We start from the raw sequence: 56,298 nt of genomic DNA, 5'->3' as shown, positions 1-56,298 counted from the left end.
TAGTAATCTGCTGTTTTATCAACCCGGCTCCTGTAGGAGCCGCGTGTTTGTTGGGCCCGAAATTTTACGCGGCTCCTACAGGAGCCGGGGTTTCCTCCTTCATACCTTGCTATAAACACGAGGCACTTACAGTGCCTGAAAATGCTCCAGGTGTGCTCTTTTCACCCAATTTGGGTGCGTTTGCCCTGCCCACTGCAACACTCCTGTGCCCCGTTGAATAAAATATAATTATCTTCGATGCCGGAAAATTGTCTATTTGAACAGTAACTGTTTTAGTATGCTAATCCATTTCCATTTTTAAAAAATACGCAAATGAAAAAAAGGTTGATTACGGCCTGTGTGGCGGCGGGGCTATTGGTTTCCTCCGGTACAACTATGGCACAAAAAGTGGCATTCACCGAATACAAGCTGGACAACGGGCTTCATGTTATTCTGCACCAGGATAAGTCTGCCCCGGTAGTAGCCGTTTCGGTCATGTATCATGTAGGATCAAAAAACGAGGTTAAGGGCCGTACCGGGTTCGCACACTTTTTTGAGCACCTGCTCTTTGAAGGCTCACCCAATATCAAGCGGGGCGAGTTCATGAAATACGTTTCAGCCAATGGCGGTCAGAACAATGCCAACACTTCGTTTGACCGGACATTTTATTATGAAGTATTTCCATCTAATCAACTGGAGCTGGGGCTCTGGCTGGAGAGCGAACGCATGTTGCATCCCATCATTGCTGATTCAGGCGTCAACATACAGCGCGAAGTCGTAAAAGAAGAACGGCGGATGCGTTATGACAATACCCCTTACGGAGGGTTGCTTGCGGAAGTAGCGAAGCGCTTATTCCGCAATACGGTTTATGAGTGGATGCCGATCGGCTCTATGGAAGACCTCAACCAGGCTAAACTGGATGAGTTCATCGCCTTCTTTAAAAAACATTATGTGCCCAATAATGCGGCCCTGGTCATTTCGGGCGACATTGACATCCCCAAAACAAAAGCATTGGTGCAGTCTTACTTCAGCGAAGTGCCTAAAGGAGCACCGGTTGTACAGCCCGAAGATAAGCTGCAACCATTAACAACAGCAATCGTAGATACGGCCTATGATGCCAATATCCAGATTCCCGCGCTGGTAGTGGGCTTTCGCTCCGCCCCCGTGAAGTCAAAGGAAGCCAAAACATTTGGCCTGATCTCTACCATCCTGTCCGGTGGCGGCAGCTCCCGGCTCCGGAAGAAAATGGTGGATGAAAAAAAAGAAGCGCTCGCCATCCAGGCCTTCGACCTGTCGCTTGAGAACGGTGGCGGCTATATAGTTTTTGCATTGCCCAATGGCGCCACTCCGCTCAATACATTGTTACAGGATATTGACTCCGAGATCAAAGACCTGCAGACCAACCTGATCAGCGAACAGGAATACCAGAAACTGATCAACCAGGCAGAAAATGACTTCGTAGGGCAGAATACCACGAACCTGGGCATCGTAAATAACCTGGCCGATGCCTATACCTTCCAGGGTAATACCAATGCGGTAAACACAGAACTGGATGAAATAAAATCGATCACCCGCGAAGACATTCGGGCCGTTGCCCGGAAGTACCTGGGAGAAAACCAGCGACTGATCCTTTATTATCTGCCTAAAAAGTAAGAGGGGGCCCACCAACATGAGCCTTTCGCACCTTCTTACAGAATGCTCACATCGCACTATTGACGCTTCATATCTCACAACTGATCTCTCACAATCTATAGCAAATGAAAAAATATATACTGATAGCAGCCTCTGCAATTTTGATGCAACCTGTTATCGCACAGAAAATAGACCGTACCCATGCCCCCAAAGCAGGGCCGGCACCGGTTATTAAAATAAATGATCCGGCAACATTTACCCTGCCCAACGGCATTACCGTACTGGTGGTCGAAAACAAAAAAGTACCCAAAATTTCCGCTACCTATTCTATTGATGCGGGCCCTATTACCGAAGGCAGCAAAGCGGGCGTAACGGAGCTGATGGGCGCCATGCTGAACGAGGGCACACAAAAACATACCAAGGCACAGTTTGATGAAGCCGTGGACCAAATGGGCGCTGATGTTTCATTAAACTCCGGCGGGGGCCGCGTTGCGGCGCTGGACCGGTACTTCGAAAAAGCATTTGATCTGTTTGCCGAAGCCCTGCTCCAACCGGCTTTTCAGCAGGAATCCTTCGACAAATTAAAATCCCAAACGATTACAGGCCTGAAAACACAGGAAAAGGATGCGAAAGCCATTGCAGGAAGAGTAACGGACGCCCTGCTGTACGGGAAAGACCATCCCAAAGGCGAATTTGAAACAGAAACGAGCGTGAACGGGCTGACGCTCGGAGATATAAAAGAAGCCTATCAAAAGTACATTACTCCCTCCCGCGGGTACCTTGTGTTTGTAGGCGATATCACTCCTGCCAGGGCTAAAACGCTTGCCCAAAAGGCTTTTGGAAGCTGGAAAGGCAGTCTGCTTACCTGGCCCGGCCTTGCACAGGTCAAAAATCCTTCCAAAACAGAGATCAACCTGGTCGATGTCCCCAATGCCGTACAGTCGATCATTACCGTCGCAAACCTGGTCTCACTTCCCCTCAGCGATCCCGATTATTTTCCGGTTACCCTGGCCAACAATATCCTTGGCGGCGGTAGTGAAGCCCGTTTGTTTAAAAATCTCCGGGAAAAACATGGTTTCACCTATGGGGCCTATTCCCGTATCGGCAGTGGCCGCACCCAGGCTGCTTTTTCAGCCAGCGCTTCGGTACGCAATGCAGTAACCGACAGCGCCATAACCGAGTTCCTGAACGAGATCAAGCACATGCGCACCGACAAAGTATCTGATGAGGAACTAAAGAATGCCAAGGCCCTGTACAATGGCCAGTTTGCCCTGGGTACCGAAAGCCCGTCAACCGTTGCCACCTACGCCCTAAACATCCTCACCAATAAGTTACAAAAAGACTTTTACCGCACTTATCTTCAAAAAATAAATGCAGTAACCGCTGATGATATCCTGCGTGTGGCAAAAAAATATTTCAGCTACGATAACGCGCGTATCATTGTAACCGGAAAAGCAGGCGAAATAAAAGACGGCCTCCAAAAGCTGGGGTATCCCGTAAAAGAATACGACAAATTTGCGGAGCCAGTAACTGCCGCAATAGGCACACCTACTGCGGGAACTGCAGGAATAAAGGCCGAAGATATCATTGCAAAATTTATCAGCGTAACCGGAGGCCTGGAGGAATGGAAAAAGGTTACTTCCATCCAAGCAACAGGCACCATGAGCATGCAGGGGATGAATCTGAATGTATCTATGAAGGCGATGCCTCCTAACCGCTCACTTATGCAGATAAGTATGGGGGAAAATACCATAATGAAACGCGTACTCAACGGCAAAGCAGGCTACAATATGCAAATGGGCCAGAAAAAAGAGATGACGCCGGATGAAATTGCTAATACGGATGAAAACGGCATTCTTCCCCAGGCTGATTACCAAAACGGAAAATACAAACTGGAACTGCAGGGCGTAGAAAAAATAGACGGCAAAGACGCCTATAAAATAAAGGTAACAAAACCCTCGGGAAAGGCGGGTATTGAATTTTATGACGCAGCATCCTATTTACTCGTACGGCAGGACAATTCCCTTACAGCACAGGGACAGGAGATTTCGCAATCCGTTGGTTTGTCAAACTATAAAAAAATCGGCAATATCCTTTATCCCCTCAGCATGGCTACTTCTGTTCAAACCCCGATGGGTAATCAGGAATTCACCATGGAGTTTAAAGAAGTAAAACTAAATGAGGGCGTAAGCGCAGAAGATTTTAAATAAAGCAAACCTGGTATCTTAAATCTCCAATGCAGAAGTGAGGACCCCTTTTCAGGAATGAAAATGCCTGAACGGGAGCATCCTCACTTTTTCATTTTTTATTCTTTATTGGGCGTTTCATATTCCCCGAAGGGGCTCTCCGCGGATATTCGCCGTTAAAGGAACACTGCAGTGCCCCCAGCCGGGAACCGCAGCCCTCTACTTCTTCAAGAGATACGCTGTTTTTGTCAAAAATAAAGCGCAGCACACAGGGATCCCCCCCCTGCCGGTACTCGGCCACCGTTGGGGAACTAAAGATCACATCACCCTTCAGCTCACCCACGCATTCCTTATTATTTTTTTCGAGGTGAATAAAGAAGCGCATCCGGCCCTCCCGTTGTCCGTCGCGAAAGGATACCAGGTTCATTTTTCCATCACCATAATCACCCGCATATTTCTGGCGGCGGGCCAGCGTGTCGATCGGGTTGATCAATTCAGTGAACCCATCTCCCAGGCTATCCGTCATGATGAGCGAAAAATTCTTTGCCGCCTTATTCAATACAAAAACATCATGCCCGCTTATTTCAATGCCATTAGGCAATTTTTGCGAAAGATCCTTATTGATATTCAGCCGCTGATCGATCGTAACGGTGATAGACACATTGGTGTTGCGCGTTAGCTTTATTGCGGGTAACCCCGCAATAAATTGCTTTTTACTATCATGCGCAGTAATCAGCAATACCTTCCGCTCCCGGTCTACCCCTCTCGTCAGCAGGTAAAATTCCCCATGCCCCGCCGCCACGGTCCCCACAGGATAATAGTTAGGGTGAGAAGCCGCACCAAAGACCTTTAGGGTAACAGAGTCCGGTATAAACTGGTGTAATATCTCCGGTGCAATGCGCAGGGAATCATTTTCCCTTGCAGGGAACGAGGTATCACCATAGGTAAATGGAAGTGCTAATGCCGGGTAAGCCTCCATAAATTCTTCAATATTCACCGTATCATCGCCGGTCATCTTCTTTTTCTTTTTACCACCACACGCCACCAAAAAAACAACTGATACGATCAGGAACCAATACAAAGGTTTGCACATACATCAATATTATACAACAAAATAAACAAAATCCGGTGCATCTGCGCAAAAAATAATTTTAGCCGGTTATAATATATTTTTTAGATTTGTCTAAATTTTTATTTAGATGCTATTAAATCTTTCGCATACGGAAGAAAACTATATAAAAGCCATTTACCACCTGGAGCAGGACGGGAAACCGGTAAGCACCAATGACCTGTCGGAATTGCTGAAAACGGCAGCAGCTTCTGTAACGGATATGCTCAAAAAGCTTAAGCAGAAAAAAATGGTTCATTATAAAGCCTATTACGGCTGCAACCTCACGGAAGCCGGCCGGAAAGGCGCCCTGATGATCATCCGCCGGCACCGGCTCTGGGAGTATTTCCTGTCGAAGAAACTGGGATTCAGCTGGGATGAGGTCCATGATATTGCGGAAGAGCTGGAACATGTAGGCAGCACCAGTCTTATCGACAAACTGGATGCTTTTCTGGGATACCCCCGCTTTGATCCGCATGGGGACCCGATACCGGACGAAAAAGGGCATATCGTTCAGCAGCAGAATAAGCTTTTATCGGAGATCCCCCTCCACCTGCCGGTGGAAGTGGTACAGATCGGTGACCAGTCGGCCCATATCCTGGAACTGCTGAGTGACAAGAACATCCGGATCGGTACGCTGCTGGAAGTCCGCAAACGCTTCACCTACGACCAGTCGCTTGAAATAAAAACGGGCAGTAAGAGTATTACCCAGATCTCAAAAGAGTTATCGCAAAATATTTTAGTAAAGGATCATGAATAGGCATCATTCCGATATATCACTGAGCGAAGTACATCAGTCTGTAGACACCACCCAGGTCAATAAACCCAAATGGCGGCGCATCCTTTCCTTTTTTGGACCGGCCTACCTGGTCAGCGTGGGCTATATGGATCCGGGGAACTGGGCCACGGACCTGGCCGGTGGCAGCCAGTTTGGTTATAGTTTGCTATGGGTGCTGCTGATGAGCAACCTGATGGCCCTTTTGCTCCAGAGCCTTTCGGCGCGGCTGGGAATTGTGCGGCATAAAGACCTGGCCCAGGCCAACCGGGAGGCGTACCCCAGGGGGGTTAATTTTATTCTTTACCTGCTGGCAGAAATAGCCATTGCAGCCACAGATCTTGCCGAAGTACTGGGAATGGCCATTGGCCTGCAACTGCTTACCGGCATGCCATTGATCTATGGCGTGCTCATTACCGTGCTGGATACCTTTCTGCTGATGCTGCTGCAACGGTTTGGGATGCGCAAACTGGAAGCATTTGTTATCGGGCTGATCTTTATCATCGGCATGTCGTTCCTCGTACAGATCCTGATTGCCGCTCCCGATCCCCGGGAAATGGCCACTGGTTTTGTGCCCCGGCTGCAGAATGACGCAGCTTTGTACATCGCCATTGGCATCATCGGCGCCACTGTAATGCCGCATAATCTTTACCTCCACTCGGCCCTGGTGCAGACCCGGAAATTTAAGAACACCGAAGAAGGGATCCGGAAAGCGCTAAAATACAATTTCTGGGACAGTGCCATAGCGCTGAATATGGCCTTCCTCGTTAATGCCGCCATCCTGGTGCTGGCCGCCACTATTTTCTTTAAAACCGGGAGAACGGATGTTGCCGAGATCCGGCAGGCCTACGAACTGTTGCCCAGCCATCTCGGCAGTGACTTTGCATCCAAGCTGTTTGCCATTGCATTGATAGCAGCCGGCCAAAGCAGCACCGTAACCGGCACCCTTGCCGGCCAGATCATCATGGAAGGATACTTAAAACTCCGGATCAACCCGCTTATGCGGCGGTTGCTGACAAGACTGATCGCCATTGTTCCGGCGGTACTGGTTATCGGTTTGTACGGCGAAAACGAAGTAGATCAACTATTGATCTTCAGCCAGGTTGTATTGAGCATGCAACTGGGATTTGCCATTATACCCCTTATTCATTTTGTAAGTGACCGGAGCAGCATGGGCATTTTTGCGATCAAACCACTCACCAAATTATTTGCCTGGATCATTACTGCAGTACTCATTTATTTAAATGGCCGCATGGTGGCTGATGCGGTTACCGGTTATTTTGCCACCACCGCATCCTGGAGCTGGAAGGTACTGATCATCCTCGCAGGCGTAGGAGTCCTTGTGCTTTTAGGTTATACGATCCTCTATCCATTCAGCAAAAAACGTTTAAAGACCAGCTTTTCTCCCGTTCATCCGGAACCGGCACCGCTGGATCTTCCGGAAGGCATTAATAACTACCCAACCATTGCGATCGCCGTAGACTTTGGCAAAAGCGACAGTGCCCTCATTACCCAGGCATTGCAACAGGGAAATAACCAGACAAAATTTGTATTGATACACGTAGTGGAAAGCGTGGCCGCACGTTTTATCAACAGGGAGATCAAGGATGAGGAATCCAAAACGGATAAGGCCTACCTGGATGGGTATGCCAAACAGATCCGGCAAAAAGGGCACAAAGTGGTATGGGAACTGGGCTATGGCATTCCCTCCCGGGAGATCCCCAAAATCGTGATCAGCCACCAGGCCGGTCTGCTGGTGATGGGCGCCCATGGTCATAAGGGACTGAAGGACTTTATATACGGGAGTACCATCAACAATGTACGTCACCGTCTAAAGATCCCGATACTCATTGTCAGCAGTGAAATTTCCGGTGCCGGCAAGAGGCAATAATGAATGGTCAATAGACAATGGTACATAAACGACAACCGGAATCTCCCTGAAATGTTGAACGTAAACATGGAACCTGTAATAATCCTCTGCAGGGATTCGATACAGGGAACCGGGTACCGGGTCTAAAAAAAATCACCCCCTGATATGGCGGATAAAATTTTCAAAAACGTTGAACTCCCCTTTCAGGCTTACAAATACGATAATAAAAACGATCCCAAAAACAGCCCCCCATAAATGAGCGCCGTGATTAATGCGTCCGCCGCCCTGGCGGTCCAAATACGCCGATATCAAAAGATAGAGCCCCCCAAAGATCCAGCCCGGAATATCAATCGGAAGGAATATAAAACGGATGGGAAGCGCCGGATACAACAGGATCCCCGCAAAAATAACCGAGGATATGGCGCCGGAAGCGCCAAGGCTCCTGAAGGCATAATCATCCCTGTGTTTAAAATAGTCCGGCACACTCGCAATGATCAGTCCCCCGATATATAAACCCGCAAAATAAAGCCGGGCATCGGCCCCGAAAACAGCCGGGTTGCCAAACAAGGCCGGAGATTCCAGGAACGCTCCAAAGGTATACAGGGCGATCATATTAAACGCCAGGTGCATGAGGTCCGCATGGATCAGCCCATGTGTCAGAAACCGGTAGTATTGACGGTTCCGGGAAATGGCAGGCCCAAAAAAGATGAGATTGTCAATCACTTTCGGATTGCTGAATCCCCACAGCGAAACAGCCACAGTAATAATGGTGATAATAAGTGTAACGGATATTTCCATCGGCTAAAAATAGCGACAATTTTCTCATTTCTCAAATATCACCGCCGGTTTCTGATTTATGAATGATGATATTTTTCATTTTTCATAATGGTACAGGCCCGGTATACCTGCTCCGCAAGGATCAGGCGCACCAGCTGATGCGGGAAAACCAGTTGTGACAGGCTCCATAAAGTATTGGCCCGCCGCAACACCGTTTCATCCAATCCATAAGCGCCCCCGATCAGAAAAATAATCCGCCGTGTGCCGGCATTGGCGCGGCTTTGCAGGAAGGTGGCCAATCCCTCCGAGGTCAGCTGGCGCCCGCGCTCTTCCAGGGCTACGAGATAATCCTCCTTCGCAATTTTGGGCAGGATGCTCTCCGCCTCCTTCTTCTTCAGCTCCCTCGGTGCAAGATGTGCTGCATCCCTGGGTGCCGGGATCAGCTCCCACTCCAGCCGGAAATAATTCCCGATACGGCCGGAAAATGCTTCCACTCCTTCCTTTACATACCCTTCATGATGCTTTCCCAGCGCCCAAAAAGCAATTTTCATGCACTATTTTTTAAAAAAAAGATTATAAGATCAAAAAACTGTAACAAGATTGTCAAGGATCATACCAAAAAAGAAACATATATATATGCCTGCATCTTTGCGCGTCCCATACAACGGGGCAAAAGTATCAAAACATTTTTTTCAAAATCCAAAGAATGCATTCCGAATTGTTGCAGGCAAAATATGCCTTTTGCGATGCGCGATGAAAGGAGCGCCAGACACCTCCTATACTATCCGTATATTTTTTTGCTGCAATTGGGCGTGCGCCTATCGAAAATCAGTCTTCCATCCTGGAAATCCGGGTACAATTGGGGCGTTCATTTGCACACCTGAAACGGACTCAACCCTGTTATAATACGGCTATAAGACCATTTGAAAAAAGAGATAAAAAACTTAACTTAGTAATTGAATCGCCGGCTTTAAATAAATGACGGTAAACAAAGCTATGCTGCAATCAAGCGACTATATACCACTGCTGACAACAGGCTTCAATGTATGCTTTGCTGTTTATTGCCTGTTTAGTTTTTCACAGAAAAAAAGAGGGCGATACTATTTATACCTAGCGCTGGTGTCGCTTTGTTTTAGCGCCCACCTGGTATTGATACAGCCTTATATTAAACAGCAGCTGAACCCCGCGTTCTTTTCGCTTACCAACAGCCTGGTGCAAAAAGGGGTTGTGTTGTTTTTTTATTTATTCGAGTTAAGCTTTTTAAACCCTCCCCCCCGCAGCTATTTGCGATATGCATTGTACACCGGGATTGTATACATGTGCGGCGGGGTATTGGCGCGGCTGGTTGCCAGCGGCCCCCTATCATTCCTTCATGAATGGTACAGGGGCGGGTTCATGTACCTGGATATTGCCATTTTGCTTTTGCTGATATTTTACCTTTGGCGAAAAACAAATTATTATGAAAGGCTGGTCCTCTACGGGCTGCTATTCATAAGTCTATTGGCATTGGCCACTTATTGCGGCGAAAATTTTTACCCTTTAGCCGATATCGGACTTACAGAAACAATGATCCGGCAAATTGAAATATCCGGGGGCTTCTGCTTCTTTTTCCTTGCCATCCTGAACCGGGAACAGGAAGTTGAAAAGGAGAAACTGAAGCTCCAGACCAAGCTGTTGCAAAAAGAAGTTCAATTGCAAAAGGACATTATCGCGGAGCGTGAACGCATTTCCCGCGATATGCACGATGGTATAGGTGCGGGGATATCCGCATTAAAATTGCAGGCAGAACTGTTAAAAAGCAAAATAGGGAAAAATGGTCCGATCCACAATGACATCGATGAGCTGCTACACACATCTGAGGACATGAGCATTTCCATGCGGCAAATGATGTCGGAATTAACAAGCGGGAGGGAAAGCATCGATAGTTTTGCAAACCAGGCCCTGATCCAGGCAAAAACATTCCTGCACAAGACCCCCATACAGCTGCAGTACCAGCTGGATCTTGAAAACAAGGATACAGTGATCAGCAGGCATGCCCTCCGGGAATTGGTTTTTTGTATAAAAGAAGCGATAAATAATATTTATAAACATAGCCATGCATCTCATGTTTTTATTGCTGTGATTCAAAAGGAGAAGCTGCTTTGGATCGAAATAAAAGATGATGGCATTGGCCTGGATGCAATGAGGCAAACCGGAAGCGGGCTGCATAATATGCGGCAGCGGATGATCAATCTGGGAGGGTCGTTTGAATTGCTCCCCGCCTCAGCAGGAACACATTTGCGTTATACGCTTCCGGTTTAAGGATTCAAAATCACCCTTTTGGGTAATTCCCCGCACCACTACAAAAAAATAACTTTGGCAAAATGTTAATTTCAGTAATCATTATCGAAGACGATGTGCACTACAACAATGCACTAAAGAAGATTATAGATCATGATCCGGAGTTATTTTGTATTGCACAATGTTTTAACGGAGCAGAAGCCATTGAACAACTTACGGTGCTGAACGCAGACGTGGCTATTGTGGATATCAGGCTGGCGGACATTACCGGAACGCAGGTACTGCAAAGCCTTTCAGGAAAGAAACTGCATACCCAGTTTATCATGTGCACCAGTTTCGAAAACGACGAGCATATTTACGAAGCATTAAAAGCCGGAGCCACGGGTTACCTGCTTAAAGGAGAGAGTATGGAAAAAATCATAGCCGCTGTTAAAGAAGTACACCTGGGTGGAGTCCCTATGACGGCCACCGTTTCAAGAAAAATACTGCAATATTTCAGCGCAAACAGGGACACCAGGAATACTGTTGCAGAGCTGCTTACTGAAACGGAAACGGAAGTGCTGCACCTGCTTGCCAAAGGTCTTTTGTACAAGGAAATTGCCAGCGAAAAATTTGTAAGCATCGATACCATAAAAAAACATATAAGCAATATATACCGTAAGCTCCAGGTGAATAATAAGGTGGAAGCCATTAATAAACTATTGTCGTCTAATTAACATCATATTTCCGGACGCTATGAGGAACTGTGACCTTCATCATTTTTTGCCGCTCAGGGGTATCGTAAGGTTCATTGCGCTCCTCTGTTTCCTCTTTCACGCTCCTTCCCTTAGAGCCGCTCATCAATCGCCCTGGGATACCACATTTATCCCTATACAAAAATTCAGCCCCTCAAAAGCTCATTATAAAATCAGTAAGCACAAAAATCTTTTACCCGAAGACCTGGAACATGCCGGCACACTGACATATAGTCAAATCGCTTCCCTGAAAAACATCGCAAAAGGCACCCGCTCTGTTTTTATATTCTTTTCCCTGCACAACACCAGTGCTGCGGACAGCGTATTCTACGTTAGTCTGCAGGATGAGTTTGTACCCGAAGTATACCTTTACGAAATGACCAGTGCCCCCAGGTATGCCGGTGGAACGGGGTTCGCGCATATGCAAAGTAAGCTGTCCGTCCCCAATACAGACCGGCATATCGTTTTCAGGCTCCCTCCCCACAAAGAACGTCGCTATATATTGCAGGTCAGGGATTTTGAGGGAGGCATATTTGTTCCCGGCTTTTCAATTTTAAATGAACAGGCCTTTTTAAAAGCAAAACCCTCATTTGAGAACAGGTATGAGGACCCCTATAATGCCCTCACCCTACTGATCGTTGGCGTGCATTTTTGTCTTGCCGTTATCGGCGTTTTCTGGTCTAAAAACAATCGGTTTAAACGGCCGCTTGTCATTTTCACAATAATAAACTTTATGTATATATTTTATTACTTAAATATATACGGGTTTATCAATTTTGAAAACAATATGCTGCCGGGAGTGAAGAACATCGTTTACCGGCAGTTCTGGGGGTGCCTGGAACCGGTCCTTTATTATTGGTTTTTTTACAGCTACCTTACCTTTAATAAAAGCTATCGCCTGGCTGGCGTTCTTTTAAAATACGCAGGCCTGTACTGGCTTATTTATTTTATACTGCGTATTGGCGATTATAATGCTCCTTTTCTCATTTCCGCCACACATGTAATAAGAGAGTTTGCCACTGTTTTCGATTTTGCTATTACGTTTTTGGTTTTTCTCTACCTGTTGAAATTCAAATCTCCCTTTTACAAATATGCCCGGCTCGGGGTAAGTATATTACTTGTTAGCGCTGTTCAGATGTCAGCACCATTCATTGCAGGCATTCTGGGTATTGGTCATTTACCCATAAAAATCGGAAACTTCTCGTATGCCATTATGCAGGTGGCCATTATTGCAGATTTCCTGCTGTTTTTGTATGGAGTATCTGTTGATACCCTGAAGGCGGAGAATGAAAAGAAAAAGCTGGAGAATAAATTGCTGGAGACAGAGATACAACGGCAGCGGGACATCATTACAGAGCGGGAACGCATTTCACATGACATGCACGATGATCTCGGAGCGGGTATTTCTGCTATAAAGTTACAGGCAGAGCTTTTAAAGCAGAAGCTCCGGGAACAGCCGGCAATGCAGGAAGATGTAGAGGACCTGCTGCAAACATCTTTTGAGATGAACCGCTCCATGCGTGAAATGTTATGGAGCTTAGATAGTCACAATGATCGTCCGGAACAGTTTGTTCAGTATGCTGCATCATATGCAGAACTTTTCCTGAAGAAAGCCCATATCAACTGTGTTATCGATACAGAGGGGCAGCAATCGGAACTGTTAATGTCCGTAACCACCCGCCGAAATTTATTCTTATGCCTGAAGGAGGCGCTCAATAATATTCACAAGCACAGCAGGGCCGTTACCGTACACATTTTATTTGAATGGGAAGACAGCCGTTTTCTTATGCAGATAGCGGATAATGGCGTTGGATTTTCATCACCGGCAGCCCGTGGAAACGGGTTGCAAAACATGCAGCAGCGCATGAAAAACTCCGGGGGCGGCTTCGAGGTCACAAATATCCAGCCCGGCATTCGTTTACGCTTTTCCGTTCCGCTGCAAGCCTCCTAAAAATCACCCTTTTGTGTAATAGGCGAACGTTTCACAAGCACATAATTTTGATATAGAAAGCTAACTGCTTTTATTTCCTCAAAGGGGACATCTCTGCAAACACCGTTAAAAAACGGGGTATATCCTGGTTTTTCAACGGTTGACAACCGGGATAAAAAGGCAGTTCTTTACAGCATCGTTTTATAAGAAAAAACAGTAACCAGGGTATAAGAATCGGCAGGGTCATCTTCAACCAAAGTCCAAACGCCGCCGGATCCAACCCAAAAAAGCCGGGCGGAAACCCGTACGAACAGGCATGCAAAAAGTGTTTATGAGCAGGTCCTTTTGGAAGAGAGAGGGAAAATAATTCCGTATACAATCAAACAAATAAAACTAAAATATGAGAACGTTATTCCTTTTCATATGCTGCATCATCCATATTACAGCAACTATTGGCCAGGGCAGCACCTCCCCCTTTAGAAAAGGCTATATCCGCCTGGGGATACAGCTGCCCGGGAAGTCATTAGATCATATGCTTAGCCCGAAAGAAAATATGGTCCGGGGTAATTTTGGCAACGATATCGGATTTAATATTGAAAAGGGGCATATTTTTTATTTTATTCCCGCCGGCAGGGCAAAAACGATTAACGCAGGACTCGACTGGACAGTAATTTCGGTCAGCGGTACCCCTACAGCCAAAAGCTGGAAAAACTATACCCGGGCCAATACGTCATATGTGAACGAAGATTTTACCAGCAAACTTTTTTTATCTCTTGCCACCAAAGCCGGCCCGGTAGTGTCCATCAACCCTGTGCAGGATCTGGTAATAGATGTACGGGTGCAGGCCAGCCTGGGCGTATATGGTCTGGGCCCTGTGTACGAGCACTATGCTGATGACCGTTACGATCCTGAAACGCTCAATGCTTTTTATCCCTACCCTTATGATGAAGAAGCCACCGGGATAAAACCCTTTACACAGGCCTTTCACGCAGCCATCAGGCCCAATATAGGGGCATCCGTAAAATGGCGCAGCATTGGGCTGGCGGCCGATTACAGTCCCGGAAATATCAACATGAAATACAGGGAAGTAACAAACGGTGCCGGAAGCACCGGAGAGCAAAAAATAACAATGAACACCTTCCAGGTAAAGCTGAGTTTGCAGGGGAAGAAATAACCGTGCAGACCTATTGCCGATCCGCCACAACGCCCAGAAACTTACCGGTATTTAACAACAAACTTTAAAATAAACGCAATATGAAAACGATCCCACATTTTTTATTACTGTTAGGCTTTGTATGCCTTGCAGGCTGCTCCAAGGACGATCCAAAAAAAGAAGACAACAGCCCGGCAAAGTATGACAAAAGCAGCCTGGGTAGCTATAGCGGTGTGCTGATAGGCTCTACCGGCTATATTACTATTGAGCTGAAACCTGCCGGCGCCAGCGCCACTATTGTTTTTGATGATGTCACTTACCTGTTAACCGCTACGGCCCCTATTCAACCCGGCACAAAAGTCACCGGCTATACCCTGCAAAAAGACGGGGTGAAAATAGTAATGGACGTAAATGCAGACGGTTCCGTACCGCAGGTAGCGGTAACCATTCCGGGGCATGAGGTAACGGCTGTTGTATTTAAAGTAACCAGCACCAACCTGGTGGAAAAGTATACGGGCAGTTTTAGCAATACCAATAGTGGCACGCCTCAGTATAACAATAGCGGCACGCTGAATTTTGTCATCAGCGGCAATAGCGTAACCCTACTATCCAAATGCATTACCGGTGATTGCGACGACCATACAGTGGCTACAATGACGGGTAAAATAATTCGCAATGGTGATGCCTTTACTATAAATTTCGACAACTGTAATAATGCAGAAACGATCTGCTCTTTGCCCTTTACCAAAACGGCCGCCGGTTATAGAGCCGTGGTAGTCATTGCAGCCGGCGTGCAGTTAGCGGTGGAGGTGAAGAAGGTGCTGTAAAACATAGCGTCGAAAAAACCGGATAAAGGAGTGGCAATGAAAAATAAAGATCATGCCATTCGTATTAATAAAAATAGAAAGCCAAGGTAAAGCTGTTGAAAACTGGCAGGCATTTTTAAGGGGGCAAAATCGCTATTTTAAAAAAACAGACGGCTATTTTGGCGAGTTTACATTGGAAGCCGCAAAAGAATTTCAATTTAAAAATGGCCTACAACCCGATGGGATTGCAGGTATTAAAACTCATATCCAAATCAAAAAGTGTTATCTACAAATAGTGAAGGTTCTGTGGCTAATCAAATGGTTGTAAAAGATGTTATTGTGTACGTCATAAAGCCTCTAAATATTCCGGTATATGAAATCTGGTTTAACAAAGGAATTACATAAGAACGGATTGTCCTAACAACAATCTAAAAACATATAATGCTAAAGTGTTGGTTTGCAGAGATTTTTTTTTGATGGGCAGCGCATAATAGCATAAATTAGCGTGTTACCTGTCACTTTATGACGACCGACCACTACGACATAAAAACTAACATAAAAATCGGACAACAGATTCTTGAAAACATACCTAACGACATTAGACCAGGTTGGGCAGGACTTATTTTATCTCGTTTTGACAACTATATAGAAAACAAGCCTACTTCAATAACTCAACTCTATCCAATAATTGACAACAAAGAGCGTTGGAAAGAAGCTCACGAGCAGTTTAACAAAATCAGACGCTTTCTGCTTGACAACAAAAATTATCAGCCAGAAGCATATTTGCTATTAGCAGAACTTATTGCCAAAATAACTTATAATGCTTCGGAACAACCAGCACCGTTTGACAATGATAGTGGACATTTCATTGCAAGTTTAGCTATTCAAGCAACAGAATATTTTGACGACAATAGACTTGAAGAAGAAGTCAAATCAGCAATTTTATTATTTAGTCGAAACAAAAATTTCAAGGACAACTTGACAGCAGCTAAAGACTTTTTGCTTTACAAAAAAATTGACGACATACTTTGGTTTGATTGGGACCCAATTGGTGTTAACGACATTGCACCAAGAGACGAATACCAAAGTTATGTGCCTGAAATTTTCGGACTTGTAAAAGCAAAAACAGACAGACAAGAAATTGCTAACAGGTTACATAAATTTGAAACTGAAAATATGGGAATGAGCGGGACAATTGAAAACTGTTTGACAATTGCAGATAAAATATTGAAAGCGCAATGACCGAAAGAAAAGCGGCAGGTAACATTGGGTTTTATGCAAGTTGGGCAGACGAATATATCATCAGCTAATTGCAAATCCCAGCTTCAATTCCAACTTAACGAGCATCTATCGGCATTAGTTCTTAACTTCAACAAAAATTATTAATCAGCAGCGGTTATGGGCAGACGGAATACTAATTCCCAACCTGCATAAAGCCCTGCCCGTTAGCGGTAATGCTTTCCCAAAGCCATCTACAAAGTAAACAACTTAATAATGACAACAACATTTTACAAGCAAGACGGTGCAATCTATACGCTGAAAATGAATAAAATTTTTTCGATTCTCTGCGTTTTACTCTTTACGATAGTCGAAATTTATTATTTATCTTTTGCACCCGAAACAAAAGATAGTACGATATATAAAATTGTACCGCTGTTTCCGTTGCTCATCAGTTTATACGAATTGGGAAAAAAAACGCGGCTCTATGTAGATAACAAAATTGTAGAGACTTCTATTTTTGGATTGAACAAAACACAAGTTCCATTTGAAGAAATCAAACGATTCATAAGAACGCAGCACAGCACAAATTTTATCAAAAGTGGTGCATCATTATCTGTGGAATATTTACAAAACGGGAAAATGCAAACGATGCAAATCGCAAAATTGAATAAATTATCGAGCATAGAAAAGTTATTAAACGAAACAAAAAAAATAATTCACCTTTAAAAAAAAGATTTTTGTACGAGATCCGATTGGGAATAAAAAGCCAAAAGAGAACAACCGAGCAAGCGAAAACCTGCACTGACATACTTTCTATATATCAAAGTGAAAATGAATTAATAGAAACAATAAAAAAGAATAAAATAGCACTACCGCTAACAAACGGTTTGGCGGCAGTCGGGGGGACAAGAATATGGCCTCAACTTTTGCACTACTATCAGCTTCAGTCCGGGCTTGATGAATAAAAATCGGCCTCGGTTTTTATCATCAGCTTTTGTATCTTCGGTTAGGCCAACGTTTGGGTTGACGGATTTCAATTACCAGTCCGACCGCCAAGCCGAAACCGTTGTAGGCAATTAATAACACGAACCCAGTAATATGAATAGTAAAAAATTATTTATTTTGATTTTCTTGACAGGATTTAATTTGACAGTGTTTTCTCAAATCACATCCTACAATTTTGATCCTAATAAAGTAAATAAAGAGTTAGCTCACAAAATGGACTCTTTGTATCAGGAAGACCAAAAATACAGGTCGGACTGGATAAGATTAAGACAGGAAGGAGCATCTAAAGAACAGTTGGACAGTATTAAGAGTATAGTCAGAATGAAAGATAGCTCAAATGTTATTTTTGCTACGCAGTTACTCGACAAATATGGTTGGCTTGGTCCTCAAAATGTGGGCCTTCAAGGTACTCAAGCTCTATTTTTAATTATACAACATGCAAACTTAGAAACACAGAAAAAATATTATCCAATAATACTGCAAGCGGAAAAAGAAGGGAATATCTTATCCAGTAATGTTGCCATAATGGAAGATAGAATAGCTGTTCGAGAAGGAAGAGAGCAGACTTATGGAAGCCAAGGCTATTATGATTCGGAAAAGAAGAAAACCTTTATTTATCCATTATTGGACTTTGAAAACTTAGATAAATTAAGAAAATCAAGAGGGCTTGAACCAATGAAAGAATATATAAAGGACTGGGACGTGAGTGATTATATATCATACTTGCCTTATGCGAAAGAGCTCTTGAAAAAATTAAAAGAGGCTAACTAAATTTAACTGCCTACAACATTCGGTTTGCCAATATGGCGGCTGGACGAATATATGCTCAACTTTTTGTTCGCTGTTCGGCTTTAGCCCCAGCTGACGAATAACGCCGGGCAATAGGATAAACAATGAACATTTAGTTATAAATTTGGCTTCGGTACCGGGCAGACGAATCACGGAATATCGCCACATCGCCAAGCCGTACCGTTAGTGGCACTTAAAACAGACATTCCCTTTATGTTATGACTCTTCAAAAAGAAACTACCTCATTGCGACACATTATTTGAGAAATATTTCAGCCCGTGGTATGACCAAGAAGACAGACCAACAATGACACGACCCGATATGTATGTCATCAGTGGCTTTGATGGCCGACCCCTTAACTTAGACAAAATTCAATATTTGCCAGACGATTTGTTAGAGTATAACAAAAAACAATTGCAAACTATGGCAGACGCTGCATTACAAGACTACCAACACATAATCAAATCTGACAAATTAGACCTAAATGTTCTTGCCGCAGTTGACAAATACTATGACCGAAAGCGAATTGCAGAAATTATAAGCAAGAGCGACCCGACAGATTTTTCCAATGATTATGTAATTGAAGTTTGTGAATTTGGCGCAACATTGGGGCACTTGTTTAATCAGGTTGACGGCTATGGTTGGCTTTATTCTCATCCCTATTTTCACTCAATTATTGTTCATAAAGACACAGGATTTGGAATAACCGTTTTTGATTGGGCAATAAAGAAATTTAGTGAGTATGGTGTTGACGATGGTTTTGCTGCGAAATTCAAAATGGCTCTTGAAAGTGTAAAGCAAGCGAGGTAACAAAAGCGAACGCACGACATTGGGTTTTATGCAGGTTGGGCAGACGAATATATCATCAGCTAATTGCAAATCCCAGTTTCAGTTCCAACTTGACGAGCATCTATCGGCATTAGTTCTTAACTTCAACAAAAATTATTAATCAGCAGCGGTTATGGGCAGACGAAATACTAATTCCCAACCTGCATAAAGCCCTGCCCGTTAGCACCATTTTAGGACAACCCTACGCAAGACAAAGTGACGACAGAAAAACGATACGAAATATTAAGTTCATTGCCGACATACGGACCAATGTATATTCCCGTGACAGACAACGGAGAGCCTTTTTATTCCGAAGGATTTCCTGTTCGCTTTTACAAGACAGACGGAACTGAATGGATTGCCAACTTTCAACCAGGTTGGACAGACTTAAAACAAATAATAGAGTTTGAAAAAAACCAAAACTTGTTGGTTATAGCTTGTGGGACTTGTTATATAATGAACCCAAAAGACGCAAAACCAATTCAAGTTTTTGGAGTTGGTTTTTCAGATATTTTTAAAGCAAATAAAGACAGACTTGTTTTGCAAGACCAAACAGACTTGACAATTATTGAGCCTGACGGAACACATTGGAACACGGAAAGAATTTCGTGGGACGGATTAGCTGAAATTAAAGTTGAAAATAATTTAATATATGGACTTGCATTTAATCCTATGCACGATGCGGACGAATGGGTTGAGTTTAAGTATGACCTTGACACAAAAACTTTGACGGGTGGAAGTTACTATACATTTGAGAACAAAAAACCTTGGTGGAAAGTATGGTAACAGAAAAATTTGCTTGCCCTTGTTGTGGCTACAAGACATTCGCTGAACAGCCAAACGGGCATTACGATATATGTGAAGTTTGTTTTTGGGAAGACGACCCAATTCAATTTGACGAACCGAATTATGAAGGTGGAGCAAACCACGTTTCACTTAGACAAGGACAAAAGAATTTCATTGAGTTTGGTGCTTGTGAACGAGAGATGATTAGAAATGTAAGACAACCAACAAAGGACGAACAACGAGACGAAAATTGGAAACCATTAGAATAACAATAAAAAACGGTGCATAACATCGTATTGGCAATAGGCGGACTGAACGCCTTCGTATCAACCGAAGTGCAAAATTCAACTTTTGTTCTTCGATTGAACATCAGTGCTAAAAATCCGGCCCATCGCCAATACGCAGCCCTTATATGCAAGCAAAAAACAAAACCCGTATGAAAGGAACATTTATTTTACTGACTTCAATTTTAGTTTTATCCTGTAATCAAAACACTAAAACTAATCAAGACGAAAATTCAGAAACTGAATCTAACACAAAAATCAAAACAGAAATAACTGAAAATTTGGATTGGCTAACTGGTAATTGGAAAAGACGGAATGAAGAAGCCGGGAAAGAAACTTTTGAAAATTGGGAGAAAATCAGTCCAAATGAATATTCTGGAATTGGGTTTTCAATGCAAAAAGGCGACACAATAAGCCAAGAGAAAATGGACATAATCCAAACTAATGGAAAATGGACTTTGTTTGTTAAAATGCCAAACGAAAAACAAGCAACAACATTTGAAATGACTGAACTAAAAAACAATGAATTCACTTGCAGTAATGATTCTATTGACTTTCCAAAAAAAATTAGATATTGGATTGAAGGAGACAAAATGAAAGCCAAAATTTCTAATGATGAAATGGAAATTCCTTTTGAATTCGAAAAAGTTAAGTAACAAAAAACTGCCTGCATATAATAACAAGGGTTTTGCAAAATGGCGGGATTTCGTCTAAGTTGAAACTTTCGGCTTCCACAATAACAGTTTATCTACCTTGAAAAAATCTGCCTGTTGAGAAATGTTGAGGTTCAAAAATATCTAAACGCATAAACTAAAGGTTTTTCCTCAGTCATTACGCACATACGCGCGGACCCCGGAAAGCACCAAAAGAGGGGAATAATGTAATTTTGCAAAAATGGAAGAATTAACCACAGACATGCACGAAGAGTTTATCGGCGGCGAAATCAACGGCCTTGATATAAAGGTTATGGGCGTTTACGGCGCCGTAGCCCGCGGCGTGGACTTCCAGGAAGCCCTTAAACAATACGACATTTCCGAAGCCATTTACAACCGAAACATTGACCGGGTGCTATCGTAGCCTTGAAGATTTTATCGGAGTCACAACGCGCATACATGAGCAGGAAATGGCCCTTATTTTGAAGATGTGTTATAAATGTGCTATAATCTACAAACAAAAAAGCACCTACATTGCTGTAAGTGCCTGATCTTTAAGTGACCGCGTCAGGATTCAAACCTGAAACCTTCTGATCCGTAGTCAGATGCTCTATTCAATTGAGCTACGCAGCCATTTTACGGGAGGGCAAAGATAGGTGTTTTTTTGGTTCCGGCAAAAAACTTTTAAGCTTTTCTTCATCTCTCCATTTCTTACCGCGATGGTTAAAACACTGATCCGTTGTTCTATTGCCTCCATTTCAGACTGATTTCATGGATACAAAGATCGATCAAAATTATTAACGGCGCTCTTTGCCTCTTGTGCCCGGCAGCAAAGAGCGGCCGGCGATCAGGGCGTTTTCCTTTGAGGGACGATCTCCATAATACTGCCTGCAATATGACGCGGCCCGTTCTGGGTATTATAGTAGTATACGACCAGGACTCGTTTTTTATCGAGCTGCACGGACCACGGATATCCCAGGTCCGTACTGCCACCGTCCGTTCTCAAAACGATCTCCGGTGCCGTTTTGTAATCAGAACAATCGGCATTCAGTATCCGCGCCCTTACGCCATAAGGTTTGTGCCGGTAACCATAGGTAATCAATACCCGGTTGTCGGGAAGCCTCAGGGCATGAAAGGGATGGCCTTTAAACCCCATTTTTTCCCATCGGAATGTTTTCCCGCCATCGGATGACCGGGCAATGCAAGCCTCGTCGTCCAGCCCGGCCGTGCGCAAAAAGGCTACGATCTCTCCCCGCGGCGTTTCATATACCGAGGTCTCATTAAAGGAAATGCTTTCATCTTTTGCAACAACGCCCTGTAACCGCCACGAGCGGCCCTTGTCGTCTGATATATACAGATAATTTGAGGTCTTCTTATTATTGGGCAGCCGATCCGAGGCCGTCACTACCCAAAAGATCCGGCCGCCTTTCCCTTCATACATTGCCCCCCTGTTGTAGGCAGGGATCCTGTTCCCATAAGGGCTGTAATTCAGCTCGTCCGGAACCGGCGGAGGATAAACAGGTGCCTGCCAGCTTTTTCCGCCATCCGCAGAGCGCAGCACATACCCGCCAAGAAATGTTGCACTGGCGGCGTTAAAGACCGGTTTTTTTAATTTCATCTTGGCCTCTTCTTTTAAGAACGCCCATCCATAACTGGCGCACAGCAACGTACCATCTGCCAGCTGCAGCAAGCAGGGGTCCTGCGATCCGCCAAGAGGATTGGCATAAATAAGCGCGGGCTCCCTGCTCCAGGAAACGCCGTTCTTTGAAGTAAGGGCAACGAGATAACTATTGGGATCTACATGGTTCGTATACGCCTCACCCAATACCCTGCGCTCCGGGGCCCGCCTGAATGCCAGGAACAATGTTCCGTCTTTCTTTTTTACGACCGATGGGAACGACGAAAAAAACAGGCTATCTTCATAAATAACAATATCCCTGATCTTCCGTACTCCGGCTACACTGCTTTGTTGCCCGCAGACGATAGAGGATAGCAGCAGTGCGGCCAACACCGGCAGCAGCCGGGTCGCTGCTCCGTGCGGCACCCCGTTATACCGGTATTGAGGATTATTACGATTACCAGGACGGCCTAAAGCCTCCGTTCTGCTACCGGGAAAATCATATTGAAACATATGGCTCAATCATTTTATCAAAGATCTATTGCAAAACATATTTCCCCTGCTACTATTCAGCGCAATTATGATATCATTTTTCATCCGCTGTCTGCTACTGCTTTGCAGACGCCACCTTGCCCCTTCCACTGCTCCCGGAAGTAAGTCATCTTAAAACAATACTACAGCTATCAATAAGAATGTCCGGGAAAATATTTTTTCGTTTTCTAAAGTAAAAACAATCCATCGCCGTCTTCAATAGAAACAACCGTTTTTTAAATTATAAAACTGAAAAAAAATGAAACACAAATTCTTCTTCTTTCTTCCCCGTCTGGCTGGGCTTACGTTGTTAGTCGGACTGGCGTCGCTGGTACTCTTTCTCTTGTTCAAGCTGCTCCTGCTGGCAATAGTAACAGGGGTTATAATAGCCGTTGCAGCAAAGATCCTTTCGGGGGTGCGCAAAAAATGGATGACCGGGTATCAGCTGGAACATGGTCCACATCAGCATTTCAGCGGTCTGAGCCACAACAGTACGATCAACCCGGTTATGCAGGCATCATCCCAGGGCATTCCGGCTATAATCCCTATTAATTAATTTTTCTTAATCACAAAAAATAAAAATCATGTTTACAAATCAATCCATAGGCGGGCACGCGCAACCCGGTTTTTCAGCTCCCCGTTTCAAACAACAAGGATGTTTCTTTGGAAAAAAATTTGGCGGAGGGCATCCCTGGATGCATAGGCTGCACCAGTTCATGGGAGACTCCAGGCCCGCCAATATTGAAGAGACCGCATCCGCATTTGTCATTTCGCTCTATGCGGCAGGGCTTCAAAAAGAACACTTCAAGATTTCTGTAAAGGAAGAAATGCTGACCATCGGGTATACAGTCCCCGAACAGGGAGCGCCCGGGCCATTTATTTACCAGGAATATCAGCCGGATTCTTTTGAACGGTCCTTCCAGTTAAGTAATAAGGTACTGACCAATGATATCAGTGCCTCCTATACAGACGGTGTATTAAAAATCACGCTCCAAAAAAATCCGGAGACGAATAAACCCGGCCAGGAGATAACAATAGCATAGCGCTTATGCGGTAGCAAGGAACTTCATATGAAGCCCGGGCTTTATCATCACTTATATCCAGCGCCAATTTTCGGATTGGCGCATTTTTCGTTTCATATCGGCGTCAGCGAACCGTCTTGAACAGATAAATGGCGATCCCCGCAATGATCAATGCGATCACAAAATACAGGCCGATATTGGAACCGCCCTTAGCACCCTTATCATAGGCGAACTCATCCTTTTTCGGATGCTTCTGCTCAGCCGCTGCTGCTCCCGGTGCCGGCTCCACGTGGGACTTTACCGCTTGCTTGGCCGGATTATTCCCCGCTACAGAGTAGCTACCGGTGGTGTGTTTGATAGTTCCCTTATTGAAGCCTTCGGGAAAAAAGGCGTCCAGCATCTTTGTAAGAGCATCACCACTATCGATATCCTTATCATGAAGCCTATTGAAGAATCCGGTCACCTGCTCCCATTCCGGGTCACCGGGCTTCACTTCTTTTCCGTTAACTGTTGTTTTATCATAGGTCGCTTTAAACAGGGGGTTGCCTTGCCCGGCTGCTGCCTGCGGCGGGCTTTCTTTGTTCAACCCGCCGGCAATCATTCCCTGCGCCAGCTGTTCCACAAAATCATGCGCCGCCTTTAACCGCAACCCGAAGCGGTCACAAAGGGCCTTTATCGCTTCCAGCTTACGGCCGCTGCCCAGCAATTCCTTTATGGTCTCCAGATCAATATCGCCTTTTTTCTTTTGTTCTGATTCATAAAAAACAGCTCCGGAACCGGCAAGGCTAATTCCTTCACCGATCTTATCTACGTAATCTTTTGACGCTTTTAATCCCCAACCCGTGGCATCATGTACTTTTTTAACAGCCTCTATCTTTCTGCCGTTTTTTACCAGGTTGTGCACTTCGGTAATGTCAAATCCAAAAGAATTATTATTGGTATCCATTGCTGTGTTGTCCATGATTTGCCTATTGATTCGTTTTATCTAAGATAAAAAAATGCCCACAGATCACGAAAAATTTCAATGGCGTATTTATAAATCGCTCCGCGCTCCTATATACTTTTCTGGAGGAGGCAGATCTTTCACATTCATCTCCCCTGTTCCCGGGGTTCAGGAGATCAACAAAACTCATTTGCGCTGAAACCGCATAACCGCTATATCACCCATGATCAGGTGCAACGTGTTGCCGACAACATCGTATTTCGTCACGGTTTTCAATGTATTAAAGAACGTAGCTTCCCCGGTACCTTCACAAGCCATCTTGGTGCTTGCAGGATCTTTAAACCGGATAGAATTGCCATCCATCATAAACGCGACCCGGTAATTATTGCAGCTGCTGTTTCCGGCGGCGGCCGTTTGTGGCAGGTTGAACGTGATCGTAGGGCGTTTCCCCCTGTACAGCCCTTCAAAAGCGATCCCCGGTCCGGAAATATAATCCAGTTCCCAGGTACCGTTCAATATGGTATCCCCCGCCGCAACAAAGCGAAAGTGTGCCAGGGGAGCCATCCTTGCTTTGTTGAGTGAAAGTTCATTTCCTTTAAGGGTGTAGCTATCTGCCGATTCAAGCGCTTTCCTCAACCCCTGCTCAATTTCCATATTTTCACAGGCCATCATCGTGGACGGGCCTGGCCTAAAGCTGATCCGGCCGTTACCCTTTAATTCAAAGCTTCCGCCCAGGCCATTGCAACCGCCCGATGCAGAAAACCGATGATCACTTTCCTGCAACAGTACGAACGGCTCTTTATCATTGACCTTATCAGATACAGGCTTTCCTGCCAGTTCGATCAGCTTCCATTTTTTGCCAGTAATACTGCCGGTGTTAGCGGGAGTAGTGGTTTCACTCACAGACCGGGATTGCTTGTACGTTTTGCAGGCTCCGAAAATGATCATACCGAACAGTGCAGCGCAGAACATTTTTTTTTCATGATCGTTGGTTTAAATGTGAAGAATGAGTCCATCAGGCAATTCAAAGATAAATCAATCCGGGAACAGGCTAAGCAACGGGCTCTATCAGGGCAAACACGTTCAAATGAACGGAAAAGAGAGACCCGGGAATAATTTTCAGGCCCTAAGCACACCGTGTTTATAGCAGGGTGTTAAAAAGGGAATCCCGGCCCCTGTGGGAGCCGCGTAAAATTTCCCGGGCCAAACAAACAAGGGGCTCCTCCGGAGTCCGGCTGATCAAAACGACACATTTGCTCTCAACAAGCTACTCCCCCGGAGCTGCCCCATTCCGAAATCAGATGCGTTTGCCCGCAGCCTCTACAAAAGCGGCGCCCGCGGCACCCGTACAGATCCCAAAAAGGGCTGCCGGTAAAGAGGGCAACCCTGATGATTAGCAACGGCGTTTTTCCGGTGAAGGTTATTCTATAACACTCCGGTGCCCACCGGAGAGCATGAGCAGTTCCTGCACCTGGATTTCTGTAACGTACTTTTTCTGGCCATTTTTATCCTCGTACTGGCGGTTGACCAGCTTGCCTTCCACCACTACCTCCCGGCCCTTTTCCAGGTACTTTCCGGCAACATCTGCCAGCTTTCCCCAGGCGACCAGGGTGTGCCATTGGGTTTCGGTAACCTTTTCCCCCTTTGTGTTTTTGTAACTCTCATTGGTGGCTACGCTAAAGCGGGCCATTTTTTTTCCGCTTGTAGTCGCTTTTACTTCGGGTGCATTTCCTAAATGACCGATCAGTTGGACTTTGTTTTTCATTGTGTACATACTCTTGGTTTTTGGGCCTTGCGGCGATGATCATTGTTATTTACCGTTGAGCCAACAGCGCTATCGGATCAACAGTCCAAAGTTGCACTCTTTTATAACCGATACCCGGTTTATAAACGTTTACTTACGTAAATAAACGTTTATAAGCGTTTATAAACACTTATATTAGAATAATTTTGTATATTGTATTTAGAAAACAATGAGATATGCCAAACACCAATGCTCCAGAGAAACTGTGTCTTTCTTGCCAAAAGCCGGTAAAAGGCAGGGCGGATAAAAAATTTTGTGATGATTTTTGCAGGAATCATTACAACAATTCGATGAAAAGCGGGCCTGAGAAACTGATCCGGGATGTCAATACCGCACTCCGGAGAAACCGGAAAATCCTTCAGGACCGGGTTAAACCGACAGAACGGACCGCAACCGTCCATCGCAATAAGTTGCTGGCGCTCGGGTTCCAGTTCAATTATATGACCCACCAGTATCGCACAAAAAAAGCACAGACGTATATATTTTGTTATGATTACGGATACCTGCCACTGGCCAATAACTGGCTGCTGATCGTGCGGAAAAAGTGAGTAGTTTAAACCCCGGGAATAGTTAAAAAAGGGAACCCGCTGAAAGAACCTGCCAACCGGGATGCTCATCCGGCTATATGGCGTACCGGGTCTGATCTACAGCCCTATCTTCGCAGCTGCCCGGCGGTTAAAACTTCTTTACTCCTTTTACCCGCATCTGCAGGGTGTAAATACTGGTTCCGGCAGTCATAAAAAGCAGGTCCCGGTTCTTTCCGCCAAAGCAAACATTGGCTGTCCATTTTTCAGGAACAGGAATATGCGCGATCTCCCTGCCCTTCGGATCAAACACCGTGATCCCGTTTCCGCTGAGATAAAGATTTCCTCTTTCATCCAGTGTAATACCATCTGCCCCACGGGGCACAAACAGGGTTTTCCCGGACAGCGAGCCATCCTTATTAATGAAGAAGCGATAGGTTTTGTTGTCTTTTATATCGGCTACATACAGGAGCCGGCCGTTTCCCGAGCCTACAATCCCGTTGGGCTTTGCCAGCTCATCAGTAACCACTATGGGCTGGCGGGCGCCCCGTGGAAGGTAGTATACCTTTTGTCCGCTGATCTCCTGGGTCGTGCGCGTCCAATAGTTCCGCTGGTAATACGGATCTGTAAAATAAATCCCGCCCTTTTTATCCATCCAGAGGTCATTGGGCCCGTTAAGCTTTTTACCTCCAACATCTGTTAGGAGAACGGTTACGGCACCTGACGGGGCGATGGACCAGATCTCATTGTGCTCATCTGCGCAGGCAACAATATTTCCGCGGGCGTCTATATCGAGCCCGTTAGCACGACCTGAAGCCGCCATAAATTCGGTCAATGTTCCGTCCGGGTTAAAGCGCCATATCTTATTATTGGGTTGGTCTGTAAAGTAAACAGCCCCCGATTTGTCAGCCACCGGCCCCTCCGTAAAGGAGAACTGAGCACTCACTTTTACCAGCGCTGCATCTTTTGCAACGATACCCACAGAATCAAACAAAGGGGCTTCCGTTTGCTGGGCATTTAACGCTGTAAATCCCAAAAGCATCCCCGCGAGAATAACATTCCGCATACTGTTGTCAATTATAAAGATATTATATTCCAGGCCATACGCCATCATTATTCCGCCCCTAAAAGCCCTCTTTCACTACCCGGGCCGGATCTATCTGAAGATCCGTCAATACCTGTTCTACGGCATCCATCATGGGAGGTGGACCACATAAATATACATAGTCGCCCCTATCAGAAATCAATGCTTTCAAGACCGTTTCCGAAATATACCCCTGCTCATACCCCGGAACCATTTCACCGGAAAGTATATTCACAAAACGGGCGCCGAGCAACCGGCGTAATTCCTCTTCATGAATGATATCTTCTCTCCGCTTATTAGCGAACAACAGCCGGTTATTACCAAGACGGCCTTCCTGGCTCAGCTGCCGGAGGATAGCGATAAAGGGTGTAATGCCCGCTCCTCCTGCAATAAACAGCCCTTCCCCTTTATAGGCAATCTCACCAAAAATATCATTCAGCAGCAATGTATCGCCCTCCTTCAGCTGACGCAATTGTGCTGTTACGCCTTTGCGCTCCGGGTACGTCTTTATAGTGAACTCCAGGTACGCATCATCGGGCAGCGAGGTAAAGGTAAACGGGCGCCCTTCCTCTTTCCACCCTTCCTTGTCAATAAACACTTCTGTTGCCTGCCCGGGCGTATAAGCCCACCCTTCCGGCTTGTCAACTCTTATGCCCAGCACATCATGAGTTACGTGTACGATCGATCGTATCTTTACAGGATATTTCATAATACCGGAGTTTAATACTTGTATGAGACAGCGAAACTGTCCCTTCTAAGGTACAACAATTTGCCCAACCGTCTTTGGTGTATTCCCTTCGTCCGGGTTCCGGCAGTTTCATTAAAGGAGATGCTGCACGTTCATCCAGTCTTTAAGCGCGGTCATCCATTTAAGATCCGAAGTCTTATTGTTCATGCCAAATCCATGTCCCCCCTTCTCATAATAAAAAACCCGGGCTGGTACCTTATGAGCCCGCAGGGCTTCATAATAATGCTGACTGTTCTGCCAGGGAACGGCCTTATCGTCCTTCGCATGTACCAAAAATGCGGGTGGTGTTTTTTTATTTACCAGAAGTTCATTGGAATACCGTTGGATAAGCGCAGCAGAAGGAGCAGCGCCGAGCAGCCGGTCACGGCTACCCCGGTGCGTCAGGCTATCGGTGAAACTGATCACAGGGTACACCAGCACAGAAAAGTCGGGCCTTAATGAAATCTTTTCAGGATTGTCTACCAGGCGCTCTTCATAATGCGTGGAAAGTGTAGCAGCAAGATGCCCCCCTGCAGAAAAGCCCATGATACCGACTTTGCGGGGGTCTACCTGGTACTCTTTTGCGTGTTCGCGCACCCATTGTACAGCCCGTTCCGCATCCTGTAAAGGGCCGATCGATTTGTCCTCCATGATGCGGTCGTCGGGCAGGCGGTATTTCAGCACAAACGCTGTTACCCCCCACTCATTTAACGCCGCTGCAACATCTGCGCCCTCATGGCTTGCAGCAAGGATCGTATACCCGCCCCCGGGACAAATAATAACGGCAGGACTATTGCGCTTTGCATTTACCGGCCGGTACACTGTTATTGTGGGAACCGATACATTGCTGATCCGGGTGATACCGTCGGTCCCGGTCACCGCTTTTTCCAGGTTTTCGGCGGGCTTGCTATTGGGCACCTTAGTGTAAAGGGGTATTTCCTGCTGGGCGTTAACCATCATGTGTAAAATAAAGGAGGCCAGCAAGCCGATCGTTATTCTTTTCATTTGCTTCCGTTTATAAAATCCGGTTGAAAACCGCAGTGATGCCCAATACCGCTGAAGCCGTTTATCCCGCTTTACAAGAGCCGGCCACTGTTATTTCAATCCTCAAAATACGCTTTCGCTATTGACCAGAATGCATCCAATGCGATCAGATGCTGCTTAAAAAACGATATGATCACCGGCCAGTCGTTCCTATTAAAAATATTGACCGGCTCCTTCCGGATCAGGATCTTTGATACCGGGCGTCCCTCTTCGTCGTAAACCGCTCTTTGCCACAGCCAGTCCCCGCCCGCCATTTCCGAAAAAACAGCTTTTAGCGATACCAGCTTGTCAAACGCAGCTGTCCGTTTTTCTTCGCCCGGGTGCGTCAGTTCCACCGCAACACTTGCCTCTCTTTTTGTAACATCTGTTCTGAAGTAGATCCCCTTGATACCTGTTTTATAATTGACCCAGTTTACTTTTTGCCCATTGGCACTGAGTACCGGCTTCAGGTAGGTGCCCAATGAGGTCCAGAATTCTTTTTTTATCAGAGCGGCCTCATTTTTACTATACATAAAAGCTATAACATTAATACTTTCAACTATTTGAAACCCTGTTCCGGTAATTTTTAAACAGGCTTTGCCACCGCAGGTTCAGGACTCCTAAAATACCTTCCTTAAGAATGCCTTTACTCATTTTCGACTGTCCCTCGGTACGGTCCTGGAAAATGATCGGCACTTCCTTTATCTTAAATCCCAGTTTCCAGGCAGCATATTTCATTTCGATCTGGAAAGCATACCCTACGAAGCTGATATTATCAAAATTAATGGCCCGGAGCACTTTTGCGGTATAGCACATAAACCCTGCCGTAGGATCTTTTACCGGCATCCAGGTAATGATCCGCGTATACAACGATCCACCTTTTGAAATAAACACCCGGTCGGCAGGCCAGTTCACAATACCGCCTCCCTTCACATAGCGGCTCCCGATAGCCAGATCGGCCCCCTCCACGCATGCCTGGTGCAGCCGGATCAGATCATTGGGGTTATGTGAGAAATCAGCATCCATCTCAAATACAAATTGATATCCCTTATTCAGGCTCCATCTAAATCCATGTATGTATGCAGTCCCCAATCCAAGCTTTCCTTTTCGTTCCTCAAGAAACAACCGGCCGTTGTATTGTTCCTGTAACATCCTCACAATATCCGCGGTCCCGTCCGGAGATCCATCATCTACAATCAGTACATGAAAATCACCTTCCAGGTCCATAACGGCCTTTATGATCCTGGCAACATTCTCCTTTTCATTATAGGTGGGTATGATGACAACTTTATCCACTGTATGCACGCATTCTACTCGGGGTGATATTCAGACGATAACCGTCTGCGCTTAATTTTTTCTAAGTTTGGTCCGCGTAAAAATCTCGGTCAGCTTTTGCTTGGTATGCTGCGGAAAATCGCCCTTCATCATCCAGTCGTAATATTGCGGCTCCGCTTTTAATATATCCGCAACCGATTTACCCTTGTATTTTCCGAAATTAAACACTTCCACACCATTGTCCATAACAAACCGGCGGGCAAAATCCACGATGGGTTCTTCCCCGATCGCTTTATTGATTGATTCTACCGTTGTGCCCAGCTCGGGGTAACGGGTGATCTGGGCCAGCAGCACTTCATGGGTCGCAGAGGCATCTGCTTCCGCTGAGTGTGCATCTTCCAGGACTTTCTCGCAATAAAACCGGTAGGCAGCGGACAGTGTCCGCTGTTCCATTTTGTGAAAGATGTTTTGTACATCCACTAATTTGCGTCCCCGCATGTCAAAATCAACGCCCACCCTCAAAAATTCCTCAACCAGCAGCGGAACATCGAACCTGTTAGAGTTATAGCCGGCAAGATCGCAGCCATCCAGCACCTGTTTCAGTTCCTGGGCCACCTGGGCAAAAGTAGGCGCATCCTTCACCATGTCGTCGGTGATGCCGTGTATCTCTGAATTCGCTTTAGGAATGGGCATTTCCGGGTTGATCAGCTTCCGTTTTACATTACGGGTACCATCCGGAAGGATCTTCACAATGGCAATTTCAACAATGCGGTCGGAACCCAGGTTCACTCCCGTGGTCTCCAGGTCAATAAAAGCAAGGGGCTTGGTAAGTTGTAACATGTATCCTTTTTAAAAATTTAAAGATAGGGCATTTTCTGCTGCAGCTGAATTTCTCCCCTCAAATTTTTCTACTAAAAAAGTGGGAAATCATAAATTTCGTATATATTTGCACCGCAATGAAAATATTAGTACATACCCATCATCATGTAACAGACTTACCCGTGTAGGCCCGGTGGTGATATGTATCCAAATTATAGAAAAAGGCTTACAAATTTTGTAAGCCTTTTTTATTTAAAAAATAAAGCTATGCAGGAAAAATTAAGAATCGCGGTTCAAAAGTCCGGAAGACTGAGCGAAGACTCATTAAAACTACTTAAAGAGTGCGGCATCGGCGTACCCAATGGTAACAACCAGTTAAAGATCAATGCGGAGAATTTTGACGCGGAGATTCTCTTTCTGAGAGATGACGATATTCCTGAATATGTGCAGGATGGAGTGGCCGACATCGGTTTTGTGGGGGAGAATGTAGTCCTTGAAAAAAACAAGGCGGCAGAAATCGTAGAGCGCCTGGGATATGGCAAATGCCGGCTTTCCATTGCCCTGCCAAAGACCCGGAAAAAATTAACCGTAAAAGACTTGGACGGTATGAAGATCGCCACCAGCTACCCTTTTATACTCAACAAATGGCTTAAACAAAACAAAATAAAGGCCGATATCCATGTGATCAGCGGATCGGTGGAGATCGCACCCCGTATCGGGCTGGCCGACGCGATCTGCGACCTGGTGAGCTCCGGCAGTACCCTGTTCAGCAATGAGCTGTCCGAATTTGAAACTATCCTGAAATCGGAAGCCGTACTTATTTCCGGCAAAAAACTCAGTCCTGCCCGCAAAAAGCTGCTGGAAAAGCTGCTGTTCCGTATCCGCTCGGTAAGAAAAGCAAAATATAACAAATACGTTATGCTGAATGCTCCCAATAAGAGCATTGAAAAGATCTGCGCTTATCTCCCGGGCATCAGCAGTCCTACCATCGTACCCCTGGCTAAAAAAGACTGGAGCTCTGTACACTCGGTGATCAGCGAGGCCGATTTCTGGAATGTGATCGAGAACCTCAAAGCCGCCGGCGCCGAAGGGATCCTGATCATCCCTATTGAAAAGATGATCGAATAGTTTTACTTGTTCAAGGTTCAGCGTTTAAAGTCTGAACCTTAAACCTTAAACATTAAGCAAATTGAAATTCTACAAATATCCTTCTTCAGAACTTTGGCCGGAGATCTGTGCCCGTCCGCTCCAGAACAACCAGCAACTCATCCCTGCGGTAACGGAGATCCTGTCTTCAGTTCAAACGAACGGAGATATGGCACTGCGGGATCTTAGTAAAAAGTTTGACGGTGTGGAACTCAGCTCCATCGCGGTAACCGCAACCGAAATAAAAGAGGCCTCCGGACAGGTTCCTCCGCCACTGAAAGCCGCTTTAAAGCAAGCAAAAAAGAACATAGAAGCCTTTCACCGCTCTCAAAAAGAAGCGGCAAAAAAGATCGCCCCGATGAGCGGTATTACCTGCTGGCGCGAGAGCCGCCCCATTGAAAAAGTAGGTCTGTACATTCCCGGAGGATCCGCACCACTGTTTTCCACGGTGTTGATGCTGGGCCTGCCCGCCCGCCTTGCAGGATGTAAGGAAGTAATATTGTGCACCCCCTGCAACAAAGAGCAGCAGGTGCATCCCGCCGTTTTATATGCAGCCTCATTATGCGGCATTCAAAAAATATTTAAAACCGGGGGCGCACAGGCGATTGCAGCAATGGCTTATGGCACACAGAGCATCCCGGCAGTTTTTAAGATCTTTGGGCCCGGCAATCAATATGTGACCATGGCCAAACAGCTGGTGCAGAACCGGGTGGCCATTGATATGCCCGCCGGACCATCCGAAGTGCTGGTGATTGCCGATGGAACTGCAGATCCCCGTTTTGTGGCAGCCGACCTGCTGGCCCAGGCAGAGCATGGCCCCGACTCGCAGGTGATCTGTATTACCACACAAACAGGCATGGTAACAAAAATCGAAAAGGCTGTTACGACGCAGCTCAAAACCCTGCCCCGGAAGGATATTGCCGCAAAAGCCCTGGAACATTCGCGTATCGTAGTGGTAAAAAGCCTTAAAGAAGCCGTTGAATTATCCAACTTTTATGCTCCCGAGCACCTGATACTGGCCTGCAAAACAGGAAGCGGGTTGTTAAAAAACATAACGGCAGCAGGGTCGGTGTTTATCGGCAACCATTCGCCGGAAAGCGCCGGTGACTATGCCAGTGGCACCAACCACACCTTGCCTACCAATGGGTATGCCGCAGCCTACAGCGGTGTTTCACTTGACAGTTTCTATAAAAAAATCACTTTCCAGCAGCTCACGGCAAGGGGGCTAAAAAACATTGCAGCCACCGTAACCACTATGGCCGAGGCCGAAGGTTTACAGGCGCACAGCAATGCCGTTAAAGTAAGATTGAGCAACCTGTAACAAAAAGATAATATGGAGTTTAATTTAGAATACCTGGTCCGGGAAAACATTAAGAACCTTGCGCCCTACTCCACTGCCCGGCATGAGTTCAGCGGCGATGCCAGCGTGATGTTAGATGCCAACGAAAATGCCATTGGGTCACCGGTAGCCCTTACTATCAATGAACTGCAGGAGCAGCTCAACCGTTACCCGGACCCCGTACAAACAAAGCTCAAACAACGCATCAGCGCCATCAAAGGGCTTCCGGTAGAAAACATTTTTACCGGGAACGGCAGCGACGAAGCCATCGATGTACTGATCCGTATTTTTTGTGAGCCGGGTTTTGATAATATCATTACCCTGCCCCCCACCTATGGTATGTACGGCGTGGCCGCCGCTATTAATAATATAAAGGTAAAAGAAGTACCGCTGAATGCCGGTTTCCAGATGGATATACAGGCCATTGCCGACGCCGTTGATGAGTATACAAAAATCATTTTCATCTGTTCGCCCAACAACCCCAGCGGTAACAGCATCAACCGCCAGGATATTGAAGTAATCCTGAATAATTTTGATGGCATTGTAGTAGTAGACGAGGCTTATATCAATTATGCCAGGCAAAAAACCTTGTCGCTCCAGCTGGCAGATCATCCCAACCTGGTAGTCTTACAAACCCTTTCAAAAGCATGGGGCCTGGCAGCATTACGCCTCGGGCTGGCATTTGCGGGAAAAGAGATCATCCAGCTGATGAACAATGTAAAATACCCCTACAATATTAATATCGCCACACAGGAACTTGCCTTACAGGGATTGCAAAATATTGAACAGGTAAACGCCTGGATCCGGGACTGCATTGAACAACGCAACTGGCTGGAAAATGAATTAAACCAGCTACCTTACACGCAAAAAGTGTATCCGTCGGACGCCAACTTCCTGCTGGTAAAAATGACAGACGCCAACAACATCTTTAAGTACCTGCAGCAAAAGGGGATCATTGTCCGGAACCGCAGCAGTGTACCCGGATGTGAAGATTGTTTGCGCATTACCGTTGGTACAGAAAACGAAAACCGTATTTTAATTGATACTCTAAAAGCATACACTGCCTGAAAAAATGAAAAAAGTATTGTTTATCGACAGGGATGGAACATTGATTTACGAAGCGCCTCCCACCTATCAGCTGGACTCCATTGATAAAGTGACCTTTTATCCCGGTATGTTCACCTGGCTGGGAAAGATCGCAAAGGAAATGGGCTACGAGCTGGTAATGGTAACCAACCAGGACGGGCTGGGTACCGAAACGTTTCCTGAAGAAACCTTTTGGCCTACCCAGAATCTTGTCATGCGCAATCTTGAAGCCGACGGCATTCATTTCAGTGAAGTTTTTATTGACAAAACCTACCCGGAGGAAAACGCGCCCACCCGTAAGCCGGGCACCGGGATGCTTACAAAATACATCAACAACCCGGAATACGATCTTGTCGGATCTTATGTCATCGGTGACCGGATCACCGATATCCAGCTGGCCAGGAACCTGGGCTGTAAAGGCATCTGGCTGGTGCAGGATGAAACGCTGGGTGCCGCGGAGATCTCCGATTCTGCAAAAGAGCTTGAATCCACCATTGCTTTAAAGACCACCAACTGGCAGGACATTTATGCATTGTTACAGCTGCAATCAAGAGTTGTGGAGCACGAGCGCAATACGAATGAAACAAAAATAAAGATCAATATCAATCTCGATGGAACAGGTCAATGTTCCATTGATACCGGGCTTGGCTTTTTTGATCATATGCTGCACCAGCTGGGCCGTCACAGCGGCATGAACCTGGGTATTGTTACCAAAGGAGACCTGCATATTGACGAGCACCATACCATTGAGGACACGGCCATTGCCCTGGGAGAAGCACTATACCTGGCATTGGGCAACAAGGCCGGTATCGAACGCTATGGATTCTGTTTGCCCATGGATGATGCGCTGGTGCAGGTAGCACTGGACTTCGGCGGCCGCCCCTGGCTGGTATGGGATGCGTCCTTTAAACGGGAGAAGATCGGTGAAATGCCCACAGAGATGTTCTATCATTTCTTTAAATCGCTCAGCGATGCGTCAAAGATGAACCTGAACATTAAGGCCGAAGGCGAAAACGAACATCATAAGATAGAAGCCATTTTCAAGGCCCTGGCAAAGGCCATCAAAATGGCCATTAAAAGGACACCCGGCAATGATCAGCTGCCCAGTACGAAGGGGTTGTTATAATACTGTTTCCTGTGTGAGGTTTAATGGTTGACGTTGGACCTCAAACTTTAAACCTTAGACAAAAAATGAATACCGTAATCATAAAATACAACGCCGGCAATATTCAATCGGTGCTTTTTGCCCTTGAACGGATCGGGGTAAAGGCGATCGTTACGGATGAACCGGAGGCCATCCGCTCGGCAGACAAGCTCATCTTCCCCGGTGTGGGTGAAGCCAGTACAGCAATGGGTTATCTGAAAGAACGGAAGCTGGACCAGTTGATCCGGGAAGCAAAGCAACCTCTTTTGGGCATTTGCCTTGGGATGCAATTGCTGTGTGCCCATAGCGAAGAGAACGACACGCCCTGTTTGGGCATTTTTGATGTGGCCGTTAAAAAATTTATCAGCCCCGATCTGAAGATCCCGCAAATGGGCTGGAACCGCATTCATACAAAAGAAAGCCCGCTATTTAAAAATGTACCCGCAGATGCGTGGTGTTATTTTGTGCATAGTTACTATGCGGAGCTGAACCCCGCTACGATTGCCACAACAAACTATGCAACCGAATTCAGCAGCGCCATACACCGGGATAATTTTTATGGAGTGCAATTCCACCCCGAAAAGAGCGCGGAAGCCGGAGAACAGATATTGAAGAATTTTTTAGAACTTTGAGTGATTGAAGAACACTAAAAAATAAATGATGGCAACCAGGCAGATAAAAGAAACCATTCATGCCCAGGGGTATGAAATTTCAATTTATACAGAAGACTTTAAAAATGAGTATATATCGCTTACTGACATTGCCCGGTATAAAAGCGATGAGCCCTTTATTGTGATCAATAATTGGATGCGGGGAAAAGATACAATTCAGTTCATCGGATTATGGGAACAGCTGCACAACGAAAATTTTAAACCTATCGAATTCGATAGGTTTAAAAAAGAAGCTGGCTATAATGCGTTCACCCTCTCTCCTCAAAAGTGGATTGAGGCAACGGGCGCAATCGGTATTATCTCTAAATCGGGGCGTTATGGTGGTACTTTTGCCCATACGGATATTGCCTTTGAATTTGCCTCCTGGGTTTCTCCTGAATTTAAACTTTACCTGATCAAAGATTATAAACGGCTAAAAAACGAAGAGAACAGCCGGCTGTCGTTAAATTGGGACCTGAGCAGAACTCTTTCAAAACTCAATTACCGCATTCATACCGATGCCATTAAAGAAAATATCATCCCGAAAAGTATTACAAAAGAGCAGGCGGCCATTATCTATGCCCATGAAGCCGATGTGTTAAATGTGGCATTATTCGGCATTACGGCCAAACAATGGAGAGAACAAAACAGAACATTAAAAGGAAACATAAGAGATCAGGCAACGATCGAACAACTCCTGGTCTTAGCCAACCTGGAAAGTCTGAACGCGGCATTCATTAAAATGGGGTTGCCGCAGCATGAACGGCTGTTAAAACTGAATCAAACAGCCATCAGCCAGCTCACTTCACTATTAAAAAACAACACGATCAAACAAATCAAACAGATAAAGTAGTAATGGAAATTATCCCTGCAATAGATATTATAGAAGGAAAAGCCGTACGATTAAGCAAAGGCGACTACACACAGAAAAAAGTATACAATGAGCATCCGCTGGAGGTAGCCCGGCAGTTTGAAGATGCAGGCTTAAAACGCCTGCACCTGGTAGACCTGGATGGAGCGAAGGCCGGCCGTGTTGCCAACTGGAAAGTATTGGAAGTGATCGCAGGAAAAACCAGTCTTGTCATCGACTTCAGCGGCGGCATCAGCAGCGAAAAAGACGTTCAGATCACTTTTGACTCAGGAGCAGCTTATGCAGCCGTGGGCAGTATGGCCGTTAAGAAGCCCGTGGTATTCCAGGATTGGCTGACCGCCTTTGGCGTTGAAAAATTCATCCTGGGTGCGGATGTGCTGGACGAAAAAATAATGATCAAAGGATGGACCGAGGCCACGGAAATCAATATTTTTAATTTTCTGAAACATTACCGCACCAAAGGCATCCGGCAGTTCTTTTGCACCGATATCAGCAAAGACGGCCTCTTACAGGGCAGCTCCGATGAGCTGTATAAAAAAATAGTCGATGAAGTAACCGACCTGAAGCTGATCGCCAGCGGCGGTGTCAGCAGCCTTCAGGACCTGGAAAACCTGCAGGCCATTGGCTGTTATGGCGCCATTGTAGGAAAAGCGATATATGAAGGACGAATAAGTCTGAAAGAATTAACAATATTCAACAATTCATAGATCCTCTTAACAAAGAAATACTATTGTTTCACGTTTGAGGTTTAATGTTTGAAGTTATGGCAACCAATACCCGTTTTGAGGACCTGGAAATAGGGCAAATAGCAAGAATGCGCTCCTTAAGGGTCTTTGAATTAACGCAAAAAGAGCCTTTTTTCAAAGTTTTCAAATTTCGCGATCAGATCCGGGCTGCCGCACGATCTGCGATGGATAATATTGCCGAGGGGTTTGAACGTTCCTCTAAACTTGAGTTTATTAACTTCCTGAGCATCGCCAGGGGGTCTTCCGGAGCAATCAGATCTCAGCTCTATTCAGCGTCAGATCAAAAATATATCGAAGAACCGGTGCATCAGGAGTTGAATGAACGATATACAACTTTATCGTCAAAAATTGCACCCTTCATTGCCTATTTGAACAAATCCGAAGTAAAGGGGCAAAAAATTGCTGGTCGGTCTAAATAACCTCAAACAAAAAACTTCAAACCTCAAACAGAATCATGCTCGCAAAAAGAATCATTCCCTGCCTGGACATTAAAGACGGGCGTACAGTAAAAGGCACCAATTTTGTACAGTTACGGGATGCCGGGGACCCGGTAGAACTGGCCATGCGCTATTGTACTGAAGGTGCCGATGAACTGGTATTCCTGGATATTACGGCAACAGTGGATAAACGCAGGACCCTGGCGGAACTGGTACGCAATATTGCCACACATATCAATATCCCGTTTACCGTTGGGGGCGGTATCAATACGATAGATGATGTTTCGGTATTAATGGACCATGGTGCCGATAAGATCTCTGTAAACACTTCAGCTGTAAGAAACCCGCAACTGGTAAGCGATCTGGCAAAGAACTTTGGCAGTCAATGTGTGGTTGTAGCGATCGATATAAAGCGCTTCGATGGAGTATGGAAAGTGGTTACTCACGGAGGAAGAAATGCCACCGGCCTTATTGCAACCGAATGGGCTAAAACGGTAGCAGACCTGGGTGCCGGGGAGATCCTGCTGACCTCCATGGAAAATGATGGCACTAAAAACGGGTTTGCCATTGATATTACCAGGCAGATCAGCGAGAGCCTGTCTATACCCGTAATAGCCTCCGGCGGCGCGGGAACCATGCCTCATTTCAAAGAAGTATTTGAAGCAGGCGCCGCAGATGCCGCCCTGGCCGCCAGCATTTTCCATTTCGGGGAAATAGGGATCGGCGCGCTGAAGCATTACTTAAAAGAAAACAATATCCCCGTTCGGCTGTAATGGGTTCCATGTTTGACGTTGATGTTCGAAGTTGTTATATTGCAGATTTGAACATCAGACTTCAAACTTCAAACATTAAAAGATGATCAATTTTTCAAAATATGCTGACGGCCTTGCGCCGGTAATCATCCAGGACGCCGCTACCCAGCAGGTGTTGATGCTCGGATTTATGAATGCAGAAGCACTGGCCAAAACAAAGGCCGAAGGCCGGGTCACGTTCTATTCCCGCAGTAAACAGCGCCTGTGGACCAAGGGTGAAACATCCAACAACTTCCTCCTCGTAAAAGAGATCCTGGAGGATTGTGATGCCGATACCCTGCTGATCAGGGCCGCCCCCCAGGGGCCTACCTGCCATACCGGAACCGCCAGCTGTTTTGGCACCGCCAATGATACTTTTTCACTGCAGGCTTTGGAGCAGGTTATCCGCGACCGGAAAAACAATCCTACAGAAAAATCCTATACGGCCTCCCTTTTTGCCAAGGGCATCAATAAGATCGCCCAGAAAGTTGGCGAAGAAGCGGTTGAAATTGTGATCGAGGCAAAGGACGATAATAAAGAATTGTTCCTGGGAGAAGCCGCTGACCTGATGTTTCACTATCTGGTATTGTTACAGGCCAAAGGATTCCAGCTCGGGGACGTACTGGAAGTACTGGAGGCCCGGCATAAGAAATAAGACCCGGGCGTGCCGCCTGTGGTTTAAGGCTGAAAGCTGGCTGCCCCAAAATAATATGCACAGCCTCTGTATATTGCTGTTCAAAGGTTCATGAACGCCTACCAATCCCTGTTCTTTACGGTATGGTCCGTCATTACAGCCAGATTGAGCAGTGGCCGCTTCTTTATAACAGACCAGCGTTCCCCTGGATGGTCCTTTTCGGGAAAAAACTCGTTCCCGCCGGAAATTTCCTGCTTTTTGCCGGTCATGAAATTGTAACTGGTGGCTGACATTTCACCACTTGCCCTGTGCAATGAAGATACATCCAGCCCGATCAATTCAAACCTGCCCTGCTGAAAGCGGAACGTATAATCCCAGTCCGTAACCTCATAGCTGCCACAGCTCAGCCAATAATGAAATCCCATTTTTAATAGGCCCCGCTCAATACCGATGCTCCCTTCAGCAAAGGGATCAGCCAGGCAGGGATTGACAGCACTGTTTACGGAAGGCAGAAACTGATCAGTGCTTAAAATCTTCCGATAACCGCGTCCCTCCCTGAAATAGATCAATAAACGGCGCGGATTCAGATCCAGTGTATCCTGCCCCAATCCATCGTGGAGCTTAAAGTTACCGGCGCTGGTGTTTCGTATTACCAGCACGGCATCCGGCTGCTGATCTTTGTTCAGATCACCAGTGATCAGCGCATCGCACACCCACCCCCTGGGTACCTCCGTTTTAAAATAGTCAGGCAGTTTTTGCGGCTGTGCAGCAGAAAAATGAAAGCAGGCGATGGCCATAAAAAGAGAAAAGGTTTTCATAGGTTTTATATAGAACTTACCAGGATTTATTTAACTTACGCATTAAATTTAAAGACCATTTCCCAAAAATAAACGGGCTGCAGGTTCTGAAAAAATCAAACCCAAAAAAATTAAATTAATATTAACACCCAAAACCGGCCCCATCTACGGTTACTTTGCGAAGTTCAGCGTACCAATATTAAATTTGTGTATTGAATAAACAATATCGATACCTGGCAATACTGGCCATGTCCCTGTTAACGCTATTTGCTTTTGAGACTACTGCACTTGCGCAAACAACGGACACGGTGCGTGTGCCTCCTATGCCTACGCTGCAGGAGATCATGAAGGATTGGGGCCCGAGAGACTCCACAAAAGTAGCAGCCATCTGGTATGGCCCCGACTATAATTCTTTCAAAATGATGCCCTATTCCGAAGAGCCGAATATCTGGATATCCAAACTTCCCCCGGCACAGCTGGAAAAAGCCAAAAAAGAATGGAACCGCCTGCGCAATGCCGTATATGTGTGCTATCCCTACGCCCGTATTGCCGGTTCCACCATTAACCAGATCAGCCGCCAGCTACAGGGGGTTTCTGATAACAAGGCCCGGAAAGCCATCATCAAATCCAAAGAAAAAGAGCTCAAAAAACAGTTCTCCGACCCGCTTTCCAATCTCTCGGTGTACCAGGGTAAGGTATTAATGAAACTGATTTACCGGCAAACCGGGGCCGACTGTTATGAAATCATCAGAGAATACAAAGGGGGCCTGAATGCCCGGGTGTATCAGACGGTGGCCTTCTTCTACGGAAGCAGTCTGAAACAGGACTATGACATCCGTAAGGATCCCTTTGATCGCCAGATCGAGGATTTTGTACAGGAGATCAACACCACCTGGTATGGCAATCCGTACCGGCAGGGCTCCGCCACGTCCTTTTAGTACTATGTTTCCCTTCCGCGATGTACGGTAAACAGCCGCACCCGAAACCGGCGATCGGGCAGTGTTAAGGCCTGATTTCCCCATCGATACCGGCCCACAAAAGCAATGGTTTCAGCCATCTTTACCCGGGTTATAAAATATCTGTAATACTGACTGACATTCAACCAAAATGATTGGTTTATCCCTATTTTTGTCATCATTGAAAAAAAGACGCGTTTTAACATGAACTTCAAAAAAGTAAACAACCTGACCGGTTGGGTGGTTTTTGCCATTGCCACCCTCACTTATTCACTAACCCGGGAAGCCCGCGGCTCTCTTTGGGATTGTGGTGAATTTGTTGCTACTGCTTACAAATTACAGATGGCTCACCCTCCCGGTGCGCCTATGTTCAGTTTGCTGGGCCGGTTATTTATCCTGTTCTTTGGAGATAATCCGCAAACAGCGGCCAACGCCGTTAACTTTATGAGCGCCCTGGTAAGCGCAGCCACGATCCTGTTTCTTTTCTGGACCATCACGCACTTTGCAAGAAAAATGTTTGTACGTTCCGGTGAAGTGCTCAGCGGTCAGCAGATCTTTACTGTAATGGCTGCAGGAACCGTTGGTGCCCTGGCTTATACATTTTCCGACTCTTTCTGGTTCAGCGCTGTGGAAGGTGAGGTATATGCACTTTCATCCTTCTTTACCGGCCTGGTATTTTGGGCCATGCTGAAATGGGAACATGCGGATGAACTGGCGGGCGCCGATGAAACCGCAAGACTGCGCAGCGACCGCTGGATCGTATTCCTGTTCTTTATGATGGGGCTGTCCATAGGCGTACACCTGTTGAACCTGCTGACCATACCGGCTATTGTAATGATCTATTACTACCGGCGGTATACACCCAGCGTTAAAGGCTCCATCGGTGCATTCCTTATCGGCTGTGTCATCACAGGCATCATACAGGTAGCCATTATCCAGTACAGCATGAAAGCGGCCGGTCTTTTCGATATCCTGTTCGTTAACAGTTTTGGAATGCCCTTCTTCTCCGGGTTTACGGTATACTTCATTTTAATAGCACTGCTTGTTGCCATTGGCGTACGGTTCAGGTCCAATGTATCAAAAAGCGCAATCATCCTGTGGACAGCCGCCTTCTTCCTGCTGGCATTTTTACCTTTTGCCTTTGGAGGTACCATGGCGGCGGTAAAGATCATCCTGTTACTGATTGTGGGTGCAGCGCTGGGCTATTTTATCCGTCCAACGGCCCTTAAGATCATGAAACTGTTCCTCTGGTGTTTTGCTTTTATGATGCTGGGCTATTTCATGTATTTTACCAACATCATCCGAAGCAATGCCAATCCGGCCATTGACATGAACAATGTAGACAACCCTATCAACCTGGTTTACTACCTCAGCCGTGAGCAATACGGAACACAGCCCCTCCTTTATGGTGCGCATTATACAGCGGAAATAGACTATGACGAAAACGGCAGCCCCTTCGACATGGGCGAAATGAAATACGTTAAGGGAGACGATAAATACATCCCCATTGGCAGGGACCGTACCGTGCGTTATAAAAGCTCGGATAAGCAATTGTTTGTGCGGGTATGGGATTCCAGTAACGAGCAGGGGCACCAGGATTTCTATGCCGACTGGCTAGGTCTCTCCAAACCGGACCCCAACACGGGCCAGGGGGCTTACGGAGCTCCCAGCTATGCCGATAATATCAACTGGTTCATGAGCTATCAGACCAGCTTTATGTACATGCGTTATTTTATGTGGAATTTTGCCGGCAAGCAAAACGACCTGCAGGGATATGGCAACAAACGCGATGGAAACTGGATCTCCGGCATTTCATTAATGGACAATGCGCGGCTGGGCGATCAAGGCCAGATGCCCGACAGCATCAAACACAATAAAGCCCACAATGCCTTTTATATGCTGCCCTTTATTTTGGGTATCATCGGTTTTGTGTACCAGTTCCTCAAGAACCGGAAAGACTGGGTGGTTACCTTCCTCCTGTTCTTCTTTACCGGTATGGCCATTGTGCTGTACCTGAACCAGCCGGGTAACCAGCCCCGCGAACGGGACTATGCCTATGTAGGGTCCTTCTATGCATTTGCGGTTTGGATCGGTTTGGCCGTAGTAGCCCTGCTCCGCTCGGCCCTGGAAAAAGAAGACAAGGAAGCATTCCAGAAACTGCTGGTATACGGAGCATCCGGAACCTTCCTCATCACCGCGCTCAGCAGTATGTCCAGCACCTTCAGCGCTATTATTATTGCCAGCCTGGTGGCCGCTATCCTTTATGCCGCCGTACTGTATATCGTAACCTTTATAGGAAAAGCTGTTTCATCGGGAGGCGCCAATATCAGGCCCGCCAATATACTTGTGGCCTTGCTTTGCCTGGCAGTACCGGGTCTCATGGCGCAGCAGGAATGGAATGATCATGACCGGAGTCAAAAAACAATGGCGCCGGACCTGGCCAAAGACTACCTCGAAAGCTGTGCCCCCAATGCCATCGTATTTACAGTTGGGGATAATGATACCTACCCCTTATGGTATGCCCAGGAAGTAGAGAATGTGCGGCCCGATGTCCGTGTGATCAACACCAGCCTGCTGGGTATTGACTGGTATATTAACCAGCTGCGTTATAAGATCAATGATGCAGACAGCGTAGATGTAATCCTGACTCCCGAACAGATAGAAGGGCATAACCGCGAGTACCTGCGTTTTGCAGCGCCACAGCCGGGTCAGAATATTGATCCCAACGCATTCTTTCCTTTGGACCGCGTGATCCGGGAAGTAGTAGGAGCAAAAGTTCCAGACCCGGAAACAGGGCGCGATGTAGGCGCCAATTCCCTGCCGTTGCGCAAATTCTTTGTGCCTGTAGACAAGGCCCTGGTACATAAGAACGGAACCGCCAATCCAACAGACAGTGTCACGGATCAGTGGGCTTTCGAGATTCCTCCCTCAAAGGGCACCATCGGACGTAACGACCTGATGGTACTGGCCATCATCGCATCCAACCAATGGAAGCGTCCCATTTATTTTACATGGGCTTACGGAGATCTGGGTTTTGGACAAAACCTGAGAAAAGATGGTCTTACCTATCGCCTGGTACCCTTCCAGGTAAAAGCCCCCCAGGCTAACTGGGTGGTAGACCAGGCTTACCGCCAGATGCGGGCCGGTGGCACTTCCATACGGGATAACAACCAGGATGTAATGGCCAAAAACCTGCTGACCAAATTTGAGTTTGGCGGAGCCAATAAAAAAGGCGTTTATTTTGATGAAGTGAACCGGCAATACCTGCTTAATATCCGGAGTATCTTCGCTGAAGCAGCAGGAAATCTTGCCGATGCAGGAAAAAAGGATGAAGCGATCAAACTCCTGAACAAAGTAGAAGCCGGTATCCTTCCTGAAAATTTGCCCTATGCCATGACGAGCAGGTTTAACCAGCATAACCAGACGGGTTTAATGTATGCAGAAGCCTATTATAAGGCCGGCAAACTGGACATGGCCCGCAAAGTGATCACTGCGGTTAAGAAAGATGTAGCAGAGCAGCGGAAATACTATAACTATCTGAAGGCAGAAAAGCCCGAATACTATCAGGGATTTGCCGGTCTTGAAGAACCGCTTAACGATATTACGGATGCCGTTGCCGAAGCGATCGAAACACATTATGATCCCTTGAAGAAGGGTGAAAAAGCGCCGGTTCAGGAACTTTTGCCTACAGGTAATACGCCTGCAAAGGCAGCAGACAGTACTGCACCCGACAGTGCAAAAAAATAACGCTTTGCTATAAGAGCTGCAAATCCCTTCCACACCCGGAGGGGATTTTTTTATGCAACCATTTAGCCCCGTTTGCTGTTATAAACCAGCAGGAGTCAGGATACTGGAACGAATAATGCCCCGGTCACCGCGCCATCCGGGAAGCAGTCTCCAGGGCAAACGCATCTAAATTGGGTGAAAAGAGCGCACCTGGAGCATTTGCAGGTACAGTAAGTGCCTCGTGTTTATAGCAGGGTATTAAAGAGGAAACCCCGGCTCCTGTAGGAGCCGCGTAAAATTTCAGGCCAAACAAACACGCAGCTCCCCGGAGCAGAACAATGCTGAAATTAGACGCGTTTGCCCTGAAGCAGTCTCCTGTTTTTAGAAAAATAGTTTTACATTTAGTATATGAGAGGTATTCAATTCTCCGGCCTGGATCCGAATCGCCAGGACAAGTCTCCCTTCGAAAGAATGCTGGACGTTTTTATGCAGCTGCTCACCTACACCAGTGGCGATGCCGCCGAAGCCCTTCAGTGGCTGAACGAGCTCGACAAAGAATACCAGCTGGGCAGCGATGATTACGGAATGGGCGATTTCATAGAGGATCTTAAACAAAAGGGTTACATTACCGAAGATCATCAGAAAAGTGAAATAAAAATAACGCCCAAAACGGAACAGGGCATCCGGAAAAAAAGTCTCGAAGAGATTTTCGGAAAGCTTAAAAAGGCAGGAAAAGGCGATCACAAAACGTTTAAACCCGGGCAGGGCGATGAGCTCAATCCGGAAACCCGCCCCTTCCGGTTTGGAGATATGCTGGAGCAGATCGATTTTACAGAATCCATCCGCAATGCGCAGATCAACCACGGGATCGAAGCCTTCCGGATACAGGAAGAGGATCTGAGCATCCGGGAAACGGATTTCAAGACCCAGACCTCCACCGTGCTCATGATCGATATTTCGCATTCCATGATCCTCTACGGGGAAGACCGGATTACCCCCGCTAAGAAAGTAGCGATGGCCCTCAGTGAGCTGATCACAACCCGTTATCCCAAAGATACCCTGGATATCGTGGTCTTCGGCAATGACGCCTGGCCGGTTGAAATAAAAGACCTTCCCTACCTGCAGGTAGGACCTTATCATACCAACACGGTGGCCGGTCTGGAGCTGGCGATGGACCTGCTGCGGCGGAGAAAAAATCCCAACAAACAGATTTTTATGATCACCGACGGGAAACCGACCTGCTTAAAAATAGGAAAACGGTACTATAAAAATAGTTTCGGGCTCGACCGGAAAGTAGTAAACCGGTGTATGAACCTGGCTGCATCCTGTAAGAAGTTAAAGATCCCGATCACTACTTTTATGATCGCTACCGACCCCTACCTCCAGCGTTTTGTCCAGGAATTTACGGAGATGAATCATGGTAAGGCCTATTTTGCTTCGCTGGATAACCTGGGATCGTTTATCTTTAAAGACTTTGAAAGCGGCCGGTCCAAAACGGTGTTCTGATAGGGCCCGTAAAACCGCTCCTGCCTCATTTCAAACATTTCACTAAAAACTTCTCACTTTAAACATTTCACTAAAAACTTCTCACTAAAAACATCTCACTCGTGATAAAAACATTAGGCGCATTAAAAGCATCCGGATATCATCCAAAGTCCATCAAAGAAGAGATCCGGCAAAACCTTATTCAACAATTAAAAGCCGGTAATACTTCCTTTCCCGGTATTGTAGGCTATGAAGACTCTGTTATACCCGAAACCGAACGCGCCCTGCTGAGCAAGCACAATATCCTGTTCCTGGGGCTGCGCGGGCAGGCCAAAACCCGGATGGCCCGCCAGATGATCTCCCTGCTGGATGAATATATACCCGTGGTTGAAGGAAGCGACCTGAACGATGATCCGCTGAACCCTGTTTCCAAATATGCGCGGGACCTCATTGCCGAAAAAGGTGATGCCACTCCTATCACCTGGTTGTCAAGAGACCAGCGCTATGGCGAAAAGCTGGCCACGCCCGATGTGAGCGTAGCAGACCTGATCGGCGATATCGACCCCATAAAAGCAGCCAATCTGAAACTGAGTTTTGATGATGAGCGTGTGCTGCACTATGGCATCATACCCAGAAGCAACCGCTGCATTTTCGTGATCAACGAGCTGCCGGACCTCCAGGCGCGTATACAGGTATCCCTGTTCAATATCCTGGAGGAGGGTGATATCCAGATCAGGGGATTTAAATTGCGGCTGCCCCTCGATATCCTGTTTGTATTTACCGCCAACCCCGAAGACTACACCAACCGGGGCTCCATCGTAACACCGCTCAAAGACCGGATCCAGAGCCAGATACTGACCCACTATCCCAAAACCCTGGAGCATGCACTGGAGATCACCGGGCAGGAAGCAGGCATCCATGAGGAACAAAAAGAAACGGTAGCAGTCAGCGACCTGGTAAAACGACTTATTGAACAGGTAGCGTTTGAAGCCCGGAGCAGTGAGCTGGTAGACAAAAAAAGCGGTGTCAGCGCCCGTCTGACCATTTCTGCTTTTGAAAATGCCGTTAGTACGGCAGAACGCAGGGCGCTGGTCAATAAAGAAGCCACTACCCAGGTCTGGATCTCCGACCTCTCCGGGATCATTCCTTCTATAACAGGGAAAGTAGAACTGGTCTATGAAGGAGAACAGGAAGGCCCCTTCCAGGTAGCCATGAACCTTGTAGACAAAGCCATCCGCTCACAGTTCATCCAGTATTTTCCAAACCCCGAACAACTCAACAAAAAAAGAAATACCGGCAAGCCTTCTGCACAAAGCAAAGCCGACGAGAACCCTTACAAGCCGATCGTGAACTGGTTTGACAAAGGGAACACCCTCAACATCGACTATAACACCACGGATTCCGGGAAAGTGCAACAGCTTTACCAGGTAGACGGCCTTTTTCCATTGGTAAAAAAATATTTCCCAGGCACCAATGAGTTGCAGGCTGCTCTTTTAATGGAGTTTGTGCTATTTGGGCTCTCCTCCTACTCACTCATCAGCAAAAGACTTTTTGAAACAAAGGTTGAATTCAAGGACCTCTTCGGAAGTATGCTGGGCGCAGCTTCGGCAGAAGCATATGATAACCTTGAATTCGACGAGGACGAATGATCTCCGCAGGACGGTTCTACAGGATTCCGGGGCACCAGTTATAATTGGCACAAGGACTGGCAGGGTTCTCATATTTTTTTGCCCGCAACACAGGGTAGCTTTGCAGCAAATAAAACAATTAGTAATGAAAATTTCAGTTTTAGTTGCAGCAGCTGCTTTATTCCTCAGCTTTTTTGCTGCTTGTTCAAAAGACAATGACCCGGTTACACCTGTGCAAACACCCAGCCAGCTGTTATCCTCCACGGCATGGGAAACCACCAGTGCCAGAAACGCCCAGGGAGCCAGCGTGGCCCTTACCGATGACAATGTAAAGAACTATGTTGGATTTGCGTACTTCAAAACCAATACGCAATTCACTATGTACAATTTAGATAACAGCCCCAAGATGCACGGAGACTGGTGGCTGTCCTTGGATGGCAAATCAAGGTTTATCATCGCAAGAGATGCCAACGGTGCCCAGATATTCAAGCGCGAAGTACCAATCACCGTGCTGACCAACAAGGAATTCACTTACCGGACTTATCCGGATCCAGGTAATACATCGGTGTATATAGACATTGTACACACACCTACCACCCATCAGGAACCAACAAATTAATTAAGAAATGTACCGTTACAAAGGTCTGCCACCGGCAGGCCTTTTTTTGTTGCAGCGATTCCCTATATTTATGGGATATTCCAAAAGATATGCCTGCCAAGATCCCTGTTTTGAACCTGGATAATTTTGCCTTTAATGCGGTGAACGGCATCACTATACTCAATCATGTACTCAAAGGAAGCAACCGGATCACGAAGCCACATAAGCACAATTTCTACCTGTTCTTTCTCATTCACGAAAGCAGCGGCAGCCACACCATCGATTTTATAGAACATCCGGTAAACAACCACCAGATCCATGTGCTCTTGCCCGGCCAGGTACATCACTGGCACCTGGATGCGGCAACCACAGGTTTTCAGCTGATGATCAGCGAAGCGATCTTTCAAACCATGATCAATTATCTCAGCTTCAGCCCCCTGTTTTACTTCCGGCATCCCGTATTATCCCTCGATGATTACCGCTTCGGTATCTTTCATCATGAATTTCAGCAGCTGGATGAAGAGCTCCGGAACACCCGGCCCAATCTCGACATCATCCACACCCGGTGCAAATTAATTGTTCAGCTGTTAGGAAAGGAACAGGAAAACCAGTCGGAGATCATTCAAAAAATGAAATCCAATCCCCTGGTCATCCGGTATACTACTATGGTCAACGAGCAGTTTCGGGAGCACCGGTCCGTTGCCTATTATGCCCGGCAATTAAATATCACACCCAATTATCTCAATATCCTTTGCAAACGATCACTGTACGCATCTGCCAATGAACTGATCCAAAAAAGATTGGTTCTTGAGTCGAAACGCCTGCTGGAGGTCTCCGGCAAAAGCATCAAGGAAATCGCTTATGAACTTGGGTTTTATGACACCTCCAATTTTTCCAACTTTTTTAAATCCCAAACAGGCACAGCGCCCAAAGTGTTCAGGGCACATAAAAATGAGCCCTGATAAAACGGGACCATCATCGCGCTGCACGTTTGCCCGTTGATCTTATTGGATGCCGGGTAACAAAAAGCAGCGGTCATCAGGTTTTTCATTCCCCGGGAGCCTTTCTCTGCCCGACACGTATGCGGCAGCCAGCAGGATACACCATACCGGCAGGCGGATCTGCGAAATCCTGTCAGCAAAACGCCATTTCAAACCGCTTCTAAGAAGGTTCGAGCCATTTAAAACTCCCGGCCAGCGGCATAGCCCCATAAGCAGCCGCAACTTCCGCCGGTGGCACCGTAAGTTTCCGCTTCATCGTATCGATCCAGGCCCCTTCAAGGGAGATCACCGCAGCCAGTGTATCGCCATTCTTATAGATCCTGTGCTGCATAGCCCAGCGACTGAAATCCCTCCGTGACTGGGTCAGTTCCAGGTCAATGATCACCGTATCTTCCAGCCGGACCTCTTTTTTAAATACACACTCCTCCCGGAAAATGACCGGTCCCACCTGCAGCTCCATCATACGCAAAGTAGTTAATCCCTGTTCCGAAAGGAACCGGATCCGGCAGTAAGCTCCCCAGTCGTAATAAACACTGTGCCGTAAATGCCCGTTCAGGTCCAGGTCGGCCCAGCGGATCTGCAGTTGTTGCGTAAACTGTTCCATAATTGGCGGTTCATACCGATTTTTCTGTATAATTAACAAACTTACAAATGTCAACAATTAAAATTATGAAAAAGGGTCGCTATATTTACCGTTTCGATCCCGAGGATCAAATTTGAACAGTGTGTAAAACAAAAAAACAATGAAGTATCTTTTTACAATCGGGCTGCTGGCCACAGGCAGTCTATCACTTTTAGCCCAATCAAAGGCAAAACCCAAACCAACAACTGTGAAAAAGCCCGCAGTGGCCCCAGCCCCCGCAGCAGCATCTTCTTTAAAAACGCTGACAGACTCAGCCAGCTATGCCATAGGTGTCAACATTGCCCAATCGATGAAAAAGGACCTGGGCGACATCAATACCAATATTATGATGGGCGCTATGAAAGCAACGTTTGAGGGTAAAAAGCCCCTGCTGGACGATGACATTTTAATGAATGTGATCATGGCTTATTCAGAAAAGGCCAAGGAGGCTGAGGCAAAAATAACCATCGATGCCGGCCGGGCATTTCTCGCCAGGAACAAAACACAGCCAGGTGTTACCACCACCGCCAGCGGATTGCAATACATCGTATTGAAAGAAGGAACCGGTGAAAAACCAGGACCCACAGACACCGCAATCTGTAACTACAGGGGCTCCTTATTAGACAGCACCGAATTTGACAACTCCTACGACCGGGGTGAGCCGCTTACCATACCGGTATCCGGTGTTATTAAAGGATGGACGGAAGGATTGCAATTAATGAGCAAGGGCGCCAAATACAAATTCTTTATCCCCTATGAGCTGGGTTATGGCCTCAGAGGAGCGCCTCCCACTATTCCCGGCGGAAGCGTACTTGTTTTTGAATTGGAATTAGTAGACGTAAAGAAATAAGGCCTGATATTAGCCCGGGCATTGTAATAGGATGTGCGGGCTAATATCAGAAAATGAAACGTTTCCTTGCCCTCTTTTTTTTAGGCGTTTCGCTTATTTCGAATGTGATATTCTGTTTCCTGTAGGCTTTCTCATAGGTTCCTTTTTTAATAGCAGGCAACCACCTTACTGATCTTTTAATCACGCGGACCAGTTCCTCTTCCATACCATAACCATGTCTGGTAAGCGGTTTTATCTGATCGATCAACCCTTCCGGCGTAATAACAAATTGGACACATACGGTATAGCTGCCTGGTTTAGCTCCTGCTTTTATGGGTATATCACCGTTCACTTCTGCCTCCATAAAGCGCTTCCAGGCATCATCTCCCCCGGGATATTCGGCATCCCGGTCCGGGTTTCCCAAAACCGCTTCGGGAAGTGTATCGCGTAACGCCTGATTACAGGCAGTTTGCCTTTGACAGGAAATAGCAAATCCTCTTACTGAAACAGTTACAAGCAGCAGGACAAGGATTAAGCGTATGGGGGGCTTCATCCGCCAAATATAAATAACAAATTGTTAAAAACCCGAAGCCGTTCAAAGCCGGTTGCTATGAGGCGATGCTGTCTCTTACTTCCTGCGCATCAGAAAATAATTTTGTGTGTATCCTTGATCACCCCCATTACAAACACGCTTTGCACATGCCCCAGGTTTTCGACCTGGCTCAGCCGGTTTACATGAAAATCATAAAAGCCTGCCATATCCTTTGCACGCACTTTTAGCATAAAATCAAACTCGCCGGAAATACTGTAACATTCCACCACTTCATTCAGCCCGTTGATAGCCTGGATGAATTTCAGACCTGCCTTTTTATCATGCTGTTTCAGTGAAACATAGCAGATCACCATCAGCCCCTGGTCCAGCTTCTGAGCGTCCAGCAAGGTTGCGTACTGCCGGATAACCCCCGACTCCTCCAGGCGACGGATCCGCTCATGAACCGGTGTAGGGCTTAAATGAACCCGGGCTGCAATTTCTGTTACCGATATACGGGCATGCTCCTGCAGGTGCCTCAGGATTTCCCGGTCCTTGGCATCCAGCTCAGGGGCTGTTGCGGGTGCAGCCGATTCTTCTGTTTTCGTACTTCTCTTCATCCTGTAATAGTATTTATCCCTATAAATTTACAAAACAACAGGGAATACTACTTATTAAAAAGAATTCATGTAGTGTTTTCTTCTAAGGCGTACCTTTGACGTCTAAAAAAAATCATAGTATATATGTCCACTGTAACAAAATCCCAGATAGACTTTGACCTGAAGTACAAAGTTGCCGATATCAGCCTGGCAGACTGGGGACGTAAAGAAATAAGACTGGCCGAAGCAGAGATGCCCGGCTTAATGAGCATCCGCAAGGAGTACGCCGGAGCCCAGCCACTGAAGGGAGCCCGTATTGCCGGATGTTTGCACATGACCATCCAGACCGCCGTGCTGATCGAAACCCTGGTGGCGCTCGGAGCGGAAGTAAAATGGAGCTCCTGCAATATCTTTTCTACACAGGACCATGCCGCCGCGGCTATTGCAGCAGCAGGCGTTGGCGTATTTGCCTGGAAAGGGCAAACACAGCAGGAGGCCGACTGGTGCATTGAGCAAACCCTGTTCTTTGGCGGGGCAGACCGTCCGTTGAACATGATCCTCGACGATGGCGGCGACCTTACCAATATGGTACTGGATACTTACCCCGAGCTGGTTCAGCATGTAAAAGGCATCAGCGAAGAAACCACTACCGGTGTTCACCGCTTATATGAAAGGGTGGCCAAAGGTACCCTGCCCATGCCTGCTATCAACGTGAACGATTCTGTTACCAAATCCAAATTTGACAATAAATACGGATGTAAAGAATCCCTGGTGGATGCCATCCGTCGTGCAACCGATGTAATGCTGGCCGGCAAGGTAGCGGTTGTAGGTGGTTATGGTGATGTAGGCAAAGGATCTGCCGCTTCCCTGAGCGGTGCCGGATGCCGGGTGATTGTTACGGAGATCGATCCTATCTGCGCGCTTCAGGCAGCAATGGATGGCTACGAAGTAAAGAAAATGATCGATGCGGTTAAGGAAGCCGATATCGTGGTAACCGCCAGCGGATGCCGTGACCTGATCACCGCCGAGCATTTCAAAGCCATGAAAGATAAAGCCATTGTATGCAATATCGGCCACTTCGATATTGAGATCGACGTGGCCTGGCTGAACCAGAATTATGGTCATACCAAAGATACCGTTAAGCCACAGGTGGATATTTACAATATCGATGGCAACGACATCATCCTGCTGGCCGAAGGCCGCCTGGTGAACCTGGGCTGTGCCACCGGGCATCCCAGCTTTGTAATGAGCAACTCGTTCTCTAACCAGACCCTGGCCCAGATCGAGCTCTGGACCAATAACGATCAATATGAGAACAAGGTATATGTGCTGCCCAAACACCTCGATGAAAAAGTAGCCCGGCTGCACCTTGCTAAGATCGGAGTAGAACTGGATACCCTCACTCCCGCCCAGGCCGCTTATCTCGGTATTCCGGCAGAAGGACCGTTCAAACCGGAATTATACAGGTATTAATAACATCCTTTTATAAAAAAACGCACTCTTAACCGGGTGCGTTTTTTTATGCAACAATTAACATTTGTTTATCGCAATACCGGATCCCTTCACTACAGCCCATTATAAATATTCATTATCTTCCACACCGGAAAAGGTTGCTATAATACCGACGGTGCGCGTATAAGATCAAACGCAATATTCCGTTCTTCCTTACTGCGGTTTTGAGATCATACAGTGGCCGGTTCCATTGAACGCTAAAACAACCCGATTATGAAAAAATGGTACCTGCCCGTTTTGCTTATTACGCTGCTTGCATTCACCGGCTGCAGCAAAGACCTTCTTAAACGATATGAAAAAAGGATCGTTGGCGATTGGGATGTGGAAGTCATAAACCTTTCCGGTTCGGGCGGCCTGCCTGTAACCTTTGGCGAAGGCAGCTATCATTTTTCCGAAGACCGATCCTTTACCTTTACAAGCCTCCGGGGAATACAGTATAACGGGAATTGGAAAATACAAAAGTACGGATCAGACGACAATTGCAGCGGTTGCAGTTCCAACAATATACACTCCTTGCTGGTAAGCGCTGCGGATGGGTCCGGGGAGTTGAAATCAGATTATTTTAACACGATCCGGTTCTCCGATACCGACAACCAGTTCAGCGCCACCATGGTGAACGGAACACGAAGCGCTGTTTTTAAATTCAGCAGAAAATAGTGTTGACCAGGTGTCAGACAGGACAAACACGGGACTCTTTTGGAGCCCGGTTGATCAAAATGACACAACTGCTATAAACCCAACACTGCTCCGGAGCTGGTCATGCTGAAACCAGATGCGTGTATCCGGGCGTTTAGAGAACCCTGCTGCCCCCTGTTATCAGCAGCTGCAGCACCGGTAGCCCCGATGGTCCTTTTCGAAATTTATATGCCCGTCATAATGGTTATTTCACTATTTTAGCCCCTGTATTAAAGAAATACAAAACCGGTTCATTCATTTCCTGCCATTGATTTCGTTTTTTATGAAGTTATTTTCTACTCAGTACCTGGTCCTGGTCCCTGCTTTTATA

At 46.4% G+C, this 56,298-nt stretch carries 58 protein-coding genes and 1 tRNA gene (1 of these 59 only partly in view); 41 read left to right on the top strand and 18 right to left on the bottom strand.

All coding sequences use genetic code 11. The features are described 5' to 3' along the window. Positions 1–312 precede the first annotated feature (312 nt). Together BLS44_RS02130 and BLS44_RS02125 are read left to right on the top strand one after the other, a co-directional pair. Positions 313–1,632 (top strand): M16 family metallopeptidase, encoded by a 1,320-nt coding sequence (locus tag BLS44_RS02130; RefSeq protein ID WP_090388356.1) that lies wholly within the window; start codon positions 313–315, stop codon positions 1,630–1,632. Positions 1,633–1,736: 104 nt separating this feature from the next. Further along, positions 1,737–3,821: an insulinase family protein gene (locus BLS44_RS02125; protein ID WP_090388355.1), complete on the top strand. Its 2,085-nt coding sequence runs from the start codon at positions 1,737–1,739 to the stop codon at positions 3,819–3,821. Between the two features lie 88 nt (positions 3,822–3,909). Here the strand turns inward: BLS44_RS02125 and BLS44_RS02120 are convergent, their stop codons facing one another. After that, complete coding sequence (locus BLS44_RS02120; RefSeq protein ID WP_090388354.1) at positions 3,910–4,890, bottom strand: hypothetical protein; 981 nt, start codon at positions 4,888–4,890, stop codon at positions 3,910–3,912. Between the two features lie 106 nt (positions 4,891–4,996). Here BLS44_RS02120 and BLS44_RS02115 point away from each other — a divergent pair, with 106 nt between their 5' ends. Both BLS44_RS02115 and BLS44_RS02110 read left to right on the top strand, forming a co-directional pair. Then, positions 4,997–5,665 carry a metal-dependent transcriptional regulator gene (locus tag BLS44_RS02115; RefSeq protein ID WP_090388353.1) on the top strand — a complete coding sequence of 223 codons (669 nt, stop codon included), beginning with the start codon at positions 4,997–4,999 and terminating at the stop codon, positions 5,663–5,665. After that, a complete protein-coding gene (locus BLS44_RS02110) occupies positions 5,658–7,571 on the top strand; it encodes an Nramp family divalent metal transporter (RefSeq protein ID WP_090388352.1) in 1,914 nt (637 codons plus the stop codon). The genes BLS44_RS02115 and BLS44_RS02110 overlap by 8 nt, the downstream gene beginning before the upstream one ends. A gap of 132 nt (positions 7,572–7,703) precedes the next feature. Here the strand turns inward: BLS44_RS02110 and BLS44_RS02105 are convergent, their stop codons facing one another. Then, positions 7,704–8,348, bottom strand: a complete 645-nt coding sequence (locus BLS44_RS02105; protein ID WP_090388351.1) for a rhomboid family intramembrane serine protease — start codon at positions 8,346–8,348, stop codon at positions 7,704–7,706. Between the two features lie 56 nt (positions 8,349–8,404). Continuing rightward, the gene (locus tag BLS44_RS02100) at positions 8,405–8,878 is read right to left on the bottom strand and encodes a 23S rRNA (pseudouridine(1915)-N(3))-methyltransferase RlmH (RefSeq protein WP_090388350.1); all 474 of its coding nucleotides are present in this window, start codon (positions 8,876–8,878) and stop codon (positions 8,405–8,407) included. A 427-nt stretch (positions 8,879–9,305) separates the two neighbouring features. Between BLS44_RS02100 and BLS44_RS02090 the strand changes: the two genes are divergently transcribed. The 14 genes from BLS44_RS02090 (at position 9,306) to BLS44_RS02015 (ending at position 21,220) form a co-directional block, all read left to right on the top strand. Then, a complete protein-coding gene (locus BLS44_RS02090) occupies positions 9,306–10,628 on the top strand; it encodes a sensor histidine kinase (RefSeq protein WP_090388348.1) in 1,323 nt (440 codons plus the stop codon). Between the two features lie 62 nt (positions 10,629–10,690). Continuing rightward, positions 10,691–11,323, top strand: coding sequence for a response regulator (locus tag BLS44_RS02085; RefSeq protein WP_090388347.1), 633 nt, complete (start codon positions 10,691–10,693; stop codon positions 11,321–11,323). 19 nt (positions 11,324–11,342) lie between these two features. Next, complete coding sequence (locus tag BLS44_RS02080; RefSeq protein ID WP_090388346.1) at positions 11,343–13,292, top strand: sensor histidine kinase; 1,950 nt, start codon at positions 11,343–11,345, stop codon at positions 13,290–13,292. A gap of 379 nt (positions 13,293–13,671) precedes the next feature. Continuing rightward, entirely contained in the window at positions 13,672–14,445 is a 774-nt protein-coding gene (locus BLS44_RS02070) for a hypothetical protein (protein ID WP_090388344.1), read from the top strand. 80 nt (positions 14,446–14,525) lie between these two features. Next, positions 14,526–15,251 carry a hypothetical protein gene (locus BLS44_RS02065; RefSeq protein WP_090388343.1) on the top strand — a complete coding sequence of 242 codons (726 nt, stop codon included), beginning with the start codon at positions 14,526–14,528 and terminating at the stop codon, positions 15,249–15,251. A 52-nt stretch (positions 15,252–15,303) separates the two neighbouring features. Further along, complete coding sequence (locus tag BLS44_RS02060) at positions 15,304–15,558, top strand: peptidoglycan-binding domain-containing protein (RefSeq protein ID WP_090388342.1); 255 nt, start codon at positions 15,304–15,306, stop codon at positions 15,556–15,558. Between the two features lie 194 nt (positions 15,559–15,752). Beyond that, on the top strand, positions 15,753–16,472 hold the full coding sequence (locus BLS44_RS26755) for a hypothetical protein (RefSeq protein WP_218127673.1): 720 nt from the start codon (positions 15,753–15,755) through the stop codon (positions 16,470–16,472). 252 nt (positions 16,473–16,724) lie between these two features. After that, positions 16,725–17,177, top strand: a complete 453-nt coding sequence (locus BLS44_RS02050) for a hypothetical protein (protein WP_090388341.1) — start codon at positions 16,725–16,727, stop codon at positions 17,175–17,177. Positions 17,178–17,549: 372 nt separating this feature from the next. Next, complete coding sequence (locus BLS44_RS02040) at positions 17,550–18,227, top strand: DUF6624 domain-containing protein (protein WP_090388339.1); 678 nt, start codon at positions 17,550–17,552, stop codon at positions 18,225–18,227. 339 nt (positions 18,228–18,566) lie between these two features. Then, on the top strand, positions 18,567–19,055 hold the full coding sequence (locus BLS44_RS02035) for a hypothetical protein (protein WP_143019633.1): 489 nt from the start codon (positions 18,567–18,569) through the stop codon (positions 19,053–19,055). A 234-nt stretch (positions 19,056–19,289) separates the two neighbouring features. Further along, the gene (locus tag BLS44_RS02030; RefSeq protein ID WP_143019632.1) at positions 19,290–19,859 is read left to right on the top strand and encodes a hypothetical protein; all 570 of its coding nucleotides are present in this window, start codon (positions 19,290–19,292) and stop codon (positions 19,857–19,859) included. Beyond that, the gene (locus BLS44_RS02025) at positions 19,853–20,128 is read left to right on the top strand and encodes a CPCC family cysteine-rich protein (protein WP_090388336.1); all 276 of its coding nucleotides are present in this window, start codon (positions 19,853–19,855) and stop codon (positions 20,126–20,128) included. Before BLS44_RS02030 ends, BLS44_RS02025 begins: the two co-directional genes overlap by 7 nt. Before the next feature lie 167 nt (positions 20,129–20,295). Further along, positions 20,296–20,799: a DUF6265 family protein gene (locus tag BLS44_RS02020; RefSeq protein ID WP_090388335.1), complete on the top strand. Its 504-nt coding sequence runs from the start codon at positions 20,296–20,298 to the stop codon at positions 20,797–20,799. A gap of 238 nt (positions 20,800–21,037) precedes the next feature. Next, complete coding sequence (locus tag BLS44_RS02015) at positions 21,038–21,220, top strand: hypothetical protein (protein WP_090388334.1); 183 nt, start codon at positions 21,038–21,040, stop codon at positions 21,218–21,220. Between the two features lie 135 nt (positions 21,221–21,355). Here the strand turns inward: BLS44_RS02015 and BLS44_RS02010 are convergent. Further along, a tRNA-Arg gene (locus tag BLS44_RS02010) sits at positions 21,356–21,429 on the bottom strand. 214 nt (positions 21,430–21,643) lie between these two features. Beyond that, positions 21,644–22,927, bottom strand: coding sequence for a sialidase family protein (locus BLS44_RS02005; RefSeq protein WP_090388333.1), 1,284 nt, complete (start codon positions 22,925–22,927; stop codon positions 21,644–21,646). Between the two features lie 277 nt (positions 22,928–23,204). Here BLS44_RS02005 and BLS44_RS02000 point away from each other — a divergent pair, with 277 nt between their 5' ends. Continuing rightward, positions 23,205–23,501 carry a hypothetical protein gene (locus tag BLS44_RS02000; RefSeq protein ID WP_090388332.1) on the top strand — a complete coding sequence of 99 codons (297 nt, stop codon included), beginning with the start codon at positions 23,205–23,207 and terminating at the stop codon, positions 23,499–23,501. A 28-nt stretch (positions 23,502–23,529) separates the two neighbouring features. Then, positions 23,530–23,988: an Hsp20/alpha crystallin family protein gene (locus BLS44_RS01995; protein WP_090388331.1), complete on the top strand. Its 459-nt coding sequence runs from the start codon at positions 23,530–23,532 to the stop codon at positions 23,986–23,988. A 103-nt stretch (positions 23,989–24,091) separates the two neighbouring features. Here the strand turns inward: BLS44_RS01995 and BLS44_RS01990 are convergent, their stop codons facing one another. The 3 genes from BLS44_RS01990 to BLS44_RS01975 all read right to left on the bottom strand — a co-directional run bounded on the left by BLS44_RS01990 (position 24,092) and on the right by BLS44_RS01975 (position 26,684). Beyond that, a complete protein-coding gene (locus tag BLS44_RS01990) occupies positions 24,092–24,928 on the bottom strand; it encodes a hypothetical protein (RefSeq protein ID WP_090388330.1) in 837 nt (278 codons plus the stop codon). 168 nt (positions 24,929–25,096) lie between these two features. Then, positions 25,097–25,882, bottom strand: a complete 786-nt coding sequence (locus BLS44_RS01985; RefSeq protein ID WP_090388329.1) for an META domain-containing protein — start codon at positions 25,880–25,882, stop codon at positions 25,097–25,099. A 448-nt stretch (positions 25,883–26,330) separates the two neighbouring features. After that, positions 26,331–26,684, bottom strand: a complete 354-nt coding sequence (locus BLS44_RS01975; RefSeq protein ID WP_090388327.1) for a single-stranded DNA-binding protein — start codon at positions 26,682–26,684, stop codon at positions 26,331–26,333. 320 nt (positions 26,685–27,004) lie between these two features. Here BLS44_RS01975 and BLS44_RS01970 point away from each other — a divergent pair, with 320 nt between their 5' ends. After that, positions 27,005–27,262: a hypothetical protein gene (locus BLS44_RS01970; RefSeq protein ID WP_245729068.1), complete on the top strand. Its 258-nt coding sequence runs from the start codon at positions 27,005–27,007 to the stop codon at positions 27,260–27,262. A 127-nt stretch (positions 27,263–27,389) separates the two neighbouring features. On the opposite strand, the gene BLS44_RS01965 is transcribed toward BLS44_RS01970, so the two are convergent. From BLS44_RS01965 to BLS44_RS01940, 6 genes are all read right to left on the bottom strand, one after another. Continuing rightward, a complete protein-coding gene (locus BLS44_RS01965; RefSeq protein ID WP_090388614.1) occupies positions 27,390–28,304 on the bottom strand; it encodes an SMP-30/gluconolactonase/LRE family protein in 915 nt (304 codons plus the stop codon). Positions 28,305–28,362: 58 nt separating this feature from the next. Beyond that, positions 28,363–29,031, bottom strand: coding sequence for a ferredoxin reductase domain-containing protein (locus BLS44_RS01960; protein WP_090388325.1), 669 nt, complete (start codon positions 29,029–29,031; stop codon positions 28,363–28,365). Positions 29,032–29,142: 111 nt separating this feature from the next. Beyond that, positions 29,143–30,054: an alpha/beta hydrolase gene (locus tag BLS44_RS01955; protein ID WP_090388324.1), complete on the bottom strand. Its 912-nt coding sequence runs from the start codon at positions 30,052–30,054 to the stop codon at positions 29,143–29,145. 95 nt (positions 30,055–30,149) lie between these two features. After that, positions 30,150–30,605 (bottom strand): DUF4268 domain-containing protein, encoded by a 456-nt coding sequence (locus BLS44_RS01950; RefSeq protein ID WP_090388323.1) that lies wholly within the window; start codon positions 30,603–30,605, stop codon positions 30,150–30,152. A gap of 22 nt (positions 30,606–30,627) precedes the next feature. Then, on the bottom strand, positions 30,628–31,368 hold the full coding sequence (locus BLS44_RS01945) for a polyprenol monophosphomannose synthase (RefSeq protein ID WP_090388613.1): 741 nt from the start codon (positions 31,366–31,368) through the stop codon (positions 30,628–30,630). A 51-nt stretch (positions 31,369–31,419) separates the two neighbouring features. Then, positions 31,420–32,187 carry a 3'-5' exonuclease gene (locus tag BLS44_RS01940; RefSeq protein WP_090388322.1) on the bottom strand — a complete coding sequence of 256 codons (768 nt, stop codon included), beginning with the start codon at positions 32,185–32,187 and terminating at the stop codon, positions 31,420–31,422. A 246-nt stretch (positions 32,188–32,433) separates the two neighbouring features. Between BLS44_RS01940 and hisG the strand changes: the two genes are divergently transcribed. From hisG to hisIE, 10 genes are all read left to right on the top strand, one after another. Further along, a complete protein-coding gene (gene hisG, locus BLS44_RS01935) occupies positions 32,434–33,294 on the top strand; it encodes an ATP phosphoribosyltransferase (RefSeq protein ID WP_090388612.1) in 861 nt (286 codons plus the stop codon). 61 nt (positions 33,295–33,355) lie between these two features. Beyond that, complete coding sequence (gene hisD / locus BLS44_RS01930) at positions 33,356–34,633, top strand: histidinol dehydrogenase (protein WP_090388321.1); 1,278 nt, start codon at positions 33,356–33,358, stop codon at positions 34,631–34,633. A 12-nt stretch (positions 34,634–34,645) separates the two neighbouring features. Next, positions 34,646–35,719, top strand: coding sequence for a histidinol-phosphate transaminase (gene hisC, locus BLS44_RS01925; RefSeq protein WP_090388320.1), 1,074 nt, complete (start codon positions 34,646–34,648; stop codon positions 35,717–35,719). A 4-nt stretch (positions 35,720–35,723) separates the two neighbouring features. Continuing rightward, positions 35,724–36,863: a bifunctional histidinol-phosphatase/imidazoleglycerol-phosphate dehydratase HisB gene (gene hisB, locus BLS44_RS01920; protein WP_090388319.1), complete on the top strand. Its 1,140-nt coding sequence runs from the start codon at positions 35,724–35,726 to the stop codon at positions 36,861–36,863. A 65-nt stretch (positions 36,864–36,928) separates the two neighbouring features. Then, positions 36,929–37,513, top strand: a complete 585-nt coding sequence (gene hisH / locus BLS44_RS01915; protein ID WP_090388318.1) for an imidazole glycerol phosphate synthase subunit HisH — start codon at positions 36,929–36,931, stop codon at positions 37,511–37,513. Between the two features lie 25 nt (positions 37,514–37,538). Then, on the top strand, positions 37,539–38,384 hold the full coding sequence (locus tag BLS44_RS01910) for a KilA-N domain-containing protein (RefSeq protein WP_090388317.1): 846 nt from the start codon (positions 37,539–37,541) through the stop codon (positions 38,382–38,384). A 2-nt stretch (positions 38,385–38,386) separates the two neighbouring features. Further along, a complete protein-coding gene (gene hisA / locus BLS44_RS01905) occupies positions 38,387–39,109 on the top strand; it encodes a 1-(5-phosphoribosyl)-5-[(5-phosphoribosylamino)methylideneamino]imidazole-4-carboxamide isomerase (RefSeq protein WP_090388316.1) in 723 nt (240 codons plus the stop codon). A 56-nt stretch (positions 39,110–39,165) separates the two neighbouring features. Then, positions 39,166–39,567: a four helix bundle protein gene (locus BLS44_RS01900; RefSeq protein WP_090388611.1), complete on the top strand. Its 402-nt coding sequence runs from the start codon at positions 39,166–39,168 to the stop codon at positions 39,565–39,567. 35 nt (positions 39,568–39,602) lie between these two features. Continuing rightward, positions 39,603–40,358 (top strand): imidazole glycerol phosphate synthase subunit HisF, encoded by a 756-nt coding sequence (hisF, locus tag BLS44_RS01895; RefSeq protein WP_090388315.1) that lies wholly within the window; start codon positions 39,603–39,605, stop codon positions 40,356–40,358. 82 nt (positions 40,359–40,440) lie between these two features. After that, on the top strand, positions 40,441–41,031 hold the full coding sequence (hisIE, locus tag BLS44_RS01890; RefSeq protein WP_090388314.1) for a bifunctional phosphoribosyl-AMP cyclohydrolase/phosphoribosyl-ATP diphosphatase HisIE: 591 nt from the start codon (positions 40,441–40,443) through the stop codon (positions 41,029–41,031). Between the two features lie 98 nt (positions 41,032–41,129). Here hisIE and BLS44_RS01885 read toward each other — a convergent pair whose 3' ends face one another. Then, positions 41,130–41,828 carry a hypothetical protein gene (locus BLS44_RS01885; RefSeq protein WP_143019631.1) on the bottom strand — a complete coding sequence of 233 codons (699 nt, stop codon included), beginning with the start codon at positions 41,826–41,828 and terminating at the stop codon, positions 41,130–41,132. Positions 41,829–42,019: 191 nt separating this feature from the next. Here BLS44_RS01885 and BLS44_RS01880 point away from each other — a divergent pair, with 191 nt between their 5' ends. The 6 genes from BLS44_RS01880 (at position 42,020) to BLS44_RS01850 (ending at position 51,162) form a co-directional block, all read left to right on the top strand. Continuing rightward, positions 42,020–42,745 (top strand): DUF4294 domain-containing protein, encoded by a 726-nt coding sequence (locus tag BLS44_RS01880; protein WP_245729067.1) that lies wholly within the window; start codon positions 42,020–42,022, stop codon positions 42,743–42,745. Positions 42,746–42,967: 222 nt separating this feature from the next. Further along, entirely contained in the window at positions 42,968–46,510 is a 3,543-nt protein-coding gene (locus tag BLS44_RS01870; protein ID WP_090388311.1) for a protein O-mannosyl-transferase family, read from the top strand. Between the two features lie 387 nt (positions 46,511–46,897). Continuing rightward, entirely contained in the window at positions 46,898–47,995 is a 1,098-nt protein-coding gene (locus BLS44_RS01865; RefSeq protein ID WP_090388310.1) for a vWA domain-containing protein, read from the top strand. A 101-nt stretch (positions 47,996–48,096) separates the two neighbouring features. Then, a complete protein-coding gene (locus BLS44_RS01860; RefSeq protein WP_245729066.1) occupies positions 48,097–49,623 on the top strand; it encodes a magnesium chelatase ATPase subunit I in 1,527 nt (508 codons plus the stop codon). Positions 49,624–49,747: 124 nt separating this feature from the next. Further along, complete coding sequence (locus BLS44_RS01855) at positions 49,748–50,221, top strand: DUF4822 domain-containing protein (protein ID WP_090388308.1); 474 nt, start codon at positions 49,748–49,750, stop codon at positions 50,219–50,221. Between the two features lie 89 nt (positions 50,222–50,310). Beyond that, a complete protein-coding gene (locus tag BLS44_RS01850) occupies positions 50,311–51,162 on the top strand; it encodes a helix-turn-helix domain-containing protein (protein ID WP_090388307.1) in 852 nt (283 codons plus the stop codon). Positions 51,163–51,361: 199 nt separating this feature from the next. Here the strand turns inward: BLS44_RS01850 and BLS44_RS01845 are convergent, their stop codons facing one another. After that, complete coding sequence (locus BLS44_RS01845; protein ID WP_090388306.1) at positions 51,362–51,805, bottom strand: acyl-CoA thioesterase; 444 nt, start codon at positions 51,803–51,805, stop codon at positions 51,362–51,364. 139 nt (positions 51,806–51,944) lie between these two features. Between BLS44_RS01845 and BLS44_RS01840 the strand changes: the two genes are divergently transcribed. Next, positions 51,945–52,673, top strand: coding sequence for an FKBP-type peptidyl-prolyl cis-trans isomerase (locus BLS44_RS01840; protein ID WP_090388305.1), 729 nt, complete (start codon positions 51,945–51,947; stop codon positions 52,671–52,673). A gap of 46 nt (positions 52,674–52,719) precedes the next feature. Here BLS44_RS01840 and BLS44_RS01835 read toward each other — a convergent pair whose 3' ends face one another. After that, a complete protein-coding gene (locus BLS44_RS01835; protein WP_090388304.1) occupies positions 52,720–53,205 on the bottom strand; it encodes an energy transducer TonB in 486 nt (161 codons plus the stop codon). Between the two features lie 89 nt (positions 53,206–53,294). Then, positions 53,295–53,801 carry an Lrp/AsnC family transcriptional regulator gene (locus BLS44_RS01830; protein WP_090388303.1) on the bottom strand — a complete coding sequence of 169 codons (507 nt, stop codon included), beginning with the start codon at positions 53,799–53,801 and terminating at the stop codon, positions 53,295–53,297. A gap of 123 nt (positions 53,802–53,924) precedes the next feature. Between BLS44_RS01830 and ahcY the strand changes: the two genes are divergently transcribed. From ahcY to BLS44_RS01815, 3 genes are all read left to right on the top strand, one after another. After that, the gene (ahcY, locus tag BLS44_RS01825) at positions 53,925–55,253 is read left to right on the top strand and encodes an adenosylhomocysteinase (RefSeq protein ID WP_090388302.1); all 1,329 of its coding nucleotides are present in this window, start codon (positions 53,925–53,927) and stop codon (positions 55,251–55,253) included. 252 nt (positions 55,254–55,505) lie between these two features. After that, positions 55,506–55,949 carry a hypothetical protein gene (locus BLS44_RS01820; RefSeq protein WP_090388301.1) on the top strand — a complete coding sequence of 148 codons (444 nt, stop codon included), beginning with the start codon at positions 55,506–55,508 and terminating at the stop codon, positions 55,947–55,949. Between the two features lie 301 nt (positions 55,950–56,250). Then, positions 56,251–56,298, top strand: partial view of a 3-keto-disaccharide hydrolase gene (locus BLS44_RS01815; protein ID WP_090388300.1) — the 5' end (the start) only. 753 nt of this gene lie beyond the right edge of the window; the window shows 48 of its 801 coding nt (coding positions 1–48); it begins with the start codon at positions 56,251–56,253; its stop codon lies beyond the right edge, outside the window.

The organism is Niabella drilacis (assembly GCF_900101395.1).
Lineage (GTDB): Bacteria > Bacteroidota > Bacteroidia > Chitinophagales > Chitinophagaceae > Niabella > Niabella drilacis.
This window is presented reverse-complemented; position numbering and strand designations above follow the sequence as displayed.

Excerpts from the sequence above, each read along its gene's own strand:
- BLS44_RS02130 (WP_090388356.1), top strand. The coding sequence starts at position 313 with ATGAAAAAAAGGTTGATTACGGCCTGTGTGGCGGCGGGGCTATTGGTT.
- BLS44_RS02125 (WP_090388355.1), top strand. The coding sequence starts at position 1,737 with ATGAAAAAATATATACTGATAGCAGCCTCTGCAATTTTGATGCAACCT.
- BLS44_RS02120 (WP_090388354.1), bottom strand. The coding sequence starts at position 4,890 with ATGTGCAAACCTTTGTATTGGTTCCTGATCGTATCAGTTGTTTTTTTG.
- BLS44_RS02115 (WP_090388353.1), top strand. The coding sequence starts at position 4,997 with ATGCTATTAAATCTTTCGCATACGGAAGAAAACTATATAAAAGCCATT.
- BLS44_RS02110 (WP_090388352.1), top strand. The coding sequence starts at position 5,658 with ATGAATAGGCATCATTCCGATATATCACTGAGCGAAGTACATCAGTCT.
- BLS44_RS02105 (WP_090388351.1), bottom strand. The coding sequence starts at position 8,348 with ATGGAAATATCCGTTACACTTATTATCACCATTATTACTGTGGCTGTT.
- BLS44_RS02100 (WP_090388350.1), bottom strand. The coding sequence starts at position 8,878 with ATGAAAATTGCTTTTTGGGCGCTGGGAAAGCATCATGAAGGGTATGTA.
- BLS44_RS02090 (WP_090388348.1), top strand. The coding sequence starts at position 9,306 with ATGACGGTAAACAAAGCTATGCTGCAATCAAGCGACTATATACCACTG.
- BLS44_RS02085 (WP_090388347.1), top strand. The coding sequence starts at position 10,691 with ATGTTAATTTCAGTAATCATTATCGAAGACGATGTGCACTACAACAAT.
- BLS44_RS02080 (WP_090388346.1), top strand. The coding sequence starts at position 11,343 with ATGAGGAACTGTGACCTTCATCATTTTTTGCCGCTCAGGGGTATCGTA.
- BLS44_RS02070 (WP_090388344.1), top strand. The coding sequence starts at position 13,672 with ATGAGAACGTTATTCCTTTTCATATGCTGCATCATCCATATTACAGCA.
- BLS44_RS02065 (WP_090388343.1), top strand. The coding sequence starts at position 14,526 with ATGAAAACGATCCCACATTTTTTATTACTGTTAGGCTTTGTATGCCTT.
- BLS44_RS02060 (WP_090388342.1), top strand. The coding sequence starts at position 15,304 with ATGCCATTCGTATTAATAAAAATAGAAAGCCAAGGTAAAGCTGTTGAA.
- BLS44_RS26755 (WP_218127673.1), top strand. The coding sequence starts at position 15,753 with ATGACGACCGACCACTACGACATAAAAACTAACATAAAAATCGGACAA.
- BLS44_RS02050 (WP_090388341.1), top strand. The coding sequence starts at position 16,725 with ATGACAACAACATTTTACAAGCAAGACGGTGCAATCTATACGCTGAAA.
- BLS44_RS02040 (WP_090388339.1), top strand. The coding sequence starts at position 17,550 with ATGAATAGTAAAAAATTATTTATTTTGATTTTCTTGACAGGATTTAAT.
- BLS44_RS02035 (WP_143019633.1), top strand. The coding sequence starts at position 18,567 with ATGTATGTCATCAGTGGCTTTGATGGCCGACCCCTTAACTTAGACAAA.
- BLS44_RS02025 (WP_090388336.1), top strand. The coding sequence starts at position 19,853 with ATGGTAACAGAAAAATTTGCTTGCCCTTGTTGTGGCTACAAGACATTC.
- BLS44_RS02020 (WP_090388335.1), top strand. The coding sequence starts at position 20,296 with ATGAAAGGAACATTTATTTTACTGACTTCAATTTTAGTTTTATCCTGT.
- BLS44_RS02015 (WP_090388334.1), top strand. The coding sequence starts at position 21,038 with ATGGAAGAATTAACCACAGACATGCACGAAGAGTTTATCGGCGGCGAA.
- BLS44_RS02005 (WP_090388333.1), bottom strand. The coding sequence starts at position 22,927 with ATGTTTCAATATGATTTTCCCGGTAGCAGAACGGAGGCTTTAGGCCGT.
- BLS44_RS02000 (WP_090388332.1), top strand. The coding sequence starts at position 23,205 with ATGAAACACAAATTCTTCTTCTTTCTTCCCCGTCTGGCTGGGCTTACG.
- BLS44_RS01995 (WP_090388331.1), top strand. The coding sequence starts at position 23,530 with ATGTTTACAAATCAATCCATAGGCGGGCACGCGCAACCCGGTTTTTCA.
- BLS44_RS01990 (WP_090388330.1), bottom strand. The coding sequence starts at position 24,928 with ATGGACAACACAGCAATGGATACCAATAATAATTCTTTTGGATTTGAC.
- BLS44_RS01985 (WP_090388329.1), bottom strand. The coding sequence starts at position 25,882 with ATGTTCTGCGCTGCACTGTTCGGTATGATCATTTTCGGAGCCTGCAAA.
- BLS44_RS01975 (WP_090388327.1), bottom strand. The coding sequence starts at position 26,684 with ATGTACACAATGAAAAACAAAGTCCAACTGATCGGTCATTTAGGAAAT.
- BLS44_RS01970 (WP_245729068.1), top strand. The coding sequence starts at position 27,005 with ATGAAAAGCGGGCCTGAGAAACTGATCCGGGATGTCAATACCGCACTC.
- BLS44_RS01965 (WP_090388614.1), bottom strand. The coding sequence starts at position 28,304 with ATGCGGAATGTTATTCTCGCGGGGATGCTTTTGGGATTTACAGCGTTA.
- BLS44_RS01960 (WP_090388325.1), bottom strand. The coding sequence starts at position 29,031 with ATGAAATATCCTGTAAAGATACGATCGATCGTACACGTAACTCATGAT.
- BLS44_RS01955 (WP_090388324.1), bottom strand. The coding sequence starts at position 30,054 with ATGAAAAGAATAACGATCGGCTTGCTGGCCTCCTTTATTTTACACATG.
- BLS44_RS01950 (WP_090388323.1), bottom strand. The coding sequence starts at position 30,605 with ATGTATAGTAAAAATGAGGCCGCTCTGATAAAAAAAGAATTCTGGACC.
- BLS44_RS01940 (WP_090388322.1), bottom strand. The coding sequence starts at position 32,187 with ATGTTACAACTTACCAAGCCCCTTGCTTTTATTGACCTGGAGACCACG.
- hisG (WP_090388612.1), top strand. The coding sequence starts at position 32,434 with ATGCAGGAAAAATTAAGAATCGCGGTTCAAAAGTCCGGAAGACTGAGC.
- hisC (WP_090388320.1), top strand. The coding sequence starts at position 34,646 with ATGGAGTTTAATTTAGAATACCTGGTCCGGGAAAACATTAAGAACCTT.
- hisB (WP_090388319.1), top strand. The coding sequence starts at position 35,724 with ATGAAAAAAGTATTGTTTATCGACAGGGATGGAACATTGATTTACGAA.
- hisH (WP_090388318.1), top strand. The coding sequence starts at position 36,929 with ATGAATACCGTAATCATAAAATACAACGCCGGCAATATTCAATCGGTG.
- BLS44_RS01910 (WP_090388317.1), top strand. The coding sequence starts at position 37,539 with ATGATGGCAACCAGGCAGATAAAAGAAACCATTCATGCCCAGGGGTAT.
- hisA (WP_090388316.1), top strand. The coding sequence starts at position 38,387 with ATGGAAATTATCCCTGCAATAGATATTATAGAAGGAAAAGCCGTACGA.
- BLS44_RS01900 (WP_090388611.1), top strand. The coding sequence starts at position 39,166 with ATGGCAACCAATACCCGTTTTGAGGACCTGGAAATAGGGCAAATAGCA.
- hisF (WP_090388315.1), top strand. The coding sequence starts at position 39,603 with ATGCTCGCAAAAAGAATCATTCCCTGCCTGGACATTAAAGACGGGCGT.
- hisIE (WP_090388314.1), top strand. The coding sequence starts at position 40,441 with ATGATCAATTTTTCAAAATATGCTGACGGCCTTGCGCCGGTAATCATC.
- BLS44_RS01885 (WP_143019631.1), bottom strand. The coding sequence starts at position 41,828 with ATGAAAACCTTTTCTCTTTTTATGGCCATCGCCTGCTTTCATTTTTCT.
- BLS44_RS01870 (WP_090388311.1), top strand. The coding sequence starts at position 42,968 with ATGAACTTCAAAAAAGTAAACAACCTGACCGGTTGGGTGGTTTTTGCC.
- BLS44_RS01865 (WP_090388310.1), top strand. The coding sequence starts at position 46,898 with ATGAGAGGTATTCAATTCTCCGGCCTGGATCCGAATCGCCAGGACAAG.
- BLS44_RS01855 (WP_090388308.1), top strand. The coding sequence starts at position 49,748 with ATGAAAATTTCAGTTTTAGTTGCAGCAGCTGCTTTATTCCTCAGCTTT.
- BLS44_RS01850 (WP_090388307.1), top strand. The coding sequence starts at position 50,311 with ATGCCTGCCAAGATCCCTGTTTTGAACCTGGATAATTTTGCCTTTAAT.
- BLS44_RS01845 (WP_090388306.1), bottom strand. The coding sequence starts at position 51,805 with ATGGAACAGTTTACGCAACAACTGCAGATCCGCTGGGCCGACCTGGAC.
- BLS44_RS01840 (WP_090388305.1), top strand. The coding sequence starts at position 51,945 with ATGAAGTATCTTTTTACAATCGGGCTGCTGGCCACAGGCAGTCTATCA.
- BLS44_RS01835 (WP_090388304.1), bottom strand. The coding sequence starts at position 53,205 with ATGAAGCCCCCCATACGCTTAATCCTTGTCCTGCTGCTTGTAACTGTT.
- BLS44_RS01830 (WP_090388303.1), bottom strand. The coding sequence starts at position 53,801 with ATGAAGAGAAGTACGAAAACAGAAGAATCGGCTGCACCCGCAACAGCC.
- ahcY (WP_090388302.1), top strand. The coding sequence starts at position 53,925 with ATGTCCACTGTAACAAAATCCCAGATAGACTTTGACCTGAAGTACAAA.
- BLS44_RS01820 (WP_090388301.1), top strand. The coding sequence starts at position 55,506 with ATGAAAAAATGGTACCTGCCCGTTTTGCTTATTACGCTGCTTGCATTC.